This is a genomic window from Paenibacillus sp. J22FR83 (assembly GCF_059691955.1).
Genome location: NZ_JCAUAM010000008.1, coordinates 230687 through 288357, shown reverse-complemented (window position 1 = coordinate 288357; position 57671 = coordinate 230687). Strand labels below are relative to the sequence as shown.

General features: G+C 46.3%; 56 protein-coding genes (1 of these 56 cut by a window edge). 11 read left to right on the top strand and 45 right to left on the bottom strand.

Annotated features, from left to right (window positions below; all coding sequences use genetic code 11):
• The 6 genes from AC58PV_RS16750 to AC58PV_RS16725 form a co-directional block, all read right to left on the bottom strand.
• Positions 1–625, bottom strand: partial view of an HD-GYP domain-containing protein gene (locus tag AC58PV_RS16750; protein WP_497433347.1) — the 5' portion only. It extends 407 nt beyond the left edge of the window; 625 of the gene's 1032 nt are visible here — the first part of the coding sequence; its start codon is at positions 623–625; the stop codon falls past the left edge of the window.
• Between the two features lie 34 nt (positions 626–659).
• The gene (locus tag AC58PV_RS16745) at positions 660–1196 is read right to left on the bottom strand and encodes a methylated-DNA--[protein]-cysteine S-methyltransferase (RefSeq protein WP_497433346.1); all 537 of its coding nucleotides are present in this window, start codon (positions 1194–1196) and stop codon (positions 660–662) included.
• Between the two features lies 1 nt (position 1197).
• Positions 1198–2388, bottom strand: coding sequence for a tRNA epoxyqueuosine(34) reductase QueG (gene queG, locus AC58PV_RS16740; protein WP_497433345.1), 1191 nt, complete (start codon positions 2386–2388; stop codon positions 1198–1200).
• 34 nt (positions 2389–2422) lie between these two features.
• The gene (lepB, locus tag AC58PV_RS16735) at positions 2423–3022 is read right to left on the bottom strand and encodes a signal peptidase I (RefSeq protein ID WP_497433344.1); all 600 of its coding nucleotides are present in this window, start codon (positions 3020–3022) and stop codon (positions 2423–2425) included.
• A complete protein-coding gene (locus tag AC58PV_RS16730) occupies positions 3023–3577 on the bottom strand; it encodes a DUF402 domain-containing protein (RefSeq protein ID WP_497433343.1) in 555 nt (184 codons plus the stop codon).
• Positions 3578–3719: 142 nt separating this feature from the next.
• Positions 3720–4151, bottom strand: coding sequence for a GNAT family N-acetyltransferase (locus AC58PV_RS16725; protein ID WP_068665946.1), 432 nt, complete (start codon positions 4149–4151; stop codon positions 3720–3722).
• A gap of 808 nt (positions 4152–4959) precedes the next feature.
• Here AC58PV_RS16725 and yfhS point away from each other — a divergent pair.
• Positions 4960–5184: a mother cell protein YfhS gene (yfhS, locus tag AC58PV_RS16720; protein WP_497433342.1), complete on the top strand. Its 225-nt coding sequence runs from the start codon at positions 4960–4962 to the stop codon at positions 5182–5184.
• Between the two features lie 151 nt (positions 5185–5335).
• On the top strand, positions 5336–5947 hold the full coding sequence (locus AC58PV_RS16715; RefSeq protein ID WP_028555379.1) for a superoxide dismutase: 612 nt from the start codon (positions 5336–5338) through the stop codon (positions 5945–5947).
• Between the two features lie 161 nt (positions 5948–6108).
• Here AC58PV_RS16715 and AC58PV_RS16710 read toward each other — a convergent pair whose 3' ends face one another.
• Positions 6109–6453, bottom strand: coding sequence for a DUF805 domain-containing protein (locus AC58PV_RS16710; protein ID WP_068665940.1), 345 nt, complete (start codon positions 6451–6453; stop codon positions 6109–6111).
• Positions 6454–6633: 180 nt separating this feature from the next.
• Between AC58PV_RS16710 and AC58PV_RS16705 the strand changes: the two genes are divergently transcribed.
• Entirely contained in the window at positions 6634–7317 is a 684-nt protein-coding gene (locus tag AC58PV_RS16705) for a Crp/Fnr family transcriptional regulator (RefSeq protein WP_497433341.1), read from the top strand.
• 22 nt (positions 7318–7339) lie between these two features.
• On the opposite strand, the gene mutY is transcribed toward AC58PV_RS16705, so the two are convergent.
• A complete protein-coding gene (gene mutY / locus AC58PV_RS16700) occupies positions 7340–8464 on the bottom strand; it encodes an A/G-specific adenine glycosylase (RefSeq protein WP_497433340.1) in 1125 nt (374 codons plus the stop codon).
• Positions 8465–8567: 103 nt separating this feature from the next.
• Between mutY and AC58PV_RS16695 the strand changes: the two genes are divergently transcribed.
• Complete coding sequence (locus AC58PV_RS16695; RefSeq protein ID WP_497433339.1) at positions 8568–9140, top strand: hypothetical protein; 573 nt, start codon at positions 8568–8570, stop codon at positions 9138–9140.
• A gap of 311 nt (positions 9141–9451) precedes the next feature.
• Here the strand turns inward: AC58PV_RS16695 and acpS are convergent, their stop codons facing one another.
• Positions 9452–9838 (bottom strand): holo-ACP synthase, encoded by a 387-nt coding sequence (gene acpS / locus AC58PV_RS16690; protein ID WP_497433338.1) that lies wholly within the window; start codon positions 9836–9838, stop codon positions 9452–9454.
• A gap of 201 nt (positions 9839–10039) precedes the next feature.
• On the opposite strand from acpS, the gene AC58PV_RS16685 reads away from it, so the two are divergent.
• Positions 10040–11017: an aldo/keto reductase gene (locus AC58PV_RS16685; protein ID WP_497433337.1), complete on the top strand. Its 978-nt coding sequence runs from the start codon at positions 10040–10042 to the stop codon at positions 11015–11017.
• A gap of 79 nt (positions 11018–11096) precedes the next feature.
• Here AC58PV_RS16685 and AC58PV_RS16680 read toward each other — a convergent pair whose 3' ends face one another.
• The 8 genes from AC58PV_RS16680 to nadE all read right to left on the bottom strand — a co-directional run bounded on the left by AC58PV_RS16680 (position 11097) and on the right by nadE (position 21703).
• Positions 11097–12659 carry a response regulator transcription factor gene (locus AC58PV_RS16680; RefSeq protein WP_497433336.1) on the bottom strand — a complete coding sequence of 521 codons (1563 nt, stop codon included), beginning with the start codon at positions 12657–12659 and terminating at the stop codon, positions 11097–11099.
• On the bottom strand, positions 12637–14550 hold the full coding sequence (locus AC58PV_RS16675; RefSeq protein ID WP_497433335.1) for a sensor histidine kinase: 1914 nt from the start codon (positions 14548–14550) through the stop codon (positions 12637–12639). Before AC58PV_RS16675 ends, AC58PV_RS16680 begins: the two co-directional genes overlap by 23 nt.
• Before the next feature lie 153 nt (positions 14551–14703).
• The gene (locus AC58PV_RS16670; protein WP_497433334.1) at positions 14704–16407 is read right to left on the bottom strand and encodes a type 2 periplasmic-binding domain-containing protein; all 1704 of its coding nucleotides are present in this window, start codon (positions 16405–16407) and stop codon (positions 14704–14706) included.
• 87 nt (positions 16408–16494) lie between these two features.
• Entirely contained in the window at positions 16495–17382 is an 888-nt protein-coding gene (locus tag AC58PV_RS16665) for a carbohydrate ABC transporter permease (RefSeq protein WP_497433333.1), read from the bottom strand.
• A 21-nt stretch (positions 17383–17403) separates the two neighbouring features.
• Complete coding sequence (locus tag AC58PV_RS16660) at positions 17404–18372, bottom strand: ABC transporter permease (RefSeq protein WP_497433332.1); 969 nt, start codon at positions 18370–18372, stop codon at positions 17404–17406.
• Positions 18373–18832: 460 nt separating this feature from the next.
• Positions 18833–20302 (bottom strand): M56 family metallopeptidase, encoded by a 1470-nt coding sequence (locus AC58PV_RS16655; protein WP_497433398.1) that lies wholly within the window; start codon positions 20300–20302, stop codon positions 18833–18835.
• 75 nt (positions 20303–20377) lie between these two features.
• On the bottom strand, positions 20378–20710 hold the full coding sequence (locus AC58PV_RS16650) for a BlaI/MecI/CopY family transcriptional regulator (RefSeq protein WP_497433397.1): 333 nt from the start codon (positions 20708–20710) through the stop codon (positions 20378–20380).
• 183 nt (positions 20711–20893) lie between these two features.
• Positions 20894–21703: an NAD(+) synthase gene (gene nadE / locus AC58PV_RS16645; RefSeq protein ID WP_497433331.1), complete on the bottom strand. Its 810-nt coding sequence runs from the start codon at positions 21701–21703 to the stop codon at positions 20894–20896.
• Between the two features lie 762 nt (positions 21704–22465).
• On the opposite strand from nadE, the gene AC58PV_RS16640 reads away from it, so the two are divergent.
• Entirely contained in the window at positions 22466–22795 is a 330-nt protein-coding gene (locus AC58PV_RS16640) for a transposase (protein WP_497433330.1), read from the top strand.
• Positions 22735–23640 (top strand): IS3 family transposase, encoded by a 906-nt coding sequence (locus tag AC58PV_RS16635; RefSeq protein ID WP_497433329.1) that lies wholly within the window; start codon positions 22735–22737, stop codon positions 23638–23640. The genes AC58PV_RS16640 and AC58PV_RS16635 overlap by 61 nt, the downstream gene beginning before the upstream one ends.
• A 72-nt stretch (positions 23641–23712) precedes the next feature.
• Here the strand turns inward: AC58PV_RS16635 and AC58PV_RS16630 are convergent, their stop codons facing one another.
• The 14 genes from AC58PV_RS16630 to AC58PV_RS16565 all read right to left on the bottom strand — a co-directional run bounded on the left by AC58PV_RS16630 (position 23713) and on the right by AC58PV_RS16565 (position 39689).
• Entirely contained in the window at positions 23713–24150 is a 438-nt protein-coding gene (locus AC58PV_RS16630; RefSeq protein WP_068665909.1) for a BrxA/BrxB family bacilliredoxin, read from the bottom strand.
• Between the two features lie 130 nt (positions 24151–24280).
• The gene (locus tag AC58PV_RS16625) at positions 24281–24670 is read right to left on the bottom strand and encodes a DUF3905 domain-containing protein (protein ID WP_497433328.1); all 390 of its coding nucleotides are present in this window, start codon (positions 24668–24670) and stop codon (positions 24281–24283) included.
• A complete protein-coding gene (locus AC58PV_RS16620; protein ID WP_497433327.1) occupies positions 24667–25590 on the bottom strand; it encodes a hypothetical protein in 924 nt (307 codons plus the stop codon). Before AC58PV_RS16620 ends, AC58PV_RS16625 begins: the two co-directional genes overlap by 4 nt.
• Before the next feature lie 1026 nt (positions 25591–26616).
• Complete coding sequence (gene lacZ / locus AC58PV_RS16615; RefSeq protein ID WP_497433326.1) at positions 26617–29676, bottom strand: beta-galactosidase, LacZ type; 3060 nt, start codon at positions 29674–29676, stop codon at positions 26617–26619.
• Between the two features lie 51 nt (positions 29677–29727).
• Positions 29728–30552, bottom strand: coding sequence for a carbohydrate ABC transporter permease (locus tag AC58PV_RS16610; protein WP_497433325.1), 825 nt, complete (start codon positions 30550–30552; stop codon positions 29728–29730).
• Entirely contained in the window at positions 30549–31427 is an 879-nt protein-coding gene (locus tag AC58PV_RS16605) for a carbohydrate ABC transporter permease (protein WP_497433324.1), read from the bottom strand. Before AC58PV_RS16605 ends, AC58PV_RS16610 begins: the two co-directional genes overlap by 4 nt.
• Positions 31428–31538: 111 nt before the next feature.
• On the bottom strand, positions 31539–32846 hold the full coding sequence (locus AC58PV_RS16600; RefSeq protein ID WP_497433323.1) for an ABC transporter substrate-binding protein: 1308 nt from the start codon (positions 32844–32846) through the stop codon (positions 31539–31541).
• A 180-nt stretch (positions 32847–33026) separates the two neighbouring features.
• Positions 33027–34805, bottom strand: coding sequence for a sensor histidine kinase (locus AC58PV_RS16595; RefSeq protein WP_497433322.1), 1779 nt, complete (start codon positions 34803–34805; stop codon positions 33027–33029).
• A 23-nt stretch (positions 34806–34828) separates the two neighbouring features.
• Complete coding sequence (locus tag AC58PV_RS16590) at positions 34829–36382, bottom strand: response regulator (RefSeq protein WP_497433321.1); 1554 nt, start codon at positions 36380–36382, stop codon at positions 34829–34831.
• Positions 36383–36560: 178 nt separating this feature from the next.
• A complete protein-coding gene (locus AC58PV_RS16585; protein ID WP_497433320.1) occupies positions 36561–37247 on the bottom strand; it encodes a PspA/IM30 family protein in 687 nt (228 codons plus the stop codon).
• A gap of 3 nt (positions 37248–37250) precedes the next feature.
• The gene (locus AC58PV_RS16580; protein ID WP_497433319.1) at positions 37251–37745 is read right to left on the bottom strand and encodes a PspC domain-containing protein; all 495 of its coding nucleotides are present in this window, start codon (positions 37743–37745) and stop codon (positions 37251–37253) included.
• Positions 37714–38409 (bottom strand): PspA/IM30 family protein, encoded by a 696-nt coding sequence (locus tag AC58PV_RS16575; protein ID WP_068665890.1) that lies wholly within the window; start codon positions 38407–38409, stop codon positions 37714–37716. Before AC58PV_RS16575 ends, AC58PV_RS16580 begins: the two co-directional genes overlap by 32 nt.
• 52 nt (positions 38410–38461) lie before the next feature.
• A complete protein-coding gene (locus AC58PV_RS16570) occupies positions 38462–38758 on the bottom strand; it encodes a LiaF transmembrane domain-containing protein (protein WP_497433318.1) in 297 nt (98 codons plus the stop codon).
• Between the two features lie 223 nt (positions 38759–38981).
• Positions 38982–39689: a 3D domain-containing protein gene (locus AC58PV_RS16565; RefSeq protein WP_497433317.1), complete on the bottom strand. Its 708-nt coding sequence runs from the start codon at positions 39687–39689 to the stop codon at positions 38982–38984.
• A gap of 157 nt (positions 39690–39846) precedes the next feature.
• Here AC58PV_RS16565 and AC58PV_RS16560 point away from each other — a divergent pair, with 157 nt between their 5' ends.
• Positions 39847–40179, top strand: a complete 333-nt coding sequence (locus tag AC58PV_RS16560; RefSeq protein WP_497433316.1) for an ArsR/SmtB family transcription factor — start codon at positions 39847–39849, stop codon at positions 40177–40179.
• Between the two features lie 43 nt (positions 40180–40222).
• Positions 40223–40756, top strand: coding sequence for an SRPBCC family protein (locus AC58PV_RS16555; protein ID WP_497433315.1), 534 nt, complete (start codon positions 40223–40225; stop codon positions 40754–40756).
• A 53-nt stretch (positions 40757–40809) separates the two neighbouring features.
• On the opposite strand, the gene AC58PV_RS16550 is transcribed toward AC58PV_RS16555, so the two are convergent.
• The 3 genes from AC58PV_RS16550 to AC58PV_RS16540 are packed head-to-tail and all read right to left on the bottom strand — an operon-like array spanning position 40810 to position 42754.
• Positions 40810–41493 carry a hypothetical protein gene (locus AC58PV_RS16550; RefSeq protein ID WP_497433314.1) on the bottom strand — a complete coding sequence of 228 codons (684 nt, stop codon included), beginning with the start codon at positions 41491–41493 and terminating at the stop codon, positions 40810–40812.
• Positions 41490–42386, bottom strand: coding sequence for an ABC transporter ATP-binding protein (locus AC58PV_RS16545; RefSeq protein WP_497433313.1), 897 nt, complete (start codon positions 42384–42386; stop codon positions 41490–41492). The genes AC58PV_RS16550 and AC58PV_RS16545 overlap by 4 nt, the downstream gene beginning before the upstream one ends.
• Positions 42386–42754, bottom strand: coding sequence for a GntR family transcriptional regulator (locus AC58PV_RS16540; RefSeq protein WP_497433312.1), 369 nt, complete (start codon positions 42752–42754; stop codon positions 42386–42388). Before AC58PV_RS16540 ends, AC58PV_RS16545 begins: the two co-directional genes overlap by 1 nt.
• A gap of 318 nt (positions 42755–43072) precedes the next feature.
• Here AC58PV_RS16540 and AC58PV_RS16535 point away from each other — a divergent pair, with 318 nt between their 5' ends.
• A complete protein-coding gene (locus tag AC58PV_RS16535; protein WP_497433311.1) occupies positions 43073–44152 on the top strand; it encodes a metallophosphoesterase family protein in 1080 nt (359 codons plus the stop codon).
• A gap of 871 nt (positions 44153–45023) precedes the next feature.
• Here AC58PV_RS16535 and AC58PV_RS16530 read toward each other — a convergent pair.
• The 4 genes from AC58PV_RS16530 to AC58PV_RS16515 all read right to left on the bottom strand — a co-directional run bounded on the left by AC58PV_RS16530 (position 45024) and on the right by AC58PV_RS16515 (position 48129).
• Positions 45024–45716, bottom strand: coding sequence for a hypothetical protein (locus AC58PV_RS16530; RefSeq protein ID WP_497433310.1), 693 nt, complete (start codon positions 45714–45716; stop codon positions 45024–45026).
• 89 nt (positions 45717–45805) lie between these two features.
• A complete protein-coding gene (locus AC58PV_RS16525) occupies positions 45806–46036 on the bottom strand; it encodes a hypothetical protein (protein ID WP_497433309.1) in 231 nt (76 codons plus the stop codon).
• 39 nt (positions 46037–46075) lie between these two features.
• Complete coding sequence (locus tag AC58PV_RS16520) at positions 46076–47158, bottom strand: CHAP domain-containing protein (protein WP_497433308.1); 1083 nt, start codon at positions 47156–47158, stop codon at positions 46076–46078.
• A 74-nt stretch (positions 47159–47232) separates the two neighbouring features.
• Positions 47233–48129 carry a shikimate kinase gene (locus tag AC58PV_RS16515; RefSeq protein ID WP_497433307.1) on the bottom strand — a complete coding sequence of 299 codons (897 nt, stop codon included), beginning with the start codon at positions 48127–48129 and terminating at the stop codon, positions 47233–47235.
• A 344-nt stretch (positions 48130–48473) separates the two neighbouring features.
• Here AC58PV_RS16515 and AC58PV_RS16510 point away from each other — a divergent pair, with 344 nt between their 5' ends.
• Positions 48474–49460 carry a hypothetical protein gene (locus AC58PV_RS16510; RefSeq protein ID WP_497433306.1) on the top strand — a complete coding sequence of 329 codons (987 nt, stop codon included), beginning with the start codon at positions 48474–48476 and terminating at the stop codon, positions 49458–49460.
• Between the two features lie 42 nt (positions 49461–49502).
• Here AC58PV_RS16510 and AC58PV_RS16505 read toward each other — a convergent pair whose 3' ends face one another.
• From AC58PV_RS16505 to AC58PV_RS16475, 7 genes are all read right to left on the bottom strand, one after another.
• Positions 49503–50330, bottom strand: a complete 828-nt coding sequence (locus AC58PV_RS16505) for a phytanoyl-CoA dioxygenase family protein (RefSeq protein WP_497433305.1) — start codon at positions 50328–50330, stop codon at positions 49503–49505.
• Between the two features lie 103 nt (positions 50331–50433).
• On the bottom strand, positions 50434–51972 hold the full coding sequence (locus tag AC58PV_RS16500) for an extracellular solute-binding protein (protein ID WP_497433304.1): 1539 nt from the start codon (positions 51970–51972) through the stop codon (positions 50434–50436).
• A gap of 94 nt (positions 51973–52066) precedes the next feature.
• Positions 52067–52927, bottom strand: a complete 861-nt coding sequence (locus AC58PV_RS16495) for a carbohydrate ABC transporter permease (protein ID WP_497433303.1) — start codon at positions 52925–52927, stop codon at positions 52067–52069.
• The gene (locus tag AC58PV_RS16490) at positions 52921–53781 is read right to left on the bottom strand and encodes an ABC transporter permease (RefSeq protein WP_497433396.1); all 861 of its coding nucleotides are present in this window, start codon (positions 53779–53781) and stop codon (positions 52921–52923) included. The genes AC58PV_RS16495 and AC58PV_RS16490 overlap by 7 nt, the downstream gene beginning before the upstream one ends.
• A gap of 230 nt (positions 53782–54011) precedes the next feature.
• Positions 54012–55808: a sensor histidine kinase gene (locus AC58PV_RS16485; RefSeq protein ID WP_497433302.1), complete on the bottom strand. Its 1797-nt coding sequence runs from the start codon at positions 55806–55808 to the stop codon at positions 54012–54014.
• Positions 55808–56596: a response regulator transcription factor gene (locus tag AC58PV_RS16480; protein WP_497433301.1), complete on the bottom strand. Its 789-nt coding sequence runs from the start codon at positions 56594–56596 to the stop codon at positions 55808–55810. Before AC58PV_RS16480 ends, AC58PV_RS16485 begins: the two co-directional genes overlap by 1 nt.
• Positions 56597–56698: 102 nt before the next feature.
• Entirely contained in the window at positions 56699–57562 is an 864-nt protein-coding gene (locus tag AC58PV_RS16475; RefSeq protein ID WP_497433300.1) for a phosphotransferase family protein, read from the bottom strand.
• Between the last annotated feature and the right edge of the window lie 109 nt (positions 57563–57671).

Here is a 57671-nt window from a genome sequence, read left to right as displayed (position 1 = left end):
CATGATGCTGAAAGGCCACATGGGCAATGAGCAGATTGAACTCACGCTTACTCTTCAAGAGCTCAAACCCACGCCACGTATGGTGCCGCCTCGGATCGTCCGATTCGTCGTCTGTGAGCAGCTCCACTTTCCCGATATCGTGCAACAAGGCCCCCATGGCTAAATCTTTCAACTGCGTCGTATTCATCCCCATATTCATCCCGATGAGCACAGACATCATACACACGTTCATCGCATGGATGTACATCTGATTGTCCTTTGTCCGGATATCGCTTAGCTGTACGAGGACATCACGATTCTTCATAATTTCATCTAATAGTGTGTTGATCGACATGCTGACATTCCGCGAGTTGAACTCTTTGCCCGACTGTATTGCGGCGAACGTCTGCCCCATCTGCGTCATCACTAGCTGCTTCGTTTCGTCCGACAGGATTTCCGGAATTTCTACATCCGCCAGGTTCGGGTCCTTGATGTAAATCATCGTAACACCAATGCGATTCAGTGTATTAATCATAAATACGGTTAGCTGCACATTCTCCGAAAGCAAAATAGCCCCATTGCTGGCATATATCGTACGCCCCAGGTATTGGCCAGCCTCCACCGAATCCAAATGCACATATTTCATAGGATTCACTCCACATGTTGTAATTGTTGAACTGCTAGGAGAACAGTGTTCGTTGTTCCAAATCTAATAAGTGCACTTTGGTCGGAAGCCCCCCGCCATAACCCACGAGCTCGCCGCCAGCTCCAATGATCCGGTGACAGGGAATGATGACAGGAATGGGATTCTGATTGTTCGCTCCCCCTACTGCTCGAACCGCTTTGGGCGAGCCAATCGCTTCCGCTATATGTTTATAGGATGCGGTCTCCCCATAAGGGATCGTCTGCAAGGCCAGCCATACACGCTTTTGGAAATCCGTCCCTTGTAGATCCAGCTCCCCTTCAAAGCTCTCTCGTTCTCTCTTAAAATACTGCGTTAATTGCTCCGCTACTGGCGCGAGCTGCTCTGCATTTTCGCTCAGCTCAAACGCTCCATACCAACGTTCTGCCCATCGCTCACGTTGTTCTCGATTCTGCTCATACGTACCGAACTCGACCTTGCAGAGGCCTTGCGGGGAAGCCACAAGCACAAGGGGACCGATGGGAGAATCAATCTCGGTATAGGTCAGCAAGACTGTCTCCTGCGGCTGTTTCATTTTAATCCTCCTGTACGGCCACTGCTTGAATGTTCTGCGCAGCTATGGCTTTCTCTATGTCCGTCTTCACCTGCGGCTCTTGCTCAGCCGCAGCGGCTTTATGCAAAGCGGCGAACGCTTCGTCGCCGCCGATGCGCCCGAGCGCCCACGCTGCGGTAGCCCGGATCTCCGGGCGAGGATCGCTCCGCAGCAGCTCTGTCAGGACCGGCACCGCGGTGCGGTCCTTGAAATTGCCGAGCGCAATGATTGCGTTGCGCTGGATGGGCTTTTTGCCGCGCCAGGAAGCCGCAATGCGCCCGTACTGCTCTTTGAAATCCTTGTTCGACATCGTGAGCAAGGGAATGAGCAGCGGCTTGACCTTCTCCGGGTCAGGCTGCAGTTCGGGATGATGCGTCCAGTTCATCCCCTTGTTCTTCGGGCAGACGACCTGGCACGTATCACAGCCGTAGAGTCGGTTGCCGATCTTGCGTTTGTATTGATCATCCACATACCCCTTGGTCTGTGTGATGAAGGAGATGCAGCGGCTCGAATTGAGCTGCCCTGGGCCGACTAGCGCCCCTGTTGGACAAGCATCGATGCAAATCGTGCAGTCCCCGCATTGGTCCATAATACCTATATCGGATTCGAATGGGATGTTCGTGATCATTTCGCCCAAATATACCCACGATCCCCATTCGGGGGTGATGACGGCGCAGTTTTTGCCGCTCCAGCCGATACCGGCACGTTCGGCAACGGCCCGGTCGACGAGGGCACCGGTGTCGACCATGCTCATCAGCCTCGCCTCCGGCACGCGCTCGGCTATGAAGGCCTCCAGCTTCGCGAGCCGGTCGCGAAGCACGTCGTGATAGTCGCTCCCCCACGAGGAGCGCGAGATCATGCCCCGATACGCCCCCGGCTCCGATCGGGGCGGGTTCTTCAGCTTCGACGGGTACGCGACGGCGATCGAGATGATCGAGCGCGGCGCCTCGAAGCTCAGCTCCGGGTGTACCCGCTTCTCGATATCCGGCTCCTCGAAGCCGGATTCGAAGCCCTTCTCCCTGTGGCGGAGAAGGATGTCCTTCAATGCGTGGAACGGCTCCGCGGACGTGAAGCCGATCTTATCAATGCCAAGGGAGGATGCGGCTTCCACGATCTCTTGTTGTAGCTTGCGCCAATCTGTTGGGTTAGGTAAGGAAACCGCCAATCTGCTCATCCCTCTCTTTATACATTTATCTAATGAGTTATAGTCACAGCTTTCCCACCATGTCTAACGGCCATAACACGAAGTCAGCTCGTCCTTGAACGAGACTGATCGGTATGACTCCGAACAGACGGCTGTCTGCACTTGCTGCGAAGTGCCGATTATCGCCCATAACGAAGATTTCGCCGGGTCCGACTTCTGTCGGGCCGAAGTCACCATCTTGAATGGGCGTATCCGTATAGGTCTCCAAGACTTTGTCTCCATTGACATAAAGAGCTCCTTGGCGGCCCTGCACCTCGTCGCCTGCGATTGCAATGACCCTTTTGACCAACAAGGGGTGCTGAGGTAACGCTAACTTCTCCGGTTCTTCAAGAATAACAATCTCACCACGGCTCGGTGCTTTCAAATAAGTGATCGCTTTGTTCACGAAGAGCCATTCACCTTCGCGAAGCGTTGGATCCATCGAGTGACCGCGCACCGTAGATAGATTGAAGCCAAATTGATGAACAAGGATAACAACAAGAAGAGCTACGAGAATGGATTTCGTCCAATCCCACAGCTCGTGCGCGAAACTTTTGGATTCATGAACATACCCTTGTGCAGAAATTTGCCTTTTCGAATCTTCCCGCCTGACGTAGGAGCTCATTCAACCGCCTCCGCTCTTATACTTTTCCCATTGCTCATAATAGTAGATCACCATGTCATCCTGGAAAGGAGGCTTGTCCTCATTCACTAACGTCAGCAATGTTGCGAGCCCTTCCTTCACCTTCGTTTCGACAAGTGCCGAGTAATGGTAACCAAGCTTATGACGCTCATATTCATCCTGATCGACAATATGTACGGTTCGATCGGGCAACCGAATCACATCCAAGTCATAATCGATATACGTTAAGACGTCCCCATTCACATACAAAGGAGAAGCCACATTACAGTAATAGCGCACGCCTGTCTCCTCCATGAGCGCTACGATATTAAACCACATTTTTGGTATAAAAAAAGAAACCCCAGGAACACGGCTAACCCACTCTTTACCATCCGCTTCTTGAATCTTAGTCTGACTATTAATGAACACAAGCATGCCCTGTTTCTGATGCTCTTCATGGAGCATATTTGCAGGAACTCGCCAATTGGTCAACCACATGCGGTGGAGATGCCCGTCGTGTTTGAAGCTTTTTATCACATACGGCGTGAAATTATCCATGTTCAAAGCTCCTCTGTAAATTGCTGCCGAAACGTTACCTTATTATACTAGAAAAGCATATCTGACCCCCAATTGCAATGGCGGCACAGATATGCTCCCTATAAGCAAACTTATTTATTTCCCTACCCGTAACAAATAGAGACTACACGCTTACTTTTTTCACAATGCTAAGTCGATGAGCGGTTCTGGAAAAGTCATCTGAACTGTAACCAGCAGACTCATACACAGGCAACACCATTTCGTTGTGCACATCTACTGTTACCATAATTTTCTTAACATTCCGCCCGAGAAACCGCTGCTTCATTGCCTCGATCAAAGCTTTGCCGATACCCTTACGTTGATATGCTGTTGCGACTGCGATCCTATAGTAGTAGCCATTGTTGTTATCGATCGTGCCGATAATCATGCCTACGACTTGCTCTTCTTCTTGAGCGATTAAAACAAGCTCCGTGTCCCACGAAAGCTGACGTGCGAAGGCTTCAATCGTCTCTTCATAGCAGGTTTCCGACAGAACGTCTTCTAGAAGTTCTTTAACCGAAGAGGTATCACCAAGTTGAAATGAACGAACATGCATACGGTTCTCTCCCAATTCCATATTAATTTGTAGAGATTAATTTTCTGGTAAAGAAGTAAATACGACAAAAAAACACGAAATCCTGCTGAAAATGTGGTGAAATTCACAAAAAACTTTGTTTTTTTCGTTTTATCTCTTGAAAGCGCTTAAATGCAAGCGTTTTCATTAATTCAGCACCTATAATTGCTGATTATTCTAGTTCTTTCTACCTCCTTGGAAATCCTTATGACCTAGCCATTTAGACGCATAAAATGGGATCCGCCAAGGAACAATGTAAAACAAAACCATGAATTGTGTATTAATTTGTAAGGACTTATATTTTGGGGGTTTAGGAGTCCCAATGAGTTTATTCAAATAAATAGCGCTACACCATAACCTTATTCGGGTTACTAGCTGTACTTTCAAAGAAAATAGAACGATGGCATAACGTTATTAATACTTCTAATTGGAATAATAGCCTGTAGAAGGACATTAACGCTATGCCATAACCTTATTCGGGTATATTTCGATTTTTTTCAAGATATAGAACTATAGCATAACGTTATCTATCACTCGGAATGAAACCTATCGATGCGATTCGGATTCCGAGTGGCACTTTTCGCATGCTAGAAGTTCATCATCCTCTAACTTTAATCTTCAACTGCATAACTCATGACAGAACTATGAACCTGAGAATTTGGGGAGTTTGACGATTCAAGCCCTAACTAGAATAGGGAAAATGGGCGAAACCTTATACTCCATGTATGAGATGTCTCAAAAAGCATCATCTTATAGGAGGATATTTCATTAAAGAAAGAGGTGAATCCTATTGTCAGATCACAAAGATGAACTCGATCATGAACTTACAGCGCACGAGTATCCCCGTGAGATTCCAGACTTCCAATTCCTAAGCACGAAGAAACCGGAAGAATGGACTGAAATCGAACTGCTCCAGCTCCACCGTACGATGAGCGACTTATCTCCCTACCTTCATGAGCAAGATACAGCTATGCACAATCAAATTACACGGGAAATGGAACGGCGTGGCATCTGATTATCGATAGAGTTACGATTAGGAAAAATATTGGGTAACTACTTAGTAACTACTTCAGACGACCGACTTAGTAAACACAAATGTTGCTTTATTAGCTTGGTTCATTCATAATGAAATTGAAACTACATAATTTTTAGGAGGTATTTATTCAATGGCACATCAACTACCAGCTCTTCCGTACGCTAACGAGGCTCTTGAGCCGCACATCGATGCAAAAACGATGGAGATTCACCACGATCGTCACCATAACGCTTATGTAACTAACTTGAATGCAGCTTTGGACAAACACCCAGCTCTGCATGACAAATCCCTTAACGACCTGATCGCTGATCTTAACAGCCTTCCTGAAGATATCCGTACTGCTGTTCGTAACAATGGTGGCGGACATGCTAACCACTCCCTATTCTGGGAAACAATCGGACCAGAAGCTGGCGGTGCACCTACAGGCGCACTAGCAGCTGCAATTGACAGCGAGCTTGGCGGCTTTGATAAATTCAAAGCAGACTTCGCTGCTGCTGCAACTACACGTTTTGGCTCTGGCTGGGCTTTCCTAGCTGTTGACAAAGCTGGTAAATTGAAAGTGTACAGCTTGCCAAACCAAGACAGCCCGATCATGGAAGGCGAAACGCCGGTTCTTGGTCTTGATGTTTGGGAGCATGCTTACTACCTGAACTACCAAAACAAACGCCCTGACTACATCGCAGCTTTCTGGAACGTTGTTAACTGGAACGAAGTTGGCAAACGTTACGACGCAGCGAAGTAATACGGATTTGAAAAGCGACCCTGAGGGTCGCTTTTTTTTGTTTTATTACCTATTTTTATATTCATAGTGTTACTGTACCGAGAAGAGATTGAGCTATTTTTCTCATGGAAAAGAGCCCCAGGCTATGCCTGAAGCTCTTGGAAACCGCGATATGCAATTAGCTATCCCTTCGGATTGGGACCATATTGATTATCGTTGACGTCACTATCTTGGCAGAAAAACACGAGCAGAATGATAAACCCAATCAAGGGAATGATGCCGAGCAGTATCCACCACCCACTTTTACCCGTGTCATGCAATCTTCGAAAGGCTACAGCTAGAGACGGTAAAAGGATAAATAGCGAATATAGGCCCGACAAGACTTGATCCAACCCGATAATAGCCTCCACAATACCTAACCCGATCGAAATAATAATATTGAACAAAACGAACATCCAATATTCCTTCCGACTTGCTCTGCCTGAAAATCCTACATAATTCGATAACACCTTGACATACCATTCCACCCAGCATCGACTCCTTTACCTGTTATCAACGAACAGCAGCATGGATTCTACTCCCCATTGATATTCCAGGAAAATGAATCTCATGACATCAAGTCTCAATTAGCGATTTCCCTTTACGTGCATGGAGCCTCGTTGTACCATGAAGTTAATAACTCAACGCGGAAATGAGGTGACAATTCCTTGAAATCCATTGTTCCATTACTTCACAACATCCCCCTCTTTCAAGAGCTTATGGAAGAAGATCTGGTCGGGATTGCACCACTTTTTACAGTTAAGAAAGCAACAAAGGGAACTATCCTTTTTAAAGAAGGCGAAGTTGGCGAGGAACTATTCTTGATCCATTCAGGTGTTGTGAAAATATATCGTTTGGACGAGGCCAAAGAGGTCACATTAGCTTTATTCCGGGACGGAGATTTCTTCGGAGAAATGTCATTGCTCAGTAATGGCATGACCCGATCGGCAACAGCAGAAACCATGGCAGCCAGCACGATGTATGTACTTAGTCGAACTGCCTTCACTTCGTTCATGGAAAAGAGCCCTAGGCTATGCCTAAAGCTCCTGGAAACGACGATGCAACGATTACGACATGCCAATGATCAAATCTATGATTTGACGTTCCTTGGCGTGCGTTCACGTATTATTAAAACGATTCTTCGCTTGTCTGAACAGCACGGTATCTCAACGCCAGACGGTCTACTTATTGATATAAAGCTGACTCATCAGCAGCTTGCCAACTTAGTTGGTACGGTGAGGGAATCCGTCACCAAGGTCCTGCAGGAACTGCTGGATGATGAACTTATTCTCATAGATAAAAAACTCATCACCTTAACAAATATTGAAGGCATTCAAGCTGAGATTCGTTAAAATTGTCGTCAGTTGCTTGGCATTACGCTTCGCATTGCTCCTGCCATTCTCTCATGATTCGTACGAATACATTGGGGAACGCATAGTTCTGGAGATCCTCCGGCCCAACCCAACGATAATGGAACGGAATCCATTCTTCCCCCGTACTTGGGCGATTCGCGTCACCTAACTTGGCACGGTATACTTTCATTTTCCACACAATATGGCTAAAAATATGTTCCGTATCCATGAACCACTCATCGGGCTGAATCCCGATCTGCTCTTGATCGGCAAGAGCTTGGCGAAGCTCGGACATATTCTGCTCATCGGATTGCCATCCGGATGACGGCCATTCCACATGGGGGAGCTCCCACATGCGGGCTAGCAAGCCCTCCTGCGGGCGCTGTCTGATCAACCATTTGCCTGCGTTCTCACCTGTCCCTTCGATGAGCGCCACGGCTCGCAATTCAGGACGAGGCGGTTTGGCCTTCTTCTTGATCGGAAGCGCTTCTTCCATGCCCGCTTCACGTGCCGAGCAGTGCGCCATGACGGGGCACGTCAAGCAGTGCGGCGACCTAGGGGTACATACCATGGCCCCCAGCTCCATCAGGGCTTGGTTGAAGTCGCTGGCGGTCCCTTCCAGAATGAGCTCGCGCGCGAGCTTCTCCATAATCGTCCGCGTGGACGGCTTCATAATATCTTCTTCGATGAGAAAATAGCGCGAAAGCACGCGCATCACATTGCCATCGACAGCAGGCTCTGGTTTATTGTAGGCGATACTCAGGATCGCCCCTGAAGTGTATGGCCCGACGCCTTTGAGGGAGGAGATGTCGGCTTTATTTTGCGGGACAATGCCTTCATAACGTTCATGCACTTCTCTAACTGCGGATTGAAGATTCCTTGCTCTCGAATAGTAGCCGAGCCCTTCCCACGCTTTAAGTACATTCTCTTCTGGTGCCGTCGCTAATGCCTCTACAGTTGGAAATTGATCCACAAATCGATGGAAATACGGGATTACTGTGTCCACGCGCGTTTGCTGCAGCATGACTTCGGAAATCCATATATAATAAGGGTTTTTGCTTCTGCGCCAAGGTAAATCACGTTTATGTGTCTGGTACCAATCCAATAAGTTCTTGGAGAAATACAATTGTTGTTCTTCGCTGTACATGTGCTCTCCTTCTCTATAGGCCGTGTTCAAGTTATAATGGATGAATGAATGGACATGGTACCATTATACGAGAAGTGCGGAACATAAAACTAGAGGTGAATGTATGCAAAACAAAATCACGCAAAACCAACAGCAACTCGAAAATAAAAGAAAAGATTGGCTGCGCGAAGCTCAGGGCTTAATCCCGCTATTGTTCATTTGGGGTGCTGAGTGGGTGTTTAGTGCTGCGGTTGATTTCGCCCTGTACTGGCGCGATTTGGATTGGCTGAAGCAAGCGGCTTTCGTTACGGCTGTGGTTGCAAGTTTGATCCAAATTTGGGGGATGAGGAAAAACGCTGGCCAGACCAATGAAGATACGGAACACATCGGATGGGGGCGCCCAATATTCCTAGTGCTGCCAGGAGCTATGCTCGTTGCTGCCGTGGCTTTATTAGAGGCGATTGGCGCGGTGAATCAGCTATTTGCGCCGATTTTGCGAGCTTTCTTGCTCGCCATTGGGTTCGTCCAAGTTGGACTGCTGCTCGGCAGGTCCCTTATTTATCTAGGGTTGTGGTTATTCGCGTTAACCGCGATAATGGGCGTCTGGTACTTGGGGTACTCCGATGTGATTCTCGAAGGAATGGGCGGTATTAGTCTATTGGTTAGTGGGTATATGCTGCGGGTTTGGGCGCGGTAAGGGAGGTTCTTGGGGGAGCAATACCACCGGGGAGCAACGCCAACGTCCACGTCCACGTCCACGTCCACGTCCACGTCCACACCAAATAACTGGAAAACCTCCAGTTATTTGGTGTGAAAATCACGTTTTTCAACGATTAGATGGATTTTCTGCATCTATTTTCGCCGAATCGAGCTAGTTTAGCTCCATCGGCCGAAATTAACAGCAGAAAATCCATCTATTTGTTTTAAATGCAGGATTTTCGTCCATTTAGCTGTAGAAAATCCAGTTATTTCATCCGCTAGTGATGCAGCTTGTGCGGAACTAGCTACTCACAGCTGCTCAACGATCGCATAAGCCGCAGCCATAGAGCCTGTATGCGTGATGCTGATATGGATACGGTAACTGCTTGGGAGGCCCGCTCGCAGCAAAGCCGCATCCTTCACGGTGCACACTGGCTTACCTAGCGTGTCCGGAAGCACTTCTAGATCTTGAAATCCAATCTGCTTGCCAATTCCGCAGCCGATCGCTTTCACAATCGCTTCCTTCGCTGCAAAGCGACCCGATACAAACTCCGCGAGTCTTCCACGGCGCTTCTGCGCCAAATCCCGCTCCGCAGGTGTTAAAATCCGCTCCATGAATCGATCACCCGATGAGCTCTCTAACATGCTGCGTACCCGCTCTATTTCAAGCAAATCCGTTCCGACCCCAATGATCATCGTTAGCCGATCCTCTCTTTATCCAGAACTGCCTTTTGCGTACAATTTAACCGATTCCTCTCGTAAGGTCAAGTGGGAAGACAAGCTCAAATGGACCACTGCTTACGTCTAGGTAAGTAAGTAACTCTATTTTCAGCTCTTATATCATTCTCCAACAGGCGTTATACTAGGCTTAGAAATTAGAGCTGGGAGGCCACCATAGTGAAAATCATGCCACTGGAAAGACGCGGGATTTCGAATAGCCGAATCGTATTCGGATGTATGGGACTAGGCGGAGACTGGGCAGGGAATCCACTAACCAAGGAAGATTACATCACCGCTGAAAGGGCTGTAGAAGCCGCATTATCGATTGGCATTACGATGTTCGATCATGCTGACATTTATAAAAGAGGAAATGCTGAGACTGTATTCGGTCAGGTTCTCAAGAACAGACCCGATCTGCGCGATCAAATCATTCTGCAATCGAAATGCGGAATCCGCTTTCAGGATGATCAGAACCCGCAGCGTTTTGATTTTAGCAAGGGGCATATCCTAAGCTCCGTCGATGGCATTCTAAGCCGTCTCGGGGTCGAGCACATCGATATCTTGCTGCTGCATCGCCCGGATCCGCTCATGGAGCCGGAAGAAATCGCAGAAGCTTTCAATACGCTGCGTTCTGCGGGTAAGGTGCGCCATTTCGGCGTGTCCAACATGACCTCCGCGCAAATGCGCTTCATTCAAAACTCGCTGCCGGAACCGCTTGTCGTGAACCAATTGGAGATGAGCTTGGCGCGCGTAGACTGGGTTGAACAAGGCATTCTGGTGAATCAGAAAGTTGGCGCCAGCGTTAACTTCGCAGATGGCATCCTGGAATATTGCCAAATGAATGACGTTCAAATCCAGGCATGGGGCCCGCTTGCCAAAGGTAAATTCTCTGGCAGCGACATCGCTGATGCGCCTGACACCGTGAAGAAAACAGCCGCACTCGTTCAGAAGTTGGCTGATGAGAAAGAAACGACGCCCGAAGCCATCGTGCTCGGCTGGCTCATGAAGCATCCGGCACGCATTCAGCCGGTTATTGGCACTTCCTCTGCACAACGCATCGTCGCTTGTGCAGACGCAGTTCGCATCGCGGACAATATGACGCGCGAAGAGTGGTACGCGCTGCTCGAAAGCTCCCGCGGCGTGCGCATGCCGTAGATCCTGGGCATCTGCGTGCCAACACACATAAGGCCGTCCCGAAGTAGAAGAATCTACTTCTGAGCGGCCTTTTTCACGCTCAGCTGATCACTTCACGCAGATCCCGATACTCCTGGGGACTAACCCCCTCCATCTCTTTGAATACACGGCTGAAATGTTTCACATTCTCGAAGCCAGCTCGCTCGCTGATCTCGTAAACTTTGAAGTCAGTCGTCGCGAGCAGCTCGCGTGCCCGTTCAATGCGCAGCTTTTTCAAATAATGAACAAAGCTTTCACCCGTGTACTCCTTAAAGGCCTGACTGAAATAGGAGTAATTGAAGGAAACATGATTCGACACCATCGCCATATTCAAATCTTTATCAAAGTTCTCCTGTATGAATTGTGTCGCTTTCTTCATTTCCTTGTGATCGATATGAAATGTCTTCATCGTGCGCACGTAGGCATTCAGTCGGTCCAACAGCCCCTCGACACTATGAAAATAGTCAGAGAAATAATAGAAATTCGAGATATCCCCGACTTTCTTGAACAGCCGCAGGATTTCCACAGACTCTCCGCCATAGACGTGAAACACTTTATCGAAAACAAGCTCGTTCAGAGCTTTGCTCACAGCTTCTACATAGGCGATATCGAACCGAGTCACCGTTTTCATGTCCAATATGTCCAACAGCAGCGAAGACATTTCCTTGTTGCGATCCGTTCCGAGCATGTTGGCGATTCGTTGAATCGCAGCGACAGGCACAGTGAAATCTTTATTTTTAGGAGGAATCGTTTCATAGTTCACACTGCCTGGTCCCGACTGCAAGAACGTATATTTCAACGCCTCTAGCGCTTCCATATACGCAGGCTGCAATCGCTCAGCGCCACACGTGTAGTCGCTTACCCCCATGCTGTACATGAAATAACCCGCGCCAGCGATCCGCTCCGCCAAATACGGAAACAAATCCCTCTGCTCGGCGATGAGCACTAGCTGGTTTTCTTTGTCCAGGACAATCGCATGCCGGTCACGGCAGTGGTCTGGCACATGGGCCAGCTCATCTTGGATACGAGCGAGAAATTCAGAATGCCCCATCCCTGCAGCTGTTCCCCGGTACTGAAGCACGCCAATCTGAAACCCTGCCTCCACCCAAGCCATATCGATCTGCCCCAGCTTGTTCCGAATCGTTTCCCTATCCAGATGCGTATGCCTGAGCAGATAACTTAACTGACTCTCCTTGAAAGCTTCTCGTTGCTGCAAGGAACTGCTCAATTGCTCTGAGATTTGCTCTTTGAGCTTGAAATCACTTTCCAATCGAACTAAGGCGCTAAACAGCTCAACTCGAATAATCGGCTTCAGGAGATACTCCTTCACCTCGCAGCGAATCGCTTCCTTCGCATAGGGAAAGTCATCATGTCCGCTTAAAATGATAACCGCAGGCTTCAGCACCAGCTCCTGAATACGATTAATCAGCGCAATCCCGTCCATCACAGGCATACGGATATCCGTAATGACAATGTCTACCTTGGTACGTTGCAACAGCTGCAGCGCTTCTGCGCCGTCCTCTGCAAACTCGAACGTATACCTTTCGGGATATTCGCGGGCAATCATAGCTTTCAAGCCGAGCCGGATATTTTTCTCATCGTCAACGATAAGTATGTTTCTCATCCGTAGACATTCCTCCAGATAATATCAAATAAGGCAGCCTCATGAATACTTTGGTATACGTCCCCTCCACACTCTCTACCCGAATGCCATAGTCATTCCCATAGTACATTTGGATTCGCTGCATCACGTTGCGCATACCGATGCCATTGCCTTCCTGCTCACGCTCAGGCCTATTTCCATATTTGTTATGAAAATAAGCATCCTCCATATGCATCTTCTCATGAAGCTCCTCAAGCTGATGCGCTGACATGCCTGCGCCGTTATCCCCAACCTCGATGAGCATGCCCTCCTCGCTCTGGCTCGCACGAATCCAGATCGTAACACCCTCTCGTCTAGCCCGCTCTATGTTAATGCCATGCTTCACGGCATTCTCCACAAGAGGTTGCAGCGACATCTTCAACACTTCCTGCTCTAGATAACTGCTGGGAATATCCAATTTCAGCTCTAATTTATCATCATAGCGAATGTTCATGATTGCGATGTAATTCTGGATATGCTGGATTTCATGGCGCAGCTGAACCTGATCACTGGACCACTTAAGGCTGTAACGCATCATCGCGCCAAGGGATGTCAACGCATTCGAAATCGTATACTGCGCTTCGACTTCCGCCATCATTTTCAAATTTTCCAACGTGTTGTAGAGGAAATGGGCATCGATCTGATTCTTCAGCGAACTCAGCTCCGCCTCTTTCGTCGCCGCTTGCTTGTTCACAGCCTCCACGATGAGCTCATTCATCTTCTTCATCATTTGCCGGAAATGATGGGCAAGCTCGCCCACTTCGCCGCCGGCGTCCATATTAATCTGGACGTTGAGATCCCCTCTGCGCACTTTTTTCATCGAATCGCGCAGGATATGCAGCTTTTTCAAAATTAACCCTTGTAAGAAATACGTAATCGCTGACAGGAGCGCAATTAACACAACGGCTGCTGCGATAAATAAATTCCGGGTATGGCGGATTTGCGTCACGGGTTCTTTCAGGGACACTACATTCAGCAAATGAGCATCCAGATTATCGATGGCCGTCGCCAAGATTAGGTACGGCGTATCCCCGATGATAACCGTGAAATTAGATCCCTCCGGATGCTGATTGGCATTCCACGCTTGGCGCAGCTGCTCCATGTTCATGCCTTTGAAAAACACATCGCCATTCCCCGTAAACATCCCGCCATGACGATCCATCACGAGCATATGTGACTGACCATCCTGAATGGGGCTGAACAGCTTCTGAAAAAACTTCTCCATCAACATATCGACCTCAAGAATGGCAACGCGGGTATCCTTGGGATAATAAATTTCTTTCAAGAGGGATACGTAGGTCCAGCTAGCTTCATTATCCGTGTTGTACCGATTCATAATATCTTTCTCGTTCTGCAAAATTCCCCACCGAGCCTCACCCTTGCGCGCCAACACATCCTTGTACCAGGAACGATCGGCAATTCGGCTTTCTTTGAGAAAAATAGGCCAAATCTCTTCGGTATTCGGATTATCTGTAAATAGGCGAACATTGGCGATACTCGGATTATTAAACAGGAGACGCTGTAAATTTGAAAACGTATTCATATTAAAATCCACAAGTTCAGAAACTTCAAGCTCATGTGCGCTATGCAGATATTGAATAACCTCTTTGTCCGTGATGGAGAACTGTGCTGCGCGTCCCATGGCTTCAATATTGTTAAGAATACTCGCCTTCTCGCTCTCTAACGCATATTGATTATTGTTCACGGTGTCTTGGATCGTATTTTGGTAAAATTCATTAAATAAATACCAAGAAATCAATATAATGGGAATCAAAATGATGATGATATAGGCACCGATTAGTTTCGTTTGGATCGAAATCCGATTCGTCATCTGCGTAAGCCGCATTCTTCCTTTGCCCAGCATGGCTCCCATGGTCACATATCCCGTCTTTCTTTTCGGTAGTTCTCTTATTTTAATACAAAACAGGCTAGGTGCGGGAAGTATTTGTGAGATAAGCGACCCGTTCATTGGCAGCGAAAAACCCGAAAACCCGATAGATTCGGGCTCTCAGGTCAATTCATTGATTTACTTCGCAGATGCGGCAATTTTCTTCGTGTTGGATTCAAATTCCCTTTGTTGGTAGGCTTTCACTTTATCCAATCCGGCTGCCTGGCGATCCTTCTGATATTTATCGAACAACTGATCGAATTCGGCATCCGTCTTGGCTAACAGCAGCTTGGGCAGCGTTTTGCCCCATGCCTGGGCGATCTTCGTATTGGCAATCCCTTCTTCAGATGTCCCCGTCGGAACAATATTATCGTATTGCGAGAAGCTCTTCGACTTCCCTTTCGTCCAGTCTTCCGGTTGTTTAATCGGTTCCACGCTAGGCGGTGCCCACTGCAAGTTCATGTTCGTATCCATCAGCATCCAGAAGGTGTAGGACGAGCCGTATTTTTTATCAAAAGCAGCCCGGTCTTTATTCATAAGATCCAGCACTTCTGGCTTAAATTGATCTTTGCCATTGTTGGTGTCATAGCTTACGCCTTTCTCACCCAAGTACAAATCTTTATTGCCTTCTTCACTAATGAGGTAACTCAGGAATTTAATCGCTCTTGCTTTATCCTTCACGTCTTTGGAAATCAAGGTCACTGTCCAACCAGAGATACCAGGACCTGCTAGGGTTGGCGGGCTTTTGGCAGCATTAGCTGGACCGTCAACGGCAATATAGACTTTGTTCGGATCTTTTTGGTACAGGGAAATATTTTGATTCGCTAAATCAGAACGTTGATACAACATGGCGAAATAACGGCCTTGGGCAATCTTTTCTTCCATTTGAGGGCGTTTATCGATAAAAATATCTTTAGCCAGCAAGCCCATTTCATTGGCTTTACGGAACGTTTTGAGCCAGCTCACGAACTCTGGATCCGTGGAACGATCGTAGAGCTTATTATCTTTTTCATACGGAATTGCTAAGAAATTCTGCAGCATGGAACCATTTTGACCCGCATCCAGCAATGAACTATTCCCTAAGTCTCCGAACTCATGCAAACCTAGCGGAATCAGCGGCTGACCGTTCACATCAGGGAACTTCTCTTTCGCCGCCTTAAGCGCGTTCAGGAACCCTTCTTGTGTTCTCATATCTGGCTTGCCGATCGCCTCATACATATCTTTACGAACAAGGAACGTTTGGTTGGATACGAAGTTTTGCCCGTATTTCTTATAGTCCTCGGAGGAGGAGGAAGCGTTCGGATAGCCGTAGAAATTGCCATCTTTCTGTGTGTACCACGATGTTTTAGCCGGGTCAGCTACCTTAATGAAATAAGGATCATATTGTTTGGCAAGCTCATTCAGCGGAAGCACCATGTTGCCTTCGATCATTTTCTTCACGGCATCTTCATACCAGCCCAGCGTGATAAAATCAGGCAGCTTCCCGGAAGCAATCATCGTATTCAGCTTCTCATTCTCATTGCCCGCAGGGACGATAAAGTTGATATTCACACCCGTTTTCTTGGTGATGTACTGCGATGTGGCGTCAACGCCCCATTTATTCGGAAACCATGAAAAGTTGAGGTACCAATCAAACGTAATCGGCTTTGTATCGGATTTCCAACCTGGATCATTCGCGTTAGCTACAGGCGCAGCGGATTGCGGTGCAGCCGTTTCTGCTGCTTTGGTGGCCTCTGGGCTTGTAGTGCTGGTGCTGGTCTCTTTATCGGTGGTACAGGCAGTTATTGAAAAAGCTGTAAATAAAGCAAGCAAAGTCGTTAGCGTTTTGCGTGGTTTCCTCATTGGCGTTTCCCCTTTTCGAATTCATTATGTGTAATCTCTGTTCGATTAACAGAGCTGGCCACCAGCGTTGCATGAAGATTGACATGACTACCCCTTAATAGAGCCAATCATAAAACCTTTTACAAAATACTTCTGTAAGAACGGGTACACCAGCACAATCGGCAATGTGGTCACAACCATCGTTGCAAGCTTTATCGACTGCGAAGATACCGTCTTCGCTACACTTCCCGTCGTTGCTGCCATCATTTGATTGGAGCTGGACTGCGCAACGACCCGATAGAGATACGTCTGGATCGGTTGAAGTTCGCTTTTGTTAATATAAATCATCCCGGTAAAGTAATCATTCCATTGATAGACGCCATGAAAGAGGGCAATCGTAGCGACGACAGGCATGGACACCGGCAGGATAATTTGATAAAAGATTTTGAAATCATTCGCGCCATCAATCTTCGCCGCTTCCTCTAAGGCATCCGGTATTTCTCGGAAGAAGGATAAGAAGATAATGAGATCAAAAAAACTGAACATCGCAGGAATGATATATACCAGGAAGCTGTCGAGCATCCCTAAATCTCGGATTAACAGATAATACGGAATTAAGCCTCCGCTGAAAAATAAGGTAACCGTACCGATCAGCATGTAAACGTTGCGGCCAATGAGCTCTTTGCGGGAGAAGGCGTAGGCAACCATCGCTGTAAAAAGCACGTGAACTACTGTACCGATCAGCGTCTTCGCTACAGTGACTCCCATGGCCAGCATGATGCCATTATTCGCAAAAACCGCCTTATAGCTGTCGATGCTGAACACCCGTGGCCACCAGTAAATCCCCCCTCGCATGGCGTCATTCCCTTCATTGAAGGAATTAACGAGCACGTACCAGATCGGGTAGATGGTTACGAAGCAGATGACTAGCATGAAGATAAAATTGAAATAATCGAAGGCAGCCTCTTGGTAGGTTCTGCGATTCAGGGAGAGCATGGTTGGTTCACCTCCTAGCCTTTAGAATAGCGACGTGTTGTTGAGCCGCTTGGTAATGAAATTCGCTGAAAGCAGCAGCAGGAGTGAGATAAGCGACTTAATCAAGCCAACCGCCGTAGCATAGGAGAAGCGGCTCTGACGAAGACCTACTTCATACACATACACATCGATTACGTTGCTGGCGCTGGCATTCAGTTGGTTTTTGAGTACCAGAATTTGATCAAAATTGGAGTTCAGAATACCACTCACCGAAAGAATGAACAGAATCGTAATCGTTCCTTTAATCGAGGGAAGGGTGACATAGAGCATTTTCTGAAAACGTCCCGCTCCGTCGATTGTAGCCGCCTCATACATATCTGGGGATACGCCAGACATCGCAGCTAAGTAGATAATCGCCGACCAGCCAAGCTCCTTCCAAATATCCGAGGTGACGATAATGCTCCAGAAATACGAGGGTTCTGCCAAGTAGCTGATCGGCTCTTGGATAATATGGAGCGCTAGCAGAAGCTTGTTGACTAGGCCAACGTCAGCTAACCAAGTGGCGAGTATGCCTCCGAGGATAACCCAAGATAAGAAGTGGGGTAAGTAGGAAATGGTTTGAACCAGTTTCTTAAAACGGATTGAACGGAGTTCGTTCAAGAATAAAGCGAACACAATGGGAAGCGGAAAGCCGATGACGAGCTTGAGTACGCTCATCCCGACGGTATTTGTAATGACACTTGCCAGATTATCATCTTCCAGAAAAGCCTTGAAGTGCCCAAGCCCTGCCCAGGGTGCAGCGGATATGGGTTTCACAATATTGAAATCCTTGAAGGCAATGATGATCCCGTACATGGGAACATAGTGAAAAATGATCATCCACGCAACGCCGAGCAAGGCCATAACCTGCAAATATCGCTGTGCATAGACCATGCGGAGCAGCCGGGACGCTGACCTGCGGAAGTGGACTGACTTGTGATTCGGAGCAACGATTTCCGTCTCCGTCTTCATTGCTGGCTGCACCTCCTGTGTCTTCTTCATGTAAGCACTTTCACTTTTCTCATTATAGGCGTTCTCATTTGCCGATGTAAGGCTTCAAATTTCAGTTATGGTTACTATTTTTTGGATGTTGGATTGTGGACTTTGACCTCAAACCCAAACCCAACCCCGAACCCCGACCTCGCCATCCTTCATCTACCTTCCCGCCGCAGCAAACAAATTAAATGGATTTTATGTAGCTAATCTTGCTGATTTTCCCCCTTTAAGAGGAATAGATGGATTTTCTACAGTTAGTTTCCGTTAAAATAAACGAAACGGCTAATCTAGCTTGATTTAGCTGTACTTTTTACAGTTAATCGCGAAATCGCCTGCGGTACGGGGGAATTAGATGTACTTTTTACATTTATATTGTGGCTGCCACACGAAAAAAGACCCAAGGCATCATTCTGCCTCGGGTCTTCTTCAGTTAAGTTTACTCCGCTACAGGAGCAGCTGTAGGAGTTGCTGTTAACTCTCTCACTGCCGGGACAGCAGTGGGAGTTGTTCTTGATCCCTCAGCTGCTTGGGCTGCTGCAGCTGCTGCTCTTGACCGCTCCACTGCTGGCGCAGCTGCAGGTGCTGTTCTTGATCGCACAGGTGCTGGGACTGCCGCAGGTGCTGTTCTTGACTGCTCAGCTGCTGGCACCGCTGTAGGTACTAATCGTGAGCCCTCCGCCCCTTGGGCTGCTGCAGCTTCCGACCTTGATCCGTCCACAACTTGGGCGGGCGCTGGTGTTGCTGGCGCTGGACTTGATTCTACCGTCGGAGTCGTTGGTGTCACGACGACGTCAGCAGCCTTAGTTTCATCTACGGTTGCTGCGGTATTATTTTTATCCGTTCCCGTTGTTAACGAGCTTGTCTCGGTTATCTTTTGATCAACAATTGGTGGATGGGATTCAGCAGCTGATTTCTTATCTACACTCGCATTCGTCAATGAACAACCACTAATAATAACAACGGCAGCCAAACCAAGGAACGACCAACGGTAGGAATTAAATTGGAAGTGTTTTATCATCATAATTCTCCTTTTTAACTGTGACTTATTTCCGGATAAATGAACGTTACCTGGCACACTTACGGGACGGACATAATTTTCCAATAATTGTATGAGTGTATATCCGTACGCCTCTCTCTTTGCTGGCTCTATATAAGAAAGGGCTAAAGCATCGCTTGCGATCTCTTGATCCTCACGCATGCGTTGATGAGCGTACCAAAGTACTGGATTAAACCAGTGTATGATTAAAAGAAATTGCATCAGCCAATTGACGCCAATATCATTTCGTTTGCAATGGGCTAGTTCATGCAGGAACACATGTCGTAATTGCTCTTGGTTTAAACTATTGAGGGCCGACTGCGGTATAACTAAGCATGGTTTCCAAAAGCCGAATAATGTCGGCATCGACAATTTGTCCGATACGACTAACGCGACAGGTTTATGTATCGACATTAGCTGATGGCATTGAGCGAACAACTGGGTGATGCTGATGTCAGTTATCGGTTTCGTTTCTTTCGTTATTTTCCGCGCAAATTTATGATTGATCACGCATGTATATGTCGCAAATAGGACGATTCCTAGCAGCCAAATAGATATAGCGTACTTGTACAAGCGATTCTCTGGTGCAGCCGTACCTGGCAATTCTTCATGCGTCCTGATCGCCACAGTTGGATCGAATTCGTGAATACTTTCCGGGTACGATAGCCAATTATAGATGCTGAAATGGCTCTCAAAGTCCCAAGGGAGAAGCAGTCTTACGAGCACCAATAACCACATGAAATAGTGCCATCTAGGTTTTATCCGATTATGAAGGATGCGCTGAATGAGCATGATGAACACAACGGTTATGGTGGCCATGGCCGACACGGATAGAATCCATTTAAAAATACCTGTAAGAAGTTCAGTCATAGCGTTCACGATCAGCCCTCCCTCCGTTCCTAGACGTGGAACCTTGCTGAAGCACTGCCCATTTGAGGTACCTTATCATTTGCTTTTACCATCTAGCATATCTTTTAACTCTTTGATGTCTTCCTCCGACAATTGCTCCTCTTTCAAAAAATTAACGAGCATCGGCTTAAACGCCCCGCCGTAAATCCGTTTCAGAAAAGATTGCGTCTCCGATTTCACGCACTCCCCCTCAGACACCAAAGGGAAGTAGGCATACACCCTGTTCTCTTGCGTAAACGATATGGCCTGTTTCTGCGCTAACCTGTTTAACAAAGTTCGAATTGTTTTGGGTTTCCATTCTGTCCGCTCCTGCATGGCATCAATAACTTCGTTCGCCGTGCGTGGCGATTCGTTCCAGAGCACCTTCATGACTTCCCATTCGGCATCCGTAATATGTGGGACCGTCTTCACCTGGTTTCCTCCTTTCACTTGGATTACAACTGTAATACACTTTGAATATTACAACTGTAATCCAACCTTGTCAAGCTGAGCCGTTGGAGAAATGAAAAGAGACCATCCCTATCAAACTGGGATGGTCTCTCTATCGTAATCTTAAATTCCCGGAATCGGCACACGCTTATGCTCGGTTTTCCTGTACTGATTCTCCAGCTTCTCTTGCACAGCTGGATCGATTTGCTTGCCTTCGAGGTAGTCGCTGTTATCACCGTAGGTGATACCAAGCTCATCCTCGTCGGTTTGCCCGTCCCAAAGCCCAGCTGTCGGGGCTTTGTCCAGCACGCTTTGCGGCACGCCGATCTTCGCCGCAAGCGAGCGCACTTGTCGCTTGTTCAGCGTGCTCAGCGGCGTGATGTCAACGGCACCGTCACCGTACTTCGTATAGAAGCCGGTGACTGCTTCTGAGGCGTGATCGGTGCCCACGACGATCAAGCCGAGCTCGAAAGCCAAGGCATACTGCATGACCATGCGCGTACGTGCCTTGATGTTGCCTTTGCCACCGCGGCTCACGTGCTGATGCACGCCGATATGCTTGAGGCCGTATTCGACTTCGATGGCAATCTCGTCGACGGCCTCTTCGATGTTATTCTCGATTTGATATTTCAAATCGAAGGCTTTCGCCACAGCGTAGCTATCCTCGATGTCCACTTGCTGGCCGTAAGGCTGGAATACGCCAATGGTTTTGTATTCTTTGCCTTTTTCCGCTGTTAGCTCGTCTGTAGCTTGCTTACACAGCCCTGCCGCCACCGCGCTGTCAATACCGCCGCTGATTGCGATCAGCAGGCCGTTTGCGTGTGCGCCGAGCACGTAATTTTTCAGGAAATCCACACGCTTGCGAATCTCTTCATCAATGTCAATTTCCGGTTTAACGCCAAGTTTTGCGATAATTTCAGCTTGTAAGCTCATGCAACTCTCCACCTTTATCTATATTTTGGGAATGATGCCTTCATTGAGATCTAGTATAGACTTTCGGCTCCCAAATTTCAAAGTGTAATCCGCAGGAATTACAAAAACGGATGCTGAATCTCGGCGGTGGCGAGGAGGGGGGCGTTGGTTTATGTGGAGATAGTCGATTTTTTCGACTATCTACCCCCGTTGGGGCACCGGGGCTGCAGAGATAGTCGATTTTTTCGACTATCTCTGCCTGTAAGGGCACCAGGGCTAATGAGATAGGCGATTTTTTCGACTATCTCTGCCTGTAAGGGCACCGGAGCTACTGAGATAGGCGATTATTTCGACTATCTTTGCCTGTAAGGGCACCGGGGCTACTGAGATAGGCGATTATTTCGACTATCTTTGCCTGTAAGGGCACCGGGGCTACTGAGATAGGCGATTATTTCGACTATCTTTGCCTGTAAGGGCACCGGAGCTACTGAGATAGGCGATTATTTCGACTATCTCTGCCTGTAAGGGCACCGGGGCTACAGAGATAGTCAATTTTTTAGACTTGCGGGAGCCAGTCACCTCTCTCCCTATCCATAAGTCGACTCTTTCGACTATCGCTCCTGCATTCGCCTCTGCTCTCTGGTGATAGTCGTATTTTCCGACTATCACCACTCTCGCTTCCAAAAAGAAAGAGCCCACCTGCTCATCTGAAGTGCACCCCTTATAATGAACATTGGAAAAACCCCCTGGGTAAACCGATGAATTATAAGGGGTGTATCTTTTATGGCGATTAAAGGACAAACGTTTAGGCATTATCCAGAATCCATTAAGACAGAAGCAATTCGTTTACATGTGGTTGAGGGATGGAGCTATAGAGAGATTACAGCACATTTGGATATTCATGATAAGGGCAGGGTCAAGAAGTGGATGAGGAAGTACCGAGAGCGCGGGGAAGAAAGTTTCAAGGACAAACGTGGAAGGCCGTTTCGCACAGAGACAGAGCAGGAGCGAGTGATTCGACAACTGCAACTAGAGGTAGATGTGCTAAAAAAGTGGTTACAAATCTTGAATCGGGAGGTGCCCAAAAGAAATACTACGTCGTTGATGAACTGAAGGACGAGCAGAATATTAAGAGCCTATGCTCTTACTTGGGAGTAAGCAGAAGTGGCTACTACGCCTATGTAAAGCGTAGCAAGACAGATCCAGATGGAGAGCTAAAGCTCAAAATCCTAGCAATCTACGAGCAACGCAAGAAGATTCTAGGATATCGGCGAATTCAAGATGAGTTGTATCGTCAGCACAACCTTATCGTCAATCATAAGAAGGTGCTACGCCTTATGCGTGAACTTGGCATCAAGTCAATTATCCGTCGTAAATATAAGTATCAAACAAGCCATGAAGCAGCTGTGTCTGACGGCAGAATAGCTGAGAACTTGCTAAAACGGGACTTCCTTGCCGACGGTCCCAATCAAAAGTGGGTTACAGATGTTACGCAATATCGTGTGTTCGATGATCGAATTTACTTATCCGCTGTAAAAGATTTGTGGAACGGTGAAATCGTGTCCTATCACATCAGTAAGTATAATGACAATCCACTTGTCCTAGAAACGTTTAGAAGGGCATTTGAAATGCATAAAGACGTGACTGATAGAATCCCAGGGTTGATCGTTCACAGCGATCAGGGAAGTCAGTACACGTCTCATGCTTACCACGACATGCTGCCAAAGGTTGGAGCCCAAATCAGCATGTCTCGCCGAGGCAATTGTTATGACAATGCCTCCATGGAAAGTTTCTTCTCTCATTTGAAAGTGGAAGCTCTCTATCCCTATGATATCCGAAATATTGAGGATGCACAAAGGCGAATTGAGGAATTCATTCGTTTTTACAACGAGGAAAGAGCACAGAGAAAACTAAATAAGCTGACGCCGGTTGAGTACCGGCGCCAGCTTATATCCTAGGGCTTTTTTCAGTGTCCATTAAATGGGGTCTTGACCAATCAGCAGGTAGGGCCCTTATCGTCCTTGCATATATTATTTGCAATATTGTTCAAAAGCACCAATCAAATCGCCAGCAATCATGTCTGCGGAACGATCTTCGATTTGGTGGCGTTGAATGAAGTGAGCTAGCTCACCGTTCTTGAACAACGCGATGGATGGGGATGATGGCGGATATGGCGCTAAGAATTCACGCGCTTTTGCCGTAGCATCCTTCTCTTGACCCGCGAACACAGTGTATGTGTAAGTAGGTACAGTTTCGTTCTGAAGGGCTTTCGCAACACCTGGACGACATTGACCAGCTGCACAGCCACAAACGGAGTTCACGACAAGCAGCATCGTGCCATCCTTGGATTTCTCAATTGCTTCTTCTACTTGCTCAGGAGTCAGAAGCTCTGTAATACCCAGACGAGTCAAATCTTCTCTCATCGGTTTAACCATATCTTTCATGTAGGAATCAAAAGACATTGCCATATGTGCCACCCCTTAGGATTTGATAGTTACTCTTAAAACGTAATGACTACAATTTATATTATACATCCGTTAGCGGTGAAAGCAAAGTCCAATGTCCCAGCTGCTTGGCATAGAAATAAAGCGAAAGCTGTTAGGCTTCCGCTTCATCATTCTTTTTGCTAGTCGTTGCTTCAGACGTCACAGTGGCCACATTCTTATCTGCATGGGTAAAAATGCCACCTTGCGGCGCCACGCCCTCTTCAAAAATCTCCCGATTTTGGGCGCTTTGGAAGCCAACATCCTTAAAAGGATGCACCCATTGATCTCCCGCCATGTCCTCAGGGTTCGTGTCCGATGTCCACTGCTCCAAAGGGGAGTTGTCAGATTCATAATCATGATCACCGATGGTTACCCCAAACTCATTCACAAATGGCGCTCGTGGACCTCTTCCCTGCTCAAATTGTGGCAGGAATTCAATCTCGTAGGGATCAAGTTCACTCTGGTCCTTAGAGGTGGTCGACTTTTTCTGATCTTGACTCATGTGGATGGGCGATTGGGGCCATCCAATTTTTTATCATAGCCCTCTTTACTTGCAGGTTTTTTATCGCGCTCTTGATTTTGCTGTTCTTGCTGGATTTGCGTTTTGGAATCGTTCTGACTCATATCCATCAGCTCCCTTCTGCCCGTAGTATGTGACAAAATAGGGAGATTCATTCCAATGATTAGCATGAGTAAGTTCACTATCTGCCCAGGAGTAAGATACACCGCGGTAGGCTCCGCCAAAACAAAAAAGCTCGCAATCATCCCCGCCACACCGCCATAGAACAAGCTGTGTTTCAACAACTTGCCTGTTCCTAGTACTGTTGTCGAACGTGCTATCCAAAGTTGCTGCCACACCAGTAACGGTAGCAATAAAATTGCTAGGTACGCATGATGGGGATGAAACCTCGACACCGTGCCTTCCACGCCAATCCCCCAAGGCAATGTGGTTGGCAGTCCGAAAGAAGGTGTCAAAGCCGCATACAGGAACATCGCTGACGCACCACCAACCGCGAGCAAATCAAGCAAAACTCGCCAAGCCATACCATGCTTACGTACCTGATACGATAGGTAGATATAGGCTAGCACGACACCTACTACGATCTCCATCTTAGAGCCCGCTGTTAGAAGCAGCTTCATCGGACTCTCCCATAAAAGGGATGGCTGAGTCAACAGACTGCCTAAGCGCCAAGTAAAGAACACGATCAAGACCGCATTTAAGATCACATCGTCCAATCCTCTTACAAGTACTCGAGCAGCCTCAGGCTCTTTATGTACATCGCACGCTTCACGCACTCCCACTATCCCATTCCAACGTCGCAACACACGCCGCATCAGCCAAAATCCGAGCACACACGCCAATAACAAAGCAACTAGTTTCCCCTGCAATTGCAGCGGTCCGATGGATACCACTTCAGGCATAAATTGACCTCCAACTCTTGTTACCTATACGAAACATTCATGCACTTAACTTTCGACAAGTGGCTTACTATTTCCTGGGAAATTGTGCAGAAGAGCGTGAACGTTTGTCTTATTTTCTCGAAATTTACTGGTGATCCACCACGATTCTACACGAAAATCAGCGCCTGCGGGTTGCCAAATGTGATAAGCTTTAAGGCCCTTTTTGGGCCTTATCTGCGCTCACGGCGACAAGCCCGCCCAGTTAACGCCCTTTTGGGCCGTTAACTTTCTTGTTCCGCTCCGCGGCGCCTCGGCGCGACGAGTTAAGGCCCTTTTCGGGCCTTATCTGCGCTCACGGCGACAAGCTCGCCGAGTTAACGCCCATTTGGGCCGTTAACTTTCTTGTTCCGCTGCGCGTCGCCCCGGGGCGACGATTTAAGGCCCTTTTCGGGCCTTATCTGCGCTCATGGCGACAAGCTCGCCGAGTTAACGCCCATTTGGGCCGTTAACTTTCTTGTTCCGCTCCGCGGCGCCTCGGCGCGACGAGTTAAGGCCCTTTTCGGGCCTTATCTGCGCTCACGGCGACAAGCCCGCCCAGTTAACGCCCTTTTGGGCCGTTAACTTTCTTGTTCCGCTCCGCGGCGCCTCGGTGCGACGATTTAAGGCCCTTTTCGGGCCTTATCTGCGCTCACGGCGACAAGCCTGCCTTGTTAACGCCCTTTTGGGCCGTTAACTACCCCGCTCTTGCTCAGCGGTGCCTCGGCGCGACGCTTTAAGGCCCCTTTCGGGCCTTATCTGCGCTCACGGCGCCAGGATCGCCCTGTTAACGCCCTTTTGGGTCGTTAACTCCCCGCTCTTGCTCCGCGGCGCCTCGGCGCGACGCTTTAAGGCCCCTTTCGGGCCTTATCTGCGCTCACAGCGCGAAGCTCGCCCTGTTAACGCCCCTTTGGGCCGTTAACTTTCTCTCTCTCTCTTGCTCTTGCCCCCGCCCCCGCTCTCGCTCTACGACAAAAAGGCCGCCATTTGGCAGCCTTTTTATTAATCACGCTATGCTTCTGAAGGTACGCGCTGACTAGACAAGAAGAACTCAAACTGAAGCTCTTGATCCGCCGGGATTTGATACTCGGCATGGACAGGTGCGCCCCAGCTATCATCCCCGCCAACACCCATTTGTTTGCCCGCAACGGTAACAACCGTGTAATGCACATCTGGCAACTCATAGGCATGATCCGCATGTTCTAGCTCAAATGCCGTGTACGGCGACAAGTTGCACTCTACAGGTGCTAGTGGATCTGATTGAATCGACAATCCGACGCCTGACACGTCTGTCACATTCACGCGGCGGACACCCGTACGGTTGCCGGATTCCTGTGGAACCAAGTAAGGCGTAGGCAATTGCTCTACTGGACGGCTAAATACGCCTAAACGAGCGCCGAAATTACGGTCGATATAGTTTTCTTCTGGCCCCATCGCATACCACTCGGATTGGCTATAATCCGCTGACATCTTGAACGATACAGCGAGTATCGGCAAATTCGGCAGACCCGCGGCACCCTTGTACTGCGTATTCACGCGAATCGTGCCATTCGCTAATACCGTGTACGCAATGCGAACGGAAACATCCGTGTGAATGCTGAACTTGTAATCGAAAATGACTGTTGCAGAACCTTGGTCTTGGCGTATCTCCCAATTGACGCATTTGCGTGCCAAACTGGCAGCATACCAAGCTCCGGCCGTAAAGCTCATTGCCGTGCCTTTATCATTATCCGTCGTTGCCCGCCAGAATAAAGGCGCAGGCGGCGTGGCGATCATTTCGCGACCCTCGTATTTGAGCGAAACGAGCGATCCTACTTGCTTCGAGAAAATGGCGATGAAGCCTTTCCCTGTCACGCTCATATTGACATCGCCCTCAACGACGGTGACTTCGCCAGACGGCTGTTCATGCAGATGACTTGCTCCAACCACGAACGTCGTTTCCCCAAACGAAGTCTCAAATCCAGCATCCCCCCATAACGTAGCTTCTCTTAGAACCAAGGAGGCCTGAATGCAGTACTCACCTGACGTTCCTTCGACATCTGGCAATTCAATGGGCAGACTGAATTCACTCTGTGCTTCAACTTCGATATTCGCTTGCCCCGCGGCAATCTCTTTTCCCTCAAGCAACAGACGGTACACCAGTACCACATCGTCTGTATTCGCAAATAAATTCTCGTTCACGATATGAATATGAGTACGCGTTGGTTCCAACTTGATATTTTGATACAGGAATTTAACTTCCTGCATTTTAGGTGTAATTTGACGATCAGCAAACACTAGGCCATTGCCGCAAAAGCTATAATCGGTTGGACGATCTTTGAAATCCCCGCCATACGCCAAAAACTCACGGCCATTTCGGTCCTTCTGCACGATCGCCTGATCGATGTAATCCCAAATAAAGCCACCTTGATACATCGGATATTTGTTCTCAAGCTCGGTATATTTATGAAGGCCGCCGACGGAGTTCCCCATCGCATGCATGTATTCGCAGCTTAGATATGGCTTATCAGGCTGACTATTCAGATACGCCTCAATATCCGCTGGCTTCGCATACATGCGGCTTTCCATGTCGCTCGTCGCACCATAATTAATGCGATCGTAGAAAACTCCCTCATAGTGTACAAGTCGCGTAGGATCCGTTTCACGGAAATAGTTAGACACATTAAGAATCACTTGCCCCGCATAGGACTCATTTCCACACGACCAAATGAGAATCGACGGATGATTCTTATCCCGCTCCACCATCGAAATCGCGCGATCCATGACGATGTCTTGCCACTGCATATCGTTACCTGGAATATTCCAGGACGGCTCGATAGCGCCCATCTTTTGCCATGAACCATGCGTCTCTAAATTCATTTCATCAATCACATAGACCCCGTACTCGTCACATAGCTCATACCAGAGGGTCTGATTGGGATAGTGAGACGTTCGCACCGAATTAATGTTACTACGCTTCAACGTTTGAATATCCCACAGCATATCCTGCTTCGTAATCGCTCGTCCGCTGCGCGAGTTAAATTCATGTCGATTGACACCCTTGAAAACTATACGTTTCCCATTGATGCACATCAGCTTATCCTTCATTTCAAAACGACGGAAACCTACCTTCTGGACAATGGCTTCCACTACATGTCCGCTCTCATCGTAGATCGAAATACACGCGGCGTATAAATATGGACTTTCCGCACTCCAAGGCTGAACCGTACCTGCCGAAAGGTTGAACGCTACGTTGCCTCCACGAAACTCCCCTTCTTCAGAGAGAATCACACGTCCTTCCGTATCCTTTAATTCAAGCTTAGCGCGAGCAGATGCCGCATGCTCATTGCGAAGCTTGAGCTCAATCTCAAGCAAACCTTGCTCATAAGCATCGTCCAAATCGGCCTTAACACGCATATCCCAGACATGCACGCTTGGCACCGTGTACAAATACACCTCGCGGAAAATACCCGACATCCGCCAGAAATCCTGATCTTCCAGCCAGCTTCCTGTGCTGCGCTGATAGACCTCAACAGCCAGTTTATTCTCACCTTCACGAATATGCGGCGTTAAGTCAAACTCAGCAGGTGTAAAACTATCTTCGCTATATCCGATAAATTCGCCGTTCAACCATACATAGAAGGCCGATTCCACGCCTTGAAACGAAATATAGACAGGCTTGCCAACCATCGTATCTGGCAAATCAAAGTTTTTCACATAGGAGCCAACTGGATTATGCTCTTTCGAAATATGAGGAGGACGAAGCGCCTCGACACCATCCCACGGATACATCGTGTTGACATATTGCGGCTGCCCCCAACCTTGCAGCTGGATATGACCAGGCACTTGGATATGCTCCCAACTGTTGCAGTTATAATCTAATTGATAAAATGATTGCACACGACTTGCGGGGTTAACCGCATAGCTGAATTGCCAGCGCCCGTTCAAGCTGTGCCGCATGTCCATAGGTGCACCTGCCTCTGCAGATGCCATTGTATGATAATAACGATGATCCGAATGGGCTTCCAACCGGTTTACTTTGAATACCCGTACATCTTGCAGCCAATCAAGGCTTGGTTCTGAATGTTTCATGTCGCTATGCCTCCCGAAAAATAAGACCCACGAAGGGTCTTTAATTAATTACTATTTGACAGAACCTACCATACCGGCAACAAATTGTTTCTGCATTAAGAAAAATACGAGCGCTGTCGGCAGTGTGGAGATCACAATAGCCGTCATGATCACCCCAAAATCCGGTGAATAACTAGATCCCAAGTTGGAAATTAGCAATGGAATGGTTCGTTTCTCTGGTGTTTGCAAGACGATAAGCGGCCACAAGTAGTTGTTCCAGCTTGACATAAAGGTAATGATAGCGGCAGCTGAATAGGTTGTTTTCATCGTTGGCATGTACACACGGAAGAACAATCCTAACTCTGTCAATCCATCAATACGCCCAGCTTCCAGCAGCTCCTTCGCAAACATTTTGGTGCTTTGACGGAAGAAGAAAATGAGAAACGCTGTTGTAAACGTCGGCAAGACGACCGCGTTCATCGTGTTGATCCCGATTAGTGGCACTGCACTTGAGAGACTGGAAAACATTTGGTAAAGGGGAACCATCAACGCCGCGAACGGAATCATCATAGAGACAAGTAGTAAATTGAATACGATATCTTTGGCTTTGCTCTGATAAATTTCGAAGGCATAGCCCGCCAGCGAAGCGACCAGTAAGGCCAAGATGGTTGTCGTTAACGAGATCTTCAGGGAATTCCACAGTGCAGGAATGAGATTAATTGATTCTGTTAATTTATGAAAATTATCCATGAAATGCGATCCTGGCAGCATCCGACCCTGCGTAACATCGACAGACAGATTCGTGGAACTGATGACCATCCACAGGAACGGAAATATGGATATAATCGCCACAGCTGTAAGGAAGACATAGATGACTGTACGTCTTAGAGCTATCATTTTTTATCACCCGCCAATTTGATTTGAAGGACAGATAACACAATGATCATGACAACAACCGAGTAGGAAACTGTTGCTGCATAGCCAAAATCAGGTGTGTATTTAAACGAAAGATTGTAAATGTATTGTGATATCGAGAGAGTAGCATTACCTGGGCCACCCTTCGTAATATTCATGATCTCATCGAACAATTGCAGCGTACCAATCGTCGAAGTAATGGACGTGAAGAGAACAATGGGTTTAAGCATTGGGAAAGTAATATGGAAAAACTGTTTGACCGGAGATGCTCCGTCAATACGTGCTGCTTCATAAATAGAGCTATCAATATTCTGTAAAGCGGAAAGGAAGAAAATCATATTATATCCTGTCCAGCGCCATGTAATGGCAAGGATAATCGTAATTTTCGCCCAGAAAGGATCGGAAATCCAAGCGATAGGCTGTGAAATCAAGTGAATCTTAATTAACGCCATATTGATCAAACCATCATTGCCAAATAAGTATTTGAACACAACCGAGTAGGCAACAAGTGAAGTTACGCAAGGCAAGAAAATAGCTGTACGGAAAAACCCTTTGAAGCGGAGCTTGCTATCATTTAACAATACAGAAATCATCATCGACAGAATGATCATGACCGGCACCTGGATAATTAAATAGATAAACGTATTCTTAACAGCCGTAATGAACGTCTTATCGCTAAAGAGTCGCTTATAGTTGCTGATCCCGTTGAAATGTAAATTAGCGCCCGCACCTGTTTTAAAGGAAAGCAGCAAAGCCTGAATCATGGGATAGAAGTAAAACAAACATATCATCAATACGGCAATAGCGATAAACAGCCATCCCGTAAGCTTTGCTCGGCTACGCATTGAGTAATTCATTAGATTCAAATCCTTCCTATCATTTACGATGAAAAATCGAAACGCTGTCCCCTGTTTTGCATATTTCGCAATTCAGAGGTCAGCGCTCCAGTGGTTAATGGGAAGAGAAACTTACTTAAGTTGGGATTCTGCTTGGGATTGAGCATCGCTGAATACTTTCGCGATGTCTTTACCCTTCAGGTAGTTTTGCATCTCAACTTTGAGAATATCTTCAATCGCATAGGTATGCAGACCATAGTTGACTTTAGGAATTTGAGCCGTCCATGTTGCGAAATCAGAAATTACTTTTTGGCCACCGAAGAAATCGTCGGCTTTCGCATAAGCTTCGCCTTGCGCAGCAGGTTTATAAGTACCAACAACCCCTACGTCAGTAACTAGTTTTTGATACAAATTCACATCAGAACCGAGTGTTTTGCCAAGGAAGTCAGCTGCTGTCTCTTTGCCAGTGGAGTTCAATACGTACCAGGAGCTTCCCCCAAGGTTAGATGCATTAACGGAAGTAGCTGTATTCTTCAACTTAGGAAAAGGAACTACCGCCCATTTACCAGATTGATCAGCTTGTGACTTAATTGAAGGTGTAATCCAGTTACCCGTCGGTACAGAAGCAACAGCGCCGCTGTTGAAACCAGCTAGGAAGGAGTTCCAATCCGAGTTGATTTTAACAATGTTCGCGTTCATGATTTCTTTGTACGTCTCGAAAGCTTCTTTCAACACTGCGTTATCTTTCAGATCCGGAGTTGTACCGTCACTTTTCAGGTACCAAGCGCCACCAGATTGAATCATCATACGGATTAGACCCAGATCATTAGGATCTTGTGTCAGCAAGTCTTTACCTGTTTTGGCTTTAACCGCTTTACCGACTTCAATGAATTTCTGCCAGTCAATATTTTTCAGATCATCAACTTTATAGCCAGCTTGTTCCAAATAATCTCTGCGTACGTATAGACCCGTTACACCGGAGTCAAATGGTACACCGTATTGTTTACCGTTTAAGCTTGTTGGACCTAACTTGTATTCAGCGAAATCCGAAGCTTTAATGGATGCGGACATATCTGCAAATGCATCTGGATATGTTTTCAAGAAGCTCTGTGCACGGTAATCTTCAATCAATACAACGTTAGGCAGGCCTGACTTTGAACCAGAGTTCAAACCAGTGTTCATCTTTTGAATAATGTCATCTTGCGCATATTCAACAACATTGATTTTCACATCAGGATGATCTTTCGCATAAGCGTCTTTCGCTAAGTTCATAGCTGCGATATTAAAGTTCTTATCCCATGCCCAAACCGTAATTTCTTTACTAGTGCTAGCAGCACCGCCGCTAGGCGTAGTCGTCGATGATGTATCTGACGAATTACTTGAACATGCCGTCAAAAGCATAAAACTTGCAAGTAAAACCGTAGAAATTTGCTTCTTCATATGATCCCCCTGATGATTTGAATTTGTAAGTGCTTACTTATAGATAATATCATTTGGGTAAATCGTCTTGTTAGAACGATATTTACTGAAATTAGCGTTTTTATTGTCTCTGAAATCCCTTCCCCTCTTGGTCATTTGTATTATTTTTATATTTTGTATTTATTTTAGTTTTTTATACTTCTATGTATACTGTTCTGTACGCCATGGAAGGGTAATCGATACTTTGGTGCCTTGTCCCAACGTACTTGTTATGGCAACTCCGTATTCCTCTCCGTACAAAAGAACTAGGCGATCGTGCACATTACGAATGCCAATTCCTGTGAACAATTGCCTTGCACTTGTGGGATTGGGCATCTCATCTTCCTGACTAGAAAGTTCCATGCCATCCCCGTTATCAACGACTTCACAGAGCAGCGTATCCCTCTCCCTCGTGATAATAACATAGATATATCCCGTGCCTTTCTTATTAAAAGCATGAAAAAATGCATTCTCAATAAAAGGTTGCAGCATCAAATTAGGCACTTGCGCAGGCATGCAGTCCGGTGAAATAAAGTAATCGACCTTAATCCCTTGGCCATAACGAATCTGATTAATGAAGACGTAATGCTTCAAATTCACCAATTCCTGTACAACAGGAATCGTTTCTTTGACATTGCTGATCGTATTCTGCAGGAGTGAAATAAGCGCATGAATCGTTTGAGTGGCAGTTTCTTGGCTCCCTCGCTGAACAAGGATATTAACAGAAGCCAGGGTATTATATAGAAAATGCGGATTAATCTGCTGCTGCAGCGCGGCCAATTCTGCCTTGCGCTGTTCTTTCTGCGTATCCACAAGCCGGCTAATATAATCATTTAATTCATCGAGCATAAAATTGAAAGATCGACTAAGTTCCCTTGTCTCATAAGTACCTGTTACCGCCATATAATTGTGGAAATTCTCTTTCGTCACCGTGGACATTTTCTTAACAAGCCTCCGTAACGAAAGTGTCAATCTCCGCGTGATTACATACACAATGAGCACAGCAATAGCCACGATTCCCGCAACAATGAAGAAAATCGCTTTCCGATTAAGCATTTGACCCAGTGTCAATTTTTTATCGATAACATTCATGATGTAAAAGTCATACAACGGCAAATCTTCCGCCAACACGATGACGTCCTTATCGAACATCTTCATTTCATCCTGGGCTAAGCCCTGTTGCTGAATCTTTTGAACACTGCCTAAGAGCTCTTTCGATGTCGTACCGATCAGCTCGGTTCGGTTGCTTGAAACGATTAGCCCCTGACGATCCAAGATCATCACATCATTCCCATCACTTGTAAAACTGGTATAGATGGATCTTACATCGCTTTCTTTCTGGATAATATAAAGCTGGCCGTACCCCTCTTTACTGACAGGATCGATCAGCGCTTTAGTGGCAACCAAACCTTGATCTCCACTATTCGCCGCCGCTTCACCCAAGTAGCTGTACAACAACCGTCCTTGCTGCTCCCGCGACGCTTGGGTAATCGGATTTCGCTCTAAATCTGCCAAAGAACCGGACCAATAGGTACGGTCACTTATATAGCTTTTGCCATTCATACCCGAAATGATCATCCCCATGTTCTTAGCGCCAATCCCTGACTGGATTCTCCTCATCTGTTCACTCATGTCGAAAGTTACTTTGGAGTTGGTTACCGAATCGGTATCTCCTTCCGTCAGAAATCGTTTAATTGCACCACTTTGCGCGGCGTTAATGGCAATATTAACATTCGAGTAATGAATGGATTCCAGACCGCTTTTAATTTGCTCTATAATTTTGGAATTCGTGATACTAAAGGTATGTACGAATAGCTTCTCTGACATTTGTACGGTAACCCACGAGGTAGCCACCGTGACCGTGATCATGCTGAGCACCATGACAAGGAATAACTTACTGAATAAACTTTGATCGGCGATTTTTCTTAACCATGCCCCCATACGTCCTATGTTTCCCTTCATCTTCATTTTTTGCGATAGTGGCTAGGTGAAGTCCCCATCAACTTGCGAAACACCTTCGTGAAGTAACTATGATCGGAGTAGCCAACAAGCGCACTGATTTCTGAAATCGACATCAGTTGTGAGGTATCTCTTAGCAATTCACACGCACGCTCAATCCGAATACGATTCAAATACTCATTAAAGCCTTCTTTATTATGAATGGTAAAATAATTAGATAGATACGACGGGTTGAAATGAAACTGTTTGGCTACTTCTGTCAGCGTCAGCGGTTCTGTAAAATGTTCATCCAAATACATTAAAATCTTTTGGATACCTGGAGCGCTCGTTTTGTTTCCTGTCACACAGTCTGTCGCCTCATTGAGAAATTTAGCTAGAAGAGCACGCACTACCCCAATATGTTTGGCTTCATGAATGGCACGGAAATACTCATACTTCGCTTCATCCAGCGTCCTAGCCTCATAGTGAAAGTGCAGTAAAGAGACAATAATATTGAATAGGCTGTGGCCTAGAAAAGATTTAAACTCGAACATATCCGTATCCAACCTGCCAGGCATGGACGCTACATAACGGCTAAGACGCTCAAAAGCTGCTTGAAAATCTTGATGATTCAGTTCGGCCGCAAATGCTTCTGAATCAAATGTATCACTATTCTCTTCCTGCTCCATCAGTTCATCAGCGAAGAGCAGTTGTTGATCCGATAGAAAGAAACGGTGATCCAACACTTTGAGAATATCCTGCGTATACACGTCATGAAGCTCTTCGACTCTCTTGAAACTTTGACTAAGCGCCACATAGAAAGAGGAGCCCCCTCTCACGCCAGCATCCACCACTTGTTCACATACATGAATGGCATCCATTCTGCCAGCATCCTCCGTATTCAGCAAAAACCGGATATGGCTGTCTTGATGGGACAGACGACGAATGATAAATGGCTGCCCTGTATCCTGAACCAAGCCTTTCAGCAAGGTTTCGATCCATTCCTCGTTTCGCTTCATCAACGAAGAGGATGAGCCCTCTTGTATATCTGCAACGAATAAAATAAAGCAAGGATATGGGAATTGCGTGCCCATCTCCGCACCATCTATCTCCATGGCATAGCCAGAAATCAGCTTGTCCAACACGTAATCGACAGACTGCCCCTTATCATTCGTTAATTCCATGTGTCGAAAGGCTGGCATCCCCTGTACAGTCTTCTTCAATACAGCTAACAGCGAATTCGCATCTAATTTAGGCTTTAATAAATAATCAGCTACACCGTTCTGAAACGTAGAGCGCACATACTCAAATTCACCATAGGAACTGAGCACCACGATTTCGATCTCCGGATATAGGCCTTTCACAACTCTGACCAATTCCTCTCCACTCATAACAGGCATCACAATATCTGTCAGGATCAAATTGGGTTCGAGTCGCTTGACCATGTCAAGCGCATCCTGGCCGTTAGAAGCTTCGCCGACGATTTGGAATCCTTCGCTTTCCCAATCGAGTAGATGTCTGATTCCTTGACGTACCAGCATCTCATCATCAACTATTAATACCTTGCAATACGTCTCCATGACTGACTCCTTTGTGGACTATACATAGCTTCCCACTTCTGGATTGAACGATGTATCGGTCTCTGTCGGATTTTATTGTTAATTGTACACGTTAACTTGAATGAATCAACAATCAGCTAGTAAACGCCAAAAAAGCCCCTCACCAGGAGGGGCTTTCCGCACTTCACTACCCAAGCTGCTATTCAGCAGTTGGACCGTTCAATTTCTCTTTGAGCAGGTTCAATTGCTCATCTACTTTCGCTTGCTTCGCTGTGTCGATCGGCGAGTAGCTGCTCAGTGTACCTGCAGGTACGTAGGGCTTGCGAGCAATCTCAGCTTCAACTTCAAGCTGGATGATCTTCTCTTCCATGCGTTGGAAACCGCGGGATGCGTTGCCGCTTTCGATCACACCGTTGTAAGATACTTGTGCCATTTGTTTCTTAGCTTTCGCTAATTGCGCACGGGATACAAGTTCGTTACGTTTGTTGCGCATTTTGTAGAACTCATCTTTCATTTCGTGCAATTGCTGTGTCAACTCGTCTGCATGTGCTTTCGCAGAAGCATGTAGATCTGTGTACTCAACAATTTTATCTTCGTGGTACAATTTCTCTTCAACAGCCTGGCGAGCAATCGCTTCTTGACCGTTCTTGATCGCTGCGGATGCTTTCGCTTCGCGGTCAGCTACTAAGCGAACGGATTCCTCAAGGCGCTGCTTCAGCTTGCGCTCACTTGCGATTTGGCGAGCAACCGTTACTTCAGCTTGGGCAATTTCTTGCTCCATATCGCGAAGATATTGGTTCAACATTACGATTGGATCCTCGATTTTATCTAATACCTCGTGAATTGAAGCTTTCGTCATATCTTTCATTCTTGTGAATACACCCATGGTTTACACGTCTCCTTTTTTACTATCCAATGTTTGTTTTTCAAAACGAGCGACTTTGGCTCTTAGTTCATCAACTTCTCTTTGTAATGCCTTCTTCTCAATGTCCTTCATCATCTCATCGATGTTGTTCGTTGGTTGGCTAGCTTCATAAGAAGCATACTTGCTAGTCGGCTGTGGAGCTTGGCGGTGGTTATGATGGTTATGGTGATGATGGTGGTTATGGTGGTTATGGGATTTATGATTCCATGCTCCCCCTGTATAGTTGTGACGATCATACGAACTTGCATAGGGGTCAAATGGGGGCTGATCAAACCCGGGTTCTTTCGGAATAACAATCGCCGCTACAAAGTAGACGAAAATGACGGTGCCTCCGGTGAAAAACGTGGTGATCACGACTAGTAAACGTAACAGTGTGACATCTACATTCATGGCTTCTGCAAGTCCCCCGCATAGGCCCGTTAATTTCTTATCTCTTCGTGAGCGGTATAGTTTGTTCATGATCCTGTGTTCCCTCCTGTTTCAGTCTATTGCGAAGTGCTTCCATTTCCGCATCTACAGCCGGGTTGCCCCCACTGTAGAAGCTTTCGCGACCCATCTTCCTAACATCGCGAAGCGTTCTGGCGTGCAGCTCCATATCGGATACGCGCTCTTCCAATCGGCCGAACATCCGCGGTGCCCCATCTTGTGCGACATTGCTGCGAGCATGCATTCGCTGCTGCAAGCGAGCGGACTCCATACGAGCCAAGTAGTAGCTTCGTTTGTCTGCGACTTCTTTGTAATCTGCTTTCAGTTGTTGCAGCTCCTCATCCAGTTCCAGGATGGACTGCTTCGCCTGCTCATACAACTCATGGTATTGCGCACTCTTCTCTTCGGCCTGCAATTTCTCTTGCAGCACGATGCGTGCCATATGTTCTTCGCCAGCCTTCAGAGCCAGCAGCGCTTGATGCTCGCGCTTTTCCTTCGTTTCTAGTGCGGTTAAATATTGCTGCCGAAGTGATGCTGCGTGACTCACGCATTGCTGATACAGCCTTTCCGACTGCACAAGCTGCTCACGTTGGTTCGCTAAGTACTGGTCAATCAAGCGTACTGGATCTTCTGACTTCTCCAAATGCTCATTTAAAGTTGCCACGGTTATATCTCTCATCCGCCTAAATAGGCTCATCTTCACTCCACCTTTTTCACACTCTGTATTCATCTCTTGTACTGCTTTTACATTAAGCTGTTCTTCCCTTTAACATGGAAAATCCATATCCGATTAATCCGATTGCTAGAAGGATAATGATCCAACCTGCCAGCTTACTTACTAGAATGATGATACCGATACCGGCAATTACCCATCCTATTTTCTTATCGTTCTTAATCCCTACGTAACCCAGTCCAACCATGATGAGGGGGATCACATATCCCATCACCGATCCAATAAAGTCTCCTAAGTGAAAGCCTAGCTTATTGAATAAAATCAGTGCGCCGAATGCGATTAGCAGAGCGGCTAAACCTGTATTTCTTTTCATCGTTTCGTCACCGCCTTTCATTGTTTGTCGTCGTCTTCTTCATGTCTTTATTCTAGGTAAAATCGCGTCTTTCCAAAACGGACCGTGGACGGTATTTGCTCCTAGACCTTAGTCGGGGTGGGTCTACGACCTGTGATAGACGGGCATCCCCTTATCTGAACGCTGTTACCACGCAATAAAGGAGCTGCCCATGGGCAACTCCTTTCATCCAGCGCATTCAACCTTACACGGTTTCCCTATCTAACACGTACACCTTCACGTTCTTTTTCACGCCAAACTCCTGTGCTTGGCCCAAATCATTCATGAAGACATCTATGCGAGAGCCGCGAATCGCTGAGCCGATATCTTCCGCTTTTCGGATACCAATGCCTTCGATGAATACTGTTGATCCTAAGGGAATAACGGCTGGATCTACAGCAATCGTACGTCCCTCCTTAGCTTTGATTCCGCTATATGTAATCCCGTATGTGGGGTGAGAAGCTTTTTTGCCTGTCGATTCGAAGCCCGCGGTGTACGCGGTTAGCGTTGTGTTAATGACTTTTTTGATAATTTTGGGCTGGTTCTCGGATGAGGTAGATGCGACAGCGACAAGCGGAATGGTTAGACTTTGTCCAATCGTCAGTTGATTCGGATTCGATATCGAATTGGCAGAAATAAGGTCATCGACAGCGATTTCAAAGCTTTTGGCTATTTGGAACAGGGTATCTCCTCGGCTCACTTTGTACGTTGTCGTTGCTTGCTCGACTGCTGCGGCGGCTGGAGCTTCAGCTGTTGAAGTATCCGAGCTTTCAGTTGAAGAGGCCACATAGACAGGTGACATAGACATATCATCAAAGCTTGACGGATACGAATACGCCTTGGATTGCATGAACCACAAACCAAGTAACACGATGAGGGATAAGGTCGATATACATAGTTTACGAAAGGTCATAGTTATAGCTCCTCCTAGAAAAAAATTAATAGAGTTATAGCTACTAGACTCGGCTAAAAGTAAGGTTTCTATACATTTCCTATGGAAATTAATGATAGATACATAGAAACATGAATATTCCTTGACAGGAATATTCCATTTAAGTTATATTCAATGCATGAATACGATATTCAGTGCTCTTGCCGAACCACATCGCTTGCACATGGTTGAGCTTCTGCGAGACGGTCCCCTGACGGTAGGGGAGATTGCAGGGCGGCTCGGCCTAAGTCAACCGCAAGTATCCAAACATCTGCGTGTACTTAGTGAAGCAGGACTTGTAGATGTACAGCCCATAGCGAATCGAAGGCTCTATAAACTGCGGCCGCAGTCCCTTCAAGACATGGAGAACTGGCTAGGTTCCTTCCGTCGCCTATGGGAAACACAGTTTGATCGCATGGAAGCCTATTTACAGGCAATGCAAGCCAAAGAATCGAAGCCGACTGACGAATAGTCGGTCCTGAATCACACACATTTGAAACGATGGAGGCGTGGTAATGATGAAACAAAATGCTTTTGAAATGACAGGGAATGGTACTGAGGTTCAACTGGAGATTACGCGTATCGTGAAAGCACCGCTTGAGCTTGTGTACAGCGTATGGACACAGCCGGAGCATCTAGCAGCATGGTGGGGGCCGACAGGTATGGAGTTGACGGTGAAAGCATTGGACGTTCGTCCAGGAGGCATATTCCATTATGGGATGAAGAGCCCTGAAGGCTTCGAAATGTTCGGAAGATTCTCCTACCGCGAAGTAGAAGCTCCTACGAAATTGGTGTATGTCACTTCGTTTGCAGATAGCGATGGGAATATCATTCGTGCACCGTTCAGCTCTGTTTTCCCACTAGAAATCATTACTGAATTAACGATGACCGAAGAAGACGGCCATACCATTATTACCATGAAGGGCGGCCCGATCAACGCGACAGAAGAAGAAATTGGGTTCTACGCTTCGATGAAAGGTTCCATGGAGCAAGGCTTCGGCGGAACATTCAAACAATTGGATGATTACCTAGCGAAGTTGACAGCTTAATCGATAAACAAAGAGCCTGCAGAAGTGATTCTTCTGAGGCTCTTTTTGTACTTTTATACGGCAGCTTTGCGAATCAATCCATAGGAGATGATCATGTAGACGCCTACCATCGGGATCATCCACCAGAATAAGTCCATATAGTTATTGGCTATCCAATGAGCAAGTTCAACCCATAGCCCGAAATGTGTCATCGTGTAAGACAAGATCGTCCCTAGCAACAGCCCCGCTGTAAAAAAGATGTACATGGACATGGCGCCAAATCGGCGATGCAAGCTCGAAATGGTAAATCCAATGAAGTACAAATTGATCAACAGGATGATATTAATCCCTAGTATGCCGATGAACGGTAGATCGCCTAGAAACTTGATTTCAAAAAGATGTAAATTCACATTCCACCCATTCGTAGCATGTTCAATGGCCGCGAGTATCGTCATGGCACTCCCTGAAATTACATTGACGATCAGAACAGTCAAGGCTGTACCGAGGAAATAATCTTTTCTCCGAATACTAAGACCAATGGCGAATGGGAACGTTTCTTTGAGCGTAAGCGTGCCTGTGATCAACGTATAGACAAAGATAGACGCAAGCGCACCCGTATTTACAACTTCACCGTCATTCAATGAGCTGGCGATGACAGCATTAATTAGAAAGTTAGCGGCCAGAATGGCCCATGGAACCAAGAACCACGTGAACTTGTTCCTCAGATGCATCTTTACAACTTGGTTGACTCGATTCATAAGGATTCAGACCCCTTTCCCGTCACTTGCGTGCGTGTCAGATGAACGATAAGCTGCTGGATGGAAACCGGCGTAAATTCGAGTCCTAATTCTTCGGCGTATTTACGATCTTCCGCGGAAAGAGCACCGATGATCGTTGCTGTTGCAGCAGAACCAATTGCCGTGCGTTCGAGCACTTCTTTCCCACGTGTAAAGGCGTCTATCGCTGATTTCAAGCCAGAAACCATACAAGCTCTGCCGCGAAGCGCATCGGCATCTTCATTAAGAATCAATTTCCCGTTGTCGATCACGAGCACATGCTCTAACATACGACTCACTTCATCAATCAGATGCGTAGAAAGGATAACTGTACGCGGATACTCTGCGTAGTCTTCCAGCAAGCGATCGTAGAAAAGTACTCTCGCAACTGCATCCAAGCCGAGATATGGCTCATCGAAAATCGTCAATGGCGCACGGCTTGCGAGTCCCACCACAATCCCAACAGAGGACAGCATGCCTCGGGACAGCTTTTTGATTTTCCTTTTGATTGGAAGTCGGAAATCTTCAATTAGTGAGTTTGCATAGGCTTCGTCCCAGTTCGGATATAACGATTTGGCCACTGCCATTACATCTATAATGCGAAACGTGTCCGGATATTTCTGGCTCTCTTTAATGAAACAAATTTGATTCAGTACCTTGCTATTCTCAAATGGCTCCTCGCCGAACACTTTAAGCTCCCCGCTAGTCGCAAACTGCTGGGCGGAGATCATATGCATGATAGTCGTCTTGCCTGCGCCATTCCTGCCGAGTAGGCCGTAAATTTTGTTAGGCTCTATCTTAAAACTTACTTGGTCCACAGCCGTCACTTTACCATAGGACTTCGTCAGTCCTTTTACCTCAACAACGTTCGTCATTATGATTTCTCCCCTCTCCGTAACATCTCAGTTAATTGCGCTACCGTTATGCCCAGCTTCTCGGCTTCTCTCACCATCGTCACCACATATTGCTCATAAAAGAGTTCTTTCCGCTTCTCCATCAGCTTAGCCCTCGCTCCCTCCGCTACAAACATCCCAATGCCACGCTTCTTGTATAAAATCCCTTGGTCTACCAGCAGGTTAACACCCTTCGCTGCCGTTGCCGGATTGATCTGATAAAAGGCTGCAAATTGATTCGTAGAAGGAACCTGCGATTCTTCCGGCATGCGTGATTCGATAATGTCATCTTCAATCTTCTCTGCGATTTGCACAAAAATCGGGCGGCTATCATCCATCATAAATCCCACAATCCTCACCACCACTTTCGTTACTACATCGGTTAGTTACTCATGTAATTAACCATACAACCAAGTAACGTTAAAGTCAAGCGAATTACAAAAATTGGGTAGTTAAATAATTTCTTTTTTGCGGGGGAATACCAGTAGGGCGTGAGGTTGAAGCCGGTAGAGGTCAAGATAATGGGCACACAATGGTTAGAGTGCGAAAGTTATGGTTAAAGAAAAGACATAAAGGAAGATAATCACGACAATTTACATAAGAAAGGTTGGTATTCTATGTTCCTATCTATTATACGAAGTGGTCTCGTTGTTATATTGGGGTTGGCGTTGATTAACCCTGTTGGGGAAGAAACACAATCTTCTAGGGCTGTGCAGGGGGAGATACAAATTGCGGCTGCGCAAGGAGAGTTGGAAGCCGTTACTGCGCAGGAAGAGGCACAACCTGCCCCTGGGCAGGTTGAGATGCAAAACGTTGCTGTGCAAGGAGAGCTGAAAGCTGTTGCGAAAAACGAGATTAAAACCGCTGCACCGTTGTTTTCCTTCTCGGTCATGAGCGACGTTCATGTTATATCGACGGATTCGTCTTCCCAGTTGCTACTGCGGCAAGCGCTCGCGGATCACCATGAGCTGCGCCCGGATAGCAAGCTGCTTGTCCTGAACGGAGATCTCACGAATGGCAGTGAGAGCGATTACCGCAGCTTGCTGGGGCTGCTCAGCCGCCAGCCTCATGCCCCTGTGCAGGCCACCATGGGCAACCATGAGTACTACGGCGTGTACCACGCGCCGAATGGCAAGATGGATTACACGAAGATGAACACTTCGTGGACAAGCGGTGATGCGGTTGCGTTGTTCAACCGCATGATGGGCTATGACAAGCCGTATCACGAGCTTGTCGTGGAGGGCTACCGCTTCCTATTCCTTAGCGGGGAAGCGTATAGAGATGTGGACGCATCCATCAACGAGGATGCGTACCTCTCTCCCGAACAGCTCGGCTGGCTGAGCGAGCGACTCACAGCGGCGAGCTCGGCGGATGCCGGCAAGCCCGTGTTCGTGTTCCTCCACCAGCCGCTGCCGCAGACGCTGGATGGGACCGATCAGGAGCTGGGCGTCGTCCAGCACAAGGAACTGCGTGCGCTGCTTGACGCGCACCCGAACGTCATTTTGTTCAGTGGGCACACCCACTGGAACGTTGAAACGACCAGCCAAGTGAAGCAGCTGAAGTTCCTTGCCGCTTCCAGCGCCTCCGTCCGCGAGGTATGGAGCGCTAAGAATGAGCCCGAGACGCAGGCGCTCAGCCAAAGCCTGATCGTCGACGTCTACCCCGAACGCGTCGTCCTTCTGCGCCGCGAGCATACCGAGAAGCGATGGATCGAACCATCCATCGCGAAGGGGTATGACGTGAAGTAGCGCTGAGTTTATACTCCCATCAGGACAGCTTAATCGGGGGTACTGGACTGCTTTAGTCAGACTTTACCCACTTAATTCCGAGCGTTGACGGTGTTTAGCAGCTTTAGTCCGACTTTGCCCACTTAAAACGTCCTTATCCAGATCTCGCTGCCTTAATTGGTTAATTAGTTCGGAAAAATCGGACTAAACTAACTTTTGGGACTGACTAGGCTACTTTAAGTGGGTTTTTCCTGACTAATTCTTCACACTGGCATTGCAAAAGGGATGTCCCACTGCCGCATCACATTTAGATGTAAAAACTACAGCTAATGCTCTCGAATTTGAGGTATTTTCGTGATTAGATGGAAAAAGTACAGGTAAATTCTATGAAATTTGAAAAATCGAGACAATGGAAGAGATTTAACTACAAGAAATACAGTTAATAACCCGAATTAGATAAATCCGTCTCAAATAGATGGAGAAAATCCAATTAAATCATATGGGTCAATAACGAAGAAGAGGCGGTTTCAATAAGTCTACATAGACTTTGAAACCGCCTCTTGTTTTCTATCTATACTTCGTACTCATACAACTTACTCTTGCTAATATTCTCACTACTCTTGTTACCGTCCTTCCATCTGAGCTACTCATACTCTTATCTTCCTCTTGCTCCAACTTCCTCCTTTACCTTACGACTCATCCCCCTTCCACTCCCCCCACTCACGGATTCAACCCAATCAATGTTTGTACGGGGAGCTTCACAGTCGAATAAGTAGAAAAATCACCTTGTCCGACAGCTTCGAATCGGTACGTGGTATCTCCAGAAAGGCCCGTATTTCCATAGGTTCCATTGCATCCCACTCCAGGCAAGCGTCAAGTCGGGGAGTCCCGGTTATAATTCGCTTGGCTTCACCTGATTTGTACTTTGTAGAATCATTGACGCTTTCTTGGGATCATATCTGAAATGATAGATGTTAATGAGATCCTGTCCCGCCCCATAACCGCCAGTCACGATCAATTCTCCGCCAGCAACCTTGAATGGATGTCGAGGAAGTTGGTTTATAGAAGCCCAATTCACTTCAGGTTTCATCTCAAAAGTTATCGGAAAAGCCCTCCCCTTACTTACACCAATAAGGTAAGTTTCAAGTCCATGACAATCCGTATAACGAGGAACATAAGCAAATATATTCGTATCTTCAAGAGCAAATGGCTGCATGATAACCGGTGAGTCATTGGGTTGTACAATCTCTAAGTCAATGGGAAATGTAAGAATTGAGGTTTCCTTCCCCGCGGATTTGGGTTCCCATACCACCTCATAATCTCCTGACCAACGGAGATCAGTCTCCACTCCGAAACAGCTAGGTGCCCCCAAGGGGGCAACACTCGCTTTGCTCACAGGTTTGACGAGCAGTCGCCCGTCCGCATGCGTTCCTATTGCTCGGATTGTGTTATCTTCTTTCGCTACGTGTACATCTGTAGTCGACGGAGTTGTGATGGGCAGTGAGATATGCGGCGATGCAGATTCACCATTTTGAAGGTGAGCCTCCCTATCCACACATCCCGAAATCATAAGGGCGAGCAACATGACTCCCAGTGGAATTACTTTTTTGGATATTCATTCCAATTTTCTCCTTTGGCTAAACTGCTCCACTTTTATACTTTACCCTATCGGATTTAACGTAAAAGACTGACGACGACGATTATCGTACCAAATATCATTACTATGGAGATGAAAAAATAACCGAATGCTTTTAGAGGACGCGGCATTGTATGGAGATCCATTTTTTTAATTGGTCCTCCACCTTCAACATTTTGAATAGAACGAAGATCCTCATCAACAAAATTATCGTTGTTATACATTTTTATTTGCTCAGGCTGGGTCTCGTGGATGTTAGTTTCACTCATTTCATATCCCCTCTCAACCTCATGTATATGGGATAAAGCTTACAATGGATTATAATCACCACTGAAGCGATATTGATAGTTATTGTCGATTCGGATATAACCTAGAATACAATGCCTTCTATCCCTATAAAAAATGCTAGAGTAATTATCGTTATCCCTGTTGCCTTCCGCAACCAAAATTTGACTTTCGTTGATGGCAAGAACAATCCCAATATGATCATGTGCTTGGTCAGATAGAAGCTTATCGTAGATGACGATATCACCGCGTTGAGGCGTAAAACCAGCCTGCTCGTCCTGATGGAAGAACCCCGTTTCGGGTAATTGAGACCACTCTAGCCACGCACCTACACCAGCTAACCTATGGATCCCATTCGGATACCGAATAGGCAACAGAAATCCAGCCAACCTACACGTATGGTACACAAACGATGCACACCAACTATTCATCAGAACCTTATATATATTCGCATCCGGCCAATATTTACAAATATCCTGATAATACTTATCCCCTGGTACCCCGATTATTTCTTTCCCTGCAAGCATTTCTGCAATATCGGCCAACTTTCGACGTTTGTCTTCGTTTGATCTTGGTCTCGTTTCCTCATCTTGAAGGACCATCATCTCCTCTAGTGACTCACCAAGAAAACCAAGTTCATTAAGCAGCTTTTCCAAGCGTTTTACATCCATTCGAGATAATTTGCAGACGATACTTTGAAAATACAACTGAAGTGTAATCGCATCCTTAATCATTTCTTCATAGGGATCATTGCTTCGACTGTTATCTTGCTGGTAAAAGATAGCCCGGAGCACCGTAAGCTGCTCTTCTTTGGTGAACATCCCTGTATCTCGTAATATTACTCTCACCGTTTCGGCACTATTAGGACCAGGAAAATCAGCGATTCCAGTTTTGAAAAAATAATAATCATGAAGCAGTCCAGTGATCGCTGCTATTTCTTGATTATGCCCTCGCTTCATGGCGAGCATTGAAGAAAATGTAGAAACGCCATACATGTAGACTGTTGCTTCATGTCTTCCAACCCTACTTCCAATGGAAAATAACATTTCGTTAACAAGTATTTTAATACTGTCAAGCCGCGTATTTTTCTTCCATTCTAGGATCACTCGGTGGCCTCCTTGACAAACATTGCCGTATTTTATTTTCAGCGACGGGGATTTGCTATACTCTTAATTGTTTTCTACACACCTTTCCAGGACACCAAATCTATCATCTCGCTAACACATTGTTCAATCTCCTTATTAGAGCAATTAATAGTAATATCACTAAATTTAGTGTATAAAGGGACTCTCTCCTCGTAAACATCTTTAAGCGTATTTCCCTTCTTTATCACAATGCCTCTGGTTGTTACATTTTTTAGCCTTCTCTGAATTTCTTCATAGGGAACATGCAAGTAAATGATCTGACCATGTTGTTGAAGGATATTCATAGCCTTATCTGAATAGATAACACTTCCACCTGTAGATATAACGCAATTCTTCAGTTGCAACTTGGAAACGGTTCTTTCTTCGATATCCAAAAACCTTTCGATACCCTCATGATCAATAATCTCTTGTAACAATCTACCTTCCTGTTGTTGTATAACAATATCTGTATCCACGAAGTCCATTCCTAACGCTTTTGCAAGCACAACACCTAAGGTGCTCTTACCGGCTCCAGACATACCTATAAGAACTATGTTCTTATTCTTCCTCACTAACTCGTTAGGTTCACGAGAAATGATGCCAACTTGGTATTCATCTTCATAAATCAGTATGCCAGGAAGTTCCTTGGACATGGATCTCATGATTTCGACGTTGTATTTCTTAGCAATATCAATGAATGACTGCAAGTGGAATCTCATCTCTGGCGTCTTATTATCATCCTTAAACCAGGTTATTGCATGTACAGAGTTGTTATCATCGTAGAAAGGTGGATTGGGCAAATTCTGTTCGAACCATTCCTTCGTATCTAGGTACAACTTGATGTCACTTTCCGAAAGCTTCCCGTCACGGTATAAGTGATAAATAACAACAAAAATGCCATAAGGTTGTTTCGTCTTAGGACTAGCATAATTTCCATGATATCTGATGTACATAAATCTCTCCCCCTAATTTACGTCATCTCTATGTGCTGAATTAAAAAACGCGCTAGACCCCAAGGCCTGCGCGTTATAGATCGCAGGGATGAGAAGCGCGAATAGCGTTAACCCATCCCTGAACTATAAGAATGTGTTAACGCCTTTCATGATGATGAAGCTGTCCTAGAATCAAAGTATACATATGATTACCCCACTCTACTAAGATTATGGTAATATTACCCATTATTTTATAATGCGTCAAGAGCTAAATGATTCTGAAGAAAATTGATGCCTTCCGCAACCATTCAGCTCTCTAACGAGTCTATATTTACAACATTAGGAAATTGAGGTGATAACCGTAAATGCCATTCAAAAAACGAATCCGGAATGTCATTACTCTCGTCCCTGTTTTGTTAATCACTTTCACTTTTATGAGCACTTTACATGCACACGCTGCGCCACCGCCGCGCAAAGAATTTATTCCGCCTATTATCCCACCAGTCATCACCTTACTCGAGCACACACCGCTCTACGCCACAACAGACGAATCTCGCAAACCATTCGCAGCACTCACTCCTCAAGATGTGACTACGGTTGAAGCGGAGCCAGATTGGTACACCAAACAGCGCGGGGAAAAGGTATGGATTAAAATTAAGACTACGTGGGCAGGTGATCTCTGGATGCACCTGAATTATGACAGAATTGGCATCGTCAAGCCGCTTGATACGAACATCGCACTGCTGTGGGACTCCTATCTGTATACGCAACCTTCTCTATCGACGAGGACGGATGCTGTACTCGCCCCGCAAACGGTTCATGCGAATGCCGTATTTGAATCACCTGCATCGTATTTAACCAACTCTTATCGCATTGAGACTTCGTGGCTAGGAGATATGTGGGTTGTCTCTCAACCTCAAATGTTACTAGATATGGAGATTGTGAATCAGGAAATGGATCTGCCGACCGAAACCTTGTATATGGAGAACTATGATACATCAAATCGTCTGCAAAGTCCTTCAGAGGTCAAAATGATTCCTCCACAGAAAGTATTTGCCTTGGAAAAAACACAGAATGGCGTCTACCATGTTCGGTCCCAGGATGGCAATACTTTTTGGATTCAGCCTGAGTTTGCGGAGCCTGTAGGGGCTGAAGCATTCAATGAACGACTCACGCTATCGAAGGACGTCAGGCTCTATCTGTTTCCGACGATGCCTTTTCCAACCTTCGGAGTGCTATCGGCTCAAACCGTTAATGCCTTCGAACGATGGACGGATCCGCAAGGTGAACGGTGGTATCATATTCATACTTGGGCCGGGGATATGTGGGTTCAGCCGGATAAGAACGCCTAGCTGCATCTTTTTCTGCTTACCCTATGTTTCACTGTACCGAGCTTACTTATAGACACTTTTCCCAGCATCCTGCACGTATAGCGCCTTCAAAGGTACCATGGCTTCCTGTGGGACGTAGTATTTAAACGGATCTTTGTCAACAACGCCCAATAACTGCTTACGTTCAGGTGACGCATTTTCCAACAACCGGTCAGATGCGGTGCGGTAATCAATAGGTCTCATCCAAATCGGACTGTACCCCAGAAATAATTGTCTGCGTGTAAACTCAGAGCGGTTAGGCGCCCCAGCATGCCATAAATTTTGTGGGAAAATAAATACATCCCCAGGTTTACCACAGACTTGTACTTCGCCAGCCACTTGACCATTCACGTCCTGACTTTCCGGATGAAACGGCTTATTGTGTGAGCCCGGAATTACTTTGGTATTGCCGCGATCCGGCTGTGACATGTCGCTCAGAATATAGCACGTTTTGATGTAATACGTAGAGGTGATGCCGTTTTGTTTCGGGAACTGCGGATGCGGTCCGTCTTGGTGCCAGTTAATGAAGCTGTGTGACTCGGTTTTCACATCGTTTGGATTCGGCTTCCGAATGGTCAAATGCGAGATATGCAGTTGAATGTTAAAGCCGAGCAGATTGACCATTAACGGGAGCAGTGAGGGCTCGTCGATCAGTGAAGCAATTTCATCTTCACGCTCCACACTGTTATAGATGTTATACGCCAGGGATTCCGGCTCCTCGGCAACAATCCTATCAATGGCGGCATTCAACCGGTTGACCTTATCTTCCGATAAAATGCCAGGTAGAATCAAATAACCGTTCTCATTAAATTGTTGGATTAAAGCAGGAATGTCCAAATTATTCGTCGTCATAGCGATTCACTCCTTTTGATGGTGTAATCCCTTTATTTACACGAGTAAATTACAGCGTTAAAGCGAGGAAAGGAAGCACTCTTTCCTTCCTTTCCTCACCATGTTACTTCAAGTAGCCGAGCTCTTTAATTCTTTTCTCCGCTGCATCCAAATACGCTTTATAATTCATGGAACTTTCCAATGTTTTAAGGAAGCTGTCATATTCGCTAAGCGGACGTTTGCCGTACAGGAATTTGGAAAACTCCTCTTCAATGTAACGGCTCGCGTCTGCGGCATTATAGCCGGTTGGCATGTCAACGAAACCTGCCAATCCATCGATATGCGGCTGTTTACTTGCAAATTCCATAAACTTGGCCTGCGGACCGAATTTCACTGTCAAATACTCCATTTCCGGTCGTCCTGCGAATTGATACAACCAGAAGTAACCACCTTCTTTGCCCATCAGATCGGTCGGTACCACTTTCGTTCCTTCGAGATTGTAGTGTTTGCCCTTCACGCCGTATTGTACCAGCATGGAACCATCTTTCGATGAAACATAATTAAGTAAATCGATGACCTTTTGCAGCTTCTCCGGATTTTTTTCAAGCGACTTCGGAATCGCATACATCGCTGCTGATTTCCCAATGTCGTAGACGCTTGCATATTTACCGCCTGGACCTTTCAACGCATCGACTTGCACCCATTTGGCATTCGGATTAACCGCTTTCATTTGTTCAACGAATTGGTCCTTCGTCATATTCGGCCAATCCAGATAAACGATACCGGCTTGCCCTTTAATCGCCTTTTGTTGATGTTGAAGACCATTATTGGCCAAAAGCTCAGGATCCACAGAACCAGAAGCGATCATTTTCTGAACAAAAGCAAGCGCATCTTTCATTCCAGAATCATATAGCGCGTTCACCATTTTATTATCTTTAACATAGATGCTCGGTGTGCCACCGTCTTGACCAACGCCAAAGGCTCCGAAAACGGTATCAAAAGCACCAACTTTACCGCCTGTGAGGCCATACGTATCTTTTTTCCCATTACCGTCAGGATCCTTTTCTGTAAAAGCTTTGGCGACTTCGAGCAATTCATCCGGTGTGGTAGGGACTTTTAGATTCAACTTATCCAACCAATCCTGACGAATCCAATACGTATTGTAGGGAACCTGCGGCGATTTCGAAATCGCATACGTTTTACCGTTTAGCATCCCTTTCTTCAAGCTGTCCTCGCCAATAAAGTCTCTGGTCGGCTTCAGTTTGTCTAAATAAGGCGTTAGGTCAAGAAGAAGCCCTTGATCTGTGAATTGCTTTAGTTGCTGGCGGTCTACAGCGAACAAATCTGGGAAATTCGCAGAAGACATACGTACATTTAACTGATTTTTGTAATCATCGCCTGATGCATATACAGTTAGATTAAGATCTGTGTTCAACGCCTTATCTATCTCTTGCTTAATAATGTCTTGATCTGGAGAAGGAAGACCGCTGCCGGTCTCAATGATATCAAGCTTAACTGGTTTAGAACTAGCTACCGCTTTGCTGCTCTCCGCTGGTTTGTCAGCGGGTTTATTTGCAGCAGGTGCTCCACTGCAGCCGGCAATGAGTGTTCCACCGGTGAAAGTCATAGCGAGAAGCATAGGTACAAGCAATTTCTTTTTCATAGATACCCCTTCTTTCTTTCAAAGTTATTGTTGGTGCAATATGTCGCCGTTGCCTGTTTATCAGGCTGCAGTCCTGATCATCAGGCATACGGGGTCAACCCTTGACAGAGCCCATAAGCATGCCTTTGGTGAAATGCTTTTGGATAAACGGATATACAAGGATAATGGGTAAGCTTGCAGCGACGACGGATGCCATTTGCATCGTTTCAGTGGGCAGCATATTTTCAGCATTTTCCAGCGGTTGCTGGGTGAGCATGAGAATTTCACGAATAACGACTTGCAAAGGAAACAAACTGCGGTCTGTTACATACATAATTGCTTGGAAAAATTCATTCCAATGGCCAACCATATAGAACAAGCCAATTGTGAGCATAGATGGTATTGAGAGCGGCAATACGATTTGCCATAAAATGCGGAATTCCTTTGCGCCATCCATCCGTGCAGATTCAAACAACTCTTCAGGAAGGCTTTCAAAGAAACTTTTCATAATCAGAATATTAAAACTCCAAATCGCATTCGGTAATATCATAGACCAGACGGAATCCAAGAGCCCTAGGGACTTCACAACTAAATAAGTGGGAATGAGTCCCCCGCTGAACAGCATCGTAAAGACGACCATAAGAAGGAACAAGCTTCTACCTGGCAGATTGCGGCGACTTAGTGGATAAGCCATTAGGGATGTCAATATTAGGTTTACAATCGTACCTACAATGGTGATGAAGATCGTTATCCAGAAAGCCTTTGGAATATTCGTTTCTGTGAAAAGCTTGTGATACGCACTAAAGGTGATGGATTTCGGAATAAGGATGAAGCCTCCGTTTTTCAGTACCTCAGAAAATGGGGTAATGGATACGGAGATTACATACATCAGCGGTAGAATCGCCGCCAGCCCAGCAAGCCCGAGAATAATAACGACGATCGTATTGACTATCCGGTCTTCCCAGCCTCTTACCATATGCCCTCACCCCACTTCTTAGATAATTGATTGGAACCAAGGACCAGCACGAGCCCAATCACGGATTTGAACAAACCGACGGCAGCCCCGAGGCTGAAGTTAAGCTGCTGCAGTCCTGTTCGGAATACCCAGGTATCCAATATATCTGCAACTTGGTACACTTGAATGTTATAAAGAATATAGATTTGATCAAAACCGGCATCCATAATATGTCCCAGCTTCAAAATGAGCAGAAGCACAATGACATTTCGAATACCTGGAAGCGTAATGTGCCAAATCATCCGAAGACGGCTTGCACCGTCAACTCGGGCTGCCTCATACAAGGTCGGATCAATTGCTGTCATGGCAGCCAAGTAGATAATGGCCCCCCAGCCCAGATCTTTCCAAACTTCCGAACTCACCAGAATCGTACGGAAGTAATCAATCGATGTCATGAATCCGATGGATTGTCCGCCAGCATCTTCGATCCAGCTGTTGACGATGCCGGAATTTTGCGATAGAAGTGCAATTAAGATCCCGTAAATAATGACCCAAGATAAGAAGTGCGGCATGTACGTTAGCGTCTGGACAACAGTTCTGAACCAGCGAAATCTGCATTCATTGAGAAGCAACGCCATAATGATTGGTGGAGCCATTCCGAACAGCAACTTATAAATGCTAATGACGAAGGTGTTGACCATGAGCTGTCCGAAATACGGAGAATTAAAAAACGTTTGAAAATGTTTGTACCACGGATCCGCCCAACCACTGCCGAGAATGCCATCCAATATTTGAAAATCTTTAAACGCAATGATAACACCGTACATGGGAATGTAACGGAATATAATGTAGTAGGCAACACCGGGTAACAGCATGAGGTAAAATGCACGGAAGGCCCAAACCTGCCTAGCGGATAGTTTAAACCTGGATTCCTTTACCTTGTTCCCCGCCTTTGTTTGCCCTTCAATCATGATTTGCTGTTCCATAAGGACACCTCTTTTCCATCTCTGTACTCGCTTCCAACGGGTTACGTTTAGTATAGCAAGCGCTTTCTTTGGAAAATATACAGTGATCCTGCGAAAATGTGCGAATTCTTGCAAACGTTTTATTTTTGTTTTTCTGTATGTTCTACAGATGGAAGCTCGATACGGATCAATGTACCAACTTCCGGAATAGAGAAAATGGTCAGGCCGTATTCAGGACCAAAATGCAGGCCGATTCTCTCATGGACATTCATAATCCCGATCCCGGTAAACCTGTGTTTGCTCGGTGCTTTGTGTCTCTCCGCAAATATACCCTCCAACTGTTCCGAGTCCATGCCAAGCCCGTTATCTCTGACCGTAATAATCAGTTTATCTTTGTGACACTTCGTTCGAATTCGAATGGTTCCCGTGCGCTTTAACGGGACGAGCCCGTGGAAAATAGCATTTTCCACAAGTGGCTGCAGGGTTAATTTCAGTATCGTTTTCGATAGCGTTTCAGGAGCTGCATTGATCTCCATTGTGAATTTATCGCCATACCGTACTTTCTGAATGTAAGCATACATGCGTAGCCCTTCTAGCTCATCATTCAAAGTAACGAACTCCGAACTTTTATCAAAACTGAAAGACAATAAGCCTACAAGCGTCTTGATTGTTTCCCGAACCTCGTTGATTTTGTGCTGTTTAGCCAAAGAGCTAATGCAGGCGAGGGTGTTGTACAGAAAGTGCGGGGCAATTTGGCTCTGGAGCATTTTCAGCTCAAACTGCTTCTTCCTCCGTTCTGCTTCCTTGGTCTCATGCAGCAAATGATGAATACGCTCCATCATCGCGTTATAACTGCGCGCCATGCGGCCAATCTCGTCATTTCCAGTCACATGAATGGTGTGAAGCACCTCCATATCACGAACCCGGTCCATCTTCGCAACTAAGGTACGCACGGGCAATGTAATGTAGCGACTTATCATATACGTACTGACCAATACAAGGAAAATCCAAAAAACTCCCGCCGTACTAAACGTACGGTAGAGACTGCTAATATTATGATAGAAAAAACTATTTTCATAGAAGGCCACAAAATACCAACCGAGCTTGTTCATTCCTGATTTTACAGCGACTAAGTCACCTTCTGCTCCTTGCATCTCTGACGCGCCAAGTGGAAGTTCCGCTATTTGGTCAACGAAACCTGCATTCAGTTCTGGCGGAAAAACAGTCGTGTTGTACGGAAGCAAGCGATAGGAACTTAGAGGAAGACTAGCATCAAAGGCATGAACAACGTTCCTTTTATTTGTGATGATTGAGAATGTTTGATTTTTCGTATTCATGAATTGGGCAATCAAACTCGTTAACTGAACGAGATCGATTTCCACGACAGCCATTCCTTTAAATGACTTTGTCGAAGAACCTTGTATGGGCAGAACGAAGGCGACTGTTTTTCCCGACATGGAGGATTGATACGGTTCGGAAATAAACATGCCGTAGGTTTGTTTGGCTTTTGTAAGTAACAGGGGGATTTGAGGATTTCCGATAATTTCAAAGGTGGTTTGAGAGTTGGAGATGATAGTGCCATCTTCACGAACCAAATAGAGCGACTTATAGAGCGTACTGTTCATTTTCGCATAGGCACGCAGATTCTCTGAAGCTTCCTTCTCCATGCCTTCATTTAGTAGATCTTCACGGGTAGAAATGAGTAGAAGTATGTTTTGCACATTGTCTAAATAAGCATTCATATAGAGATTGGTTCGGTCAATAATAATTTGGGCATCCGAAACGACTTGTTTCCGGAACAAATCCTCTGCTTCGCGCAAGTTGATCCAGGCAAGTCCCCCTAGCAGAACTAGCGTTCCTAGGGATAAGAAAAGAAAATGTTTGGCCAACATACTCCAACCACTAAACCATGAGATAAGCGCTTTCATAATTGTCATCAGCCCTTTTTATAGTCTGTAGGTGCTACACCGGACCAAGTCCGGAAAAGCTGTGAGAAATACCGGTAGCTTGGTATACCTACCTGTTCGGCCACTTCGTACACTTTAAGCTGTGTGGTCTGAAGCAGGATCATGGCTTTCTCCATTCGCAGCCTGGTCACATAATCGTTGAAGGATTCCCCTGTTTCTTCCCGAAACAGTCGGCTAAGATAGTACGAGCTCAGACCAACCTCTGCTGATACAGAAACTAGCGTAATGGGCTCCCCCAGCCTATTCTCAATGACTTTTTGAGCAAGTAGTACTTCTCTTCTAATCTTTCGAACGTCGCTTGCTTCGGACTCTGGCAGACTGGATATCTCCCGTTTCATCCGTTCTTGTTCATATTGCTTCAGATCGACTTCACGCCTAATCGCTTCCCTCGCCTTTTCAACCAGCGCCTTCATATCCTCTTCGTCATAGGAAAGCTTAGTTAAATAATCCAAGGCTCCGAGCTTGAGTGCTTCTTGGGCATAATGAAAATCACTATGACAGGTTAACAGTGCGAACTGAATAAGCGGAAATCTCTTTCTTACTACGCGAAAAAGTTCTAATCCGTCCATAATGGGCATCGTGATATCCGATATAACAAGATCCGGCTTCAGGGCTTCACACAGCGCCAAAGCCTCTTCGCCATTCTCAGCTTCCCCTGCAAGTTCGGCTCCGAACGAATGCCACGGCATCGTCCTAAGCTCATGTCTTAACGGCTGTTCATCATCAATGATTAACACCTTTATCGGCGTAGCAGACACATCAAGCACCACCCTATCATTGAATTGGTTTGAATAATAAGGACCATTATAGCAGTTTTTGTGCGTATCGCTACCTTCCAATAATTGATAACTTATACACAGTTACAGAAGCACACGGTCATTGATAAAGCGATTATCCCTAACGATTTTCCTTACCTTCTTCATCGTGTCAGCGTGTTTGGCCACACCAGCAACTCGGTCGAGCAGCAGCCATCTCAAACAGGCAAGCGCTTCAAAGACTTCCAGTTCCTCTGTCGCCATGGGCATTTCTTCTTGATATTTGTACAAGAAAGTCAGGCTCTTGCTCTCACTCACATAGATGCGTAGAAGCAGGCAAGCCCAAGACAAATCATACCTAGGATCCCCCAGTTGCCCGTTCGTCCAGTCAATCACCGTGTATTGGCCATTCTCCTCTAGCAAATTGTCTAAATGGAAATCGCCGTGAATAATCCGATCCATTCTAATATCTACGGAAGCGACGAGACGGGTCAGTTCCTCTTTCATTGCTGGGAACGCCTCAATCCCCGGGAAAAAATACGCAACAAAATCATACCTAGCAACCGCCATCCCCTGCAATCCATCCGTTGTCAGCCGATGAATGTCAGCAAATACAGCAGCTATTTTCTTGAAAATGCTCGGGCTTACCTTCGTTACTTTCGCACCATGATAGCGGGTCAGCAATACATTGTCCCCAGCTTGTGTACGCCCATAGCCAATCGGCTCGGAAACGTGGATTCCCTGACCATAAAGAGCATCCAAAAGGTGATATTGGCGCAGGACTTCAGGATTCGAACGCTTGTTCCACACCTTAAGGACGAAATGCTCCTCTCCCAGCGTGATTTTAACCACATCTGCTTCAAGCCCAGGTGAAAGCGAGCTAAACGTCAGTTCATCTCCTGAAATAATCAAGTTGTTTAAGATTGGGGTTGATTCATGCCATTCAATTCCCGCCCATAAGTCGTTCATGGTTTCCCACCTCTCGATTTATACTCTTTCCAGAAATTTCAACATGTCGAGGCATTATCCTGCCGCTATTCGGTTGGATGACACTAACTCGTTTGAATAGAGCATAAAC

Coding starts and splice junctions, on each gene's coding strand:
- AC58PV_RS16745 (WP_497433346.1), bottom strand. CDS start 1,196: ATGAAACAGCCGCAGGAGACAGTCTTGCTGACCTATACCGAGATTGAT.
- queG (WP_497433345.1), bottom strand. CDS start 2,388: ATGAGCAGATTGGCGGTTTCCTTACCTAACCCAACAGATTGGCGCAAG.
- lepB (WP_497433344.1), bottom strand. CDS start 3,022: ATGAGCTCCTACGTCAGGCGGGAAGATTCGAAAAGGCAAATTTCTGCA.
- AC58PV_RS16730 (WP_497433343.1), bottom strand. CDS start 3,577: ATGGATAATTTCACGCCGTATGTGATAAAAAGCTTCAAACACGACGGG.
- AC58PV_RS16725 (WP_068665946.1), bottom strand. CDS start 4,151: ATGCATGTTCGTTCATTTCAACTTGGTGATACCTCTTCGGTTAAAGAA.
- AC58PV_RS16715 (WP_028555379.1), top strand. CDS start 5,336: ATGGCACATCAACTACCAGCTCTTCCGTACGCTAACGAGGCTCTTGAG.
- mutY (WP_497433340.1), bottom strand. CDS start 8,464: ATGTACAGCGAAGAACAACAATTGTATTTCTCCAAGAACTTATTGGAT.
- AC58PV_RS16695 (WP_497433339.1), top strand. CDS start 8,568: ATGCAAAACAAAATCACGCAAAACCAACAGCAACTCGAAAATAAAAGA.
- acpS (WP_497433338.1), bottom strand. CDS start 9,838: ATGATCATTGGGGTCGGAACGGATTTGCTTGAAATAGAGCGGGTACGC.
- AC58PV_RS16680 (WP_497433336.1), bottom strand. CDS start 12,659: ATGAGAAACATACTTATCGTTGACGATGAGAAAAATATCCGGCTCGGC.
- AC58PV_RS16675 (WP_497433335.1), bottom strand. CDS start 14,550: ATGGGAGCCATGCTGGGCAAAGGAAGAATGCGGCTTACGCAGATGACG.
- AC58PV_RS16670 (WP_497433334.1), bottom strand. CDS start 16,407: ATGAGGAAACCACGCAAAACGCTAACGACTTTGCTTGCTTTATTTACA.
- AC58PV_RS16665 (WP_497433333.1), bottom strand. CDS start 17,382: ATGCTCTCCCTGAATCGCAGAACCTACCAAGAGGCTGCCTTCGATTAT.
- AC58PV_RS16660 (WP_497433332.1), bottom strand. CDS start 18,372: ATGAAGACGGAGACGGAAATCGTTGCTCCGAATCACAAGTCAGTCCAC.
- AC58PV_RS16655 (WP_497433398.1), bottom strand. CDS start 20,302: ATGACTGAACTTCTTACAGGTATTTTTAAATGGATTCTATCCGTGTCG.
- AC58PV_RS16650 (WP_497433397.1), bottom strand. CDS start 20,710: ATGAAGGTGCTCTGGAACGAATCGCCACGCACGGCGAACGAAGTTATT.
- nadE (WP_497433331.1), bottom strand. CDS start 21,703: ATGAGCTTACAAGCTGAAATTATCGCAAAACTTGGCGTTAAACCGGAA.
- AC58PV_RS16640 (WP_497433330.1), top strand. CDS start 22,466: ATGGCGATTAAAGGACAAACGTTTAGGCATTATCCAGAATCCATTAAG.
- AC58PV_RS16630 (WP_068665909.1), bottom strand. CDS start 24,150: ATGGCAATGTCTTTTGATTCCTACATGAAAGATATGGTTAAACCGATG.
- AC58PV_RS16625 (WP_497433328.1), bottom strand. CDS start 24,670: ATGAGTCAAGATCAGAAAAAGTCGACCACCTCTAAGGACCAGAGTGAA.
- AC58PV_RS16620 (WP_497433327.1), bottom strand. CDS start 25,590: ATGCCTGAAGTGGTATCCATCGGACCGCTGCAATTGCAGGGGAAACTA.
- lacZ (WP_497433326.1), bottom strand. CDS start 29,676: ATGAAACATTCAGAACCAAGCCTTGATTGGCTGCAAGATGTACGGGTA.
- AC58PV_RS16610 (WP_497433325.1), bottom strand. CDS start 30,552: ATGATAGCTCTAAGACGTACAGTCATCTATGTCTTCCTTACAGCTGTG.
- AC58PV_RS16605 (WP_497433324.1), bottom strand. CDS start 31,427: ATGAATTACTCAATGCGTAGCCGAGCAAAGCTTACGGGATGGCTGTTT.
- AC58PV_RS16600 (WP_497433323.1), bottom strand. CDS start 32,846: ATGAAGAAGCAAATTTCTACGGTTTTACTTGCAAGTTTTATGCTTTTG.
- AC58PV_RS16595 (WP_497433322.1), bottom strand. CDS start 34,805: ATGGGGGCATGGTTAAGAAAAATCGCCGATCAAAGTTTATTCAGTAAG.
- AC58PV_RS16590 (WP_497433321.1), bottom strand. CDS start 36,382: ATGGAGACGTATTGCAAGGTATTAATAGTTGATGATGAGATGCTGGTA.
- AC58PV_RS16585 (WP_497433320.1), bottom strand. CDS start 37,247: ATGGGTGTATTCACAAGAATGAAAGATATGACGAAAGCTTCAATTCAC.
- AC58PV_RS16580 (WP_497433319.1), bottom strand. CDS start 37,745: ATGAACAAACTATACCGCTCACGAAGAGATAAGAAATTAACGGGCCTA.
- AC58PV_RS16575 (WP_068665890.1), bottom strand. CDS start 38,409: ATGAGCCTATTTAGGCGGATGAGAGATATAACCGTGGCAACTTTAAAT.
- AC58PV_RS16570 (WP_497433318.1), bottom strand. CDS start 38,758: ATGAAAAGAAATACAGGTTTAGCCGCTCTGCTAATCGCATTCGGCGCA.
- AC58PV_RS16565 (WP_497433317.1), bottom strand. CDS start 39,689: ATGACCTTTCGTAAACTATGTATATCGACCTTATCCCTCATCGTGTTA.
- AC58PV_RS16560 (WP_497433316.1), top strand. CDS start 39,847: ATGAATACGATATTCAGTGCTCTTGCCGAACCACATCGCTTGCACATG.
- AC58PV_RS16555 (WP_497433315.1), top strand. CDS start 40,223: ATGATGAAACAAAATGCTTTTGAAATGACAGGGAATGGTACTGAGGTT.
- AC58PV_RS16550 (WP_497433314.1), bottom strand. CDS start 41,493: ATGAATCGAGTCAACCAAGTTGTAAAGATGCATCTGAGGAACAAGTTC.
- AC58PV_RS16545 (WP_497433313.1), bottom strand. CDS start 42,386: ATGACGAACGTTGTTGAGGTAAAAGGACTGACGAAGTCCTATGGTAAA.
- AC58PV_RS16530 (WP_497433310.1), bottom strand. CDS start 45,716: ATGTTGCTCGCCCTTATGATTTCGGGATGTGTGGATAGGGAGGCTCAC.
- AC58PV_RS16525 (WP_497433309.1), bottom strand. CDS start 46,036: ATGAGTGAAACTAACATCCACGAGACCCAGCCTGAGCAAATAAAAATG.
- AC58PV_RS16515 (WP_497433307.1), bottom strand. CDS start 48,129: ATGTACATCAGATATCATGGAAATTATGCTAGTCCTAAGACGAAACAA.
- AC58PV_RS16510 (WP_497433306.1), top strand. CDS start 48,474: ATGCCATTCAAAAAACGAATCCGGAATGTCATTACTCTCGTCCCTGTT.
- AC58PV_RS16505 (WP_497433305.1), bottom strand. CDS start 50,330: ATGACGACGAATAATTTGGACATTCCTGCTTTAATCCAACAATTTAAT.
- AC58PV_RS16500 (WP_497433304.1), bottom strand. CDS start 51,972: ATGAAAAAGAAATTGCTTGTACCTATGCTTCTCGCTATGACTTTCACC.
- AC58PV_RS16495 (WP_497433303.1), bottom strand. CDS start 52,927: ATGGTAAGAGGCTGGGAAGACCGGATAGTCAATACGATCGTCGTTATT.
- AC58PV_RS16490 (WP_497433396.1), bottom strand. CDS start 53,781: ATGCTGTTACCCGGTGTTGCCTACTACATTATATTCCGTTACATTCCC.
- AC58PV_RS16485 (WP_497433302.1), bottom strand. CDS start 55,808: ATGACAATTATGAAAGCGCTTATCTCATGGTTTAGTGGTTGGAGTATG.
- AC58PV_RS16475 (WP_497433300.1), bottom strand. CDS start 57,562: ATGAACGACTTATGGGCGGGAATTGAATGGCATGAATCAACCCCAATC.